This is a genomic window from Micromonospora sp. M42 (genome assembly GCF_000568915.1).
In the GTDB taxonomy this organism is placed as follows: domain Bacteria; phylum Actinomycetota; class Actinomycetes; order Mycobacteriales; family Micromonosporaceae; genus Micromonospora; species Micromonospora chalcea.
Genome location: NZ_KK037233.1, coordinates 4,756,663 through 4,812,688 on the forward strand (window position 1 = coordinate 4,756,663; position 56,026 = coordinate 4,812,688).

The 56,026-nt window shown below is 72.8% G+C and carries 55 protein-coding genes, 1 tRNA gene and 1 pseudogene (2 of these 57 running past the window's edge); 32 read left to right on the plus strand and 25 right to left on the minus strand.

What is annotated here, in order from left to right:
• On the minus strand, positions 1–22 hold the 5' portion of the coding sequence (locus MCBG_RS21895) for an RDD family protein (RefSeq protein ID WP_043327936.1). Its footprint begins 683 nt before the window's first position; the window shows 22 of its 705 coding nt (coding positions 1–22); its start codon is at positions 20–22; the stop codon falls past the left edge of the window.
• Positions 23–32: 10 nt separating this feature from the next.
• Entirely contained in the window at positions 33–1,238 is a 1,206-nt protein-coding gene (hppD, locus tag MCBG_RS21900) for a 4-hydroxyphenylpyruvate dioxygenase (RefSeq protein ID WP_043327937.1), read from the minus strand.
• 140 nt (positions 1,239–1,378) lie between these two features.
• Here hppD and MCBG_RS21905 point away from each other — a divergent pair, with 140 nt between their 5' ends.
• The 8 genes from MCBG_RS21905 to MCBG_RS21940 all read left to right on the plus strand — a co-directional run bounded on the left by MCBG_RS21905 (position 1,379) and on the right by MCBG_RS21940 (position 11,585).
• The gene (locus MCBG_RS21905; RefSeq protein ID WP_013288920.1) at positions 1,379–1,867 is read left to right on the plus strand and encodes an Lrp/AsnC family transcriptional regulator; all 489 of its coding nucleotides are present in this window, start codon (positions 1,379–1,381) and stop codon (positions 1,865–1,867) included.
• 155 nt (positions 1,868–2,022) lie between these two features.
• Entirely contained in the window at positions 2,023–3,423 is a 1,401-nt protein-coding gene (locus MCBG_RS21910) for an outer membrane protein assembly factor BamB family protein (protein ID WP_043327938.1), read from the plus strand.
• 76 nt (positions 3,424–3,499) lie between these two features.
• The gene (locus tag MCBG_RS21915; protein ID WP_030502831.1) at positions 3,500–5,167 is read left to right on the plus strand and encodes a fumarate hydratase; all 1,668 of its coding nucleotides are present in this window, start codon (positions 3,500–3,502) and stop codon (positions 5,165–5,167) included.
• A gap of 90 nt (positions 5,168–5,257) precedes the next feature.
• Positions 5,258–5,659 carry a hypothetical protein gene (locus MCBG_RS21920; RefSeq protein ID WP_198033313.1) on the plus strand — a complete coding sequence of 134 codons (402 nt, stop codon included), beginning with the start codon at positions 5,258–5,260 and terminating at the stop codon, positions 5,657–5,659.
• Positions 5,660–5,669: 10 nt separating this feature from the next.
• Positions 5,670–6,203, plus strand: a complete 534-nt coding sequence (locus MCBG_RS21925; RefSeq protein WP_043330874.1) for a hypothetical protein — start codon at positions 5,670–5,672, stop codon at positions 6,201–6,203.
• A gap of 297 nt (positions 6,204–6,500) precedes the next feature.
• Positions 6,501–9,479: an AfsR/SARP family transcriptional regulator gene (locus MCBG_RS21930; RefSeq protein WP_043327939.1), complete on the plus strand. Its 2,979-nt coding sequence runs from the start codon at positions 6,501–6,503 to the stop codon at positions 9,477–9,479.
• 44 nt (positions 9,480–9,523) lie between these two features.
• Positions 9,524–10,933: a class II fumarate hydratase gene (locus MCBG_RS21935; RefSeq protein ID WP_176722885.1), complete on the plus strand. Its 1,410-nt coding sequence runs from the start codon at positions 9,524–9,526 to the stop codon at positions 10,931–10,933.
• A 55-nt stretch (positions 10,934–10,988) separates the two neighbouring features.
• Positions 10,989–11,585, plus strand: a complete 597-nt coding sequence (locus MCBG_RS21940; RefSeq protein WP_043327941.1) for a GNAT family N-acetyltransferase — start codon at positions 10,989–10,991, stop codon at positions 11,583–11,585.
• On the opposite strand, the gene MCBG_RS21945 is transcribed toward MCBG_RS21940, so the two are convergent.
• A complete protein-coding gene (locus tag MCBG_RS21945) occupies positions 11,552–12,097 on the minus strand; it encodes a CGNR zinc finger domain-containing protein (RefSeq protein ID WP_043327942.1) in 546 nt (181 codons plus the stop codon). The two genes, MCBG_RS21940 and MCBG_RS21945, sit on opposite strands and share 34 nt — an antisense overlap.
• Positions 12,098–12,169: 72 nt before the next feature.
• Between MCBG_RS21945 and MCBG_RS21950 the strand changes: the two genes are divergently transcribed.
• The 3 genes from MCBG_RS21950 (at position 12,170) to MCBG_RS21960 (ending at position 15,598) form a co-directional block, all read left to right on the plus strand.
• Complete coding sequence (locus MCBG_RS21950) at positions 12,170–13,126, plus strand: EamA family transporter (RefSeq protein ID WP_043327943.1); 957 nt, start codon at positions 12,170–12,172, stop codon at positions 13,124–13,126.
• Positions 13,123–13,821, plus strand: a complete 699-nt coding sequence (locus tag MCBG_RS21955) for an HAD family hydrolase (protein WP_043327944.1) — start codon at positions 13,123–13,125, stop codon at positions 13,819–13,821. Before MCBG_RS21950 ends, MCBG_RS21955 begins: the two co-directional genes overlap by 4 nt.
• A gap of 88 nt (positions 13,822–13,909) precedes the next feature.
• On the plus strand, positions 13,910–15,598 hold the full coding sequence (locus MCBG_RS21960; protein ID WP_051611577.1) for a S8 family serine peptidase: 1,689 nt from the start codon (positions 13,910–13,912) through the stop codon (positions 15,596–15,598).
• Between the two features lie 68 nt (positions 15,599–15,666).
• Here the strand turns inward: MCBG_RS21960 and MCBG_RS21965 are convergent, their stop codons facing one another.
• The gene (locus tag MCBG_RS21965; RefSeq protein ID WP_043327946.1) at positions 15,667–16,836 is read right to left on the minus strand and encodes a PDDEXK family nuclease; all 1,170 of its coding nucleotides are present in this window, start codon (positions 16,834–16,836) and stop codon (positions 15,667–15,669) included.
• 214 nt (positions 16,837–17,050) lie between these two features.
• Positions 17,051–17,698: an IclR family transcriptional regulator gene (locus MCBG_RS21970; RefSeq protein ID WP_043327947.1), complete on the minus strand. Its 648-nt coding sequence runs from the start codon at positions 17,696–17,698 to the stop codon at positions 17,051–17,053.
• Positions 17,699–17,761: 63 nt separating this feature from the next.
• Between MCBG_RS21970 and cysS the strand changes: the two genes are divergently transcribed.
• The gene (gene cysS / locus MCBG_RS21975) at positions 17,762–19,177 is read left to right on the plus strand and encodes a cysteine--tRNA ligase (protein ID WP_043327948.1); all 1,416 of its coding nucleotides are present in this window, start codon (positions 17,762–17,764) and stop codon (positions 19,175–19,177) included.
• Positions 19,177–20,295, plus strand: a complete 1,119-nt coding sequence (gene rlmB, locus MCBG_RS21980; RefSeq protein ID WP_043327949.1) for a 23S rRNA (guanosine(2251)-2'-O)-methyltransferase RlmB — start codon at positions 19,177–19,179, stop codon at positions 20,293–20,295. The genes cysS and rlmB overlap by 1 nt, the downstream gene beginning before the upstream one ends.
• A gap of 58 nt (positions 20,296–20,353) precedes the next feature.
• On the opposite strand, the gene MCBG_RS21985 is transcribed toward rlmB, so the two are convergent.
• A complete protein-coding gene (locus MCBG_RS21985; RefSeq protein WP_043327950.1) occupies positions 20,354–21,445 on the minus strand; it encodes an ABC transporter ATP-binding protein in 1,092 nt (363 codons plus the stop codon).
• Positions 21,446–21,809: 364 nt separating this feature from the next.
• On the opposite strand from MCBG_RS21985, the gene MCBG_RS21990 reads away from it, so the two are divergent.
• The 6 genes from MCBG_RS21990 (at position 21,810) to MCBG_RS22015 (ending at position 25,398) form a co-directional block, all read left to right on the plus strand.
• Positions 21,810–21,886, plus strand: a tRNA-Thr gene (locus MCBG_RS21990).
• A 97-nt stretch (positions 21,887–21,983) separates the two neighbouring features.
• On the plus strand, positions 21,984–22,811 hold the full coding sequence (locus MCBG_RS31250; protein ID WP_051611341.1) for a hypothetical protein: 828 nt from the start codon (positions 21,984–21,986) through the stop codon (positions 22,809–22,811).
• Positions 22,812–23,093: 282 nt separating this feature from the next.
• Positions 23,094–23,765, plus strand: coding sequence for an HNH endonuclease family protein (locus MCBG_RS22000; RefSeq protein ID WP_043327951.1), 672 nt, complete (start codon positions 23,094–23,096; stop codon positions 23,763–23,765).
• A 115-nt stretch (positions 23,766–23,880) separates the two neighbouring features.
• Positions 23,881–24,282 (plus strand): helix-turn-helix domain-containing protein, encoded by a 402-nt coding sequence (locus MCBG_RS22005; protein ID WP_043327952.1) that lies wholly within the window; start codon positions 23,881–23,883, stop codon positions 24,280–24,282.
• Between the two features lie 35 nt (positions 24,283–24,317).
• The gene (locus MCBG_RS22010) at positions 24,318–24,737 is read left to right on the plus strand and encodes a VOC family protein (RefSeq protein WP_043327953.1); all 420 of its coding nucleotides are present in this window, start codon (positions 24,318–24,320) and stop codon (positions 24,735–24,737) included.
• Between the two features lie 49 nt (positions 24,738–24,786).
• Entirely contained in the window at positions 24,787–25,398 is a 612-nt protein-coding gene (locus MCBG_RS22015) for a histidine phosphatase family protein (RefSeq protein ID WP_043330878.1), read from the plus strand.
• 8 nt (positions 25,399–25,406) lie between these two features.
• Here MCBG_RS22015 and MCBG_RS22020 read toward each other — a convergent pair whose 3' ends face one another.
• Both MCBG_RS22020 and MCBG_RS22025 read right to left on the minus strand, forming a co-directional pair.
• Positions 25,407–26,063, minus strand: a complete 657-nt coding sequence (locus MCBG_RS22020) for a type 1 glutamine amidotransferase domain-containing protein (RefSeq protein ID WP_223201292.1) — start codon at positions 26,061–26,063, stop codon at positions 25,407–25,409.
• A gap of 80 nt (positions 26,064–26,143) precedes the next feature.
• On the minus strand, positions 26,144–26,593 hold the full coding sequence (locus tag MCBG_RS22025; RefSeq protein ID WP_140946391.1) for a protealysin inhibitor emfourin: 450 nt from the start codon (positions 26,591–26,593) through the stop codon (positions 26,144–26,146).
• Between the two features lie 171 nt (positions 26,594–26,764).
• On the opposite strand from MCBG_RS22025, the gene MCBG_RS22030 reads away from it, so the two are divergent.
• Positions 26,765–29,164 (plus strand): M4 family metallopeptidase, encoded by a 2,400-nt coding sequence (locus MCBG_RS22030; RefSeq protein WP_043327955.1) that lies wholly within the window; start codon positions 26,765–26,767, stop codon positions 29,162–29,164.
• A gap of 547 nt (positions 29,165–29,711) precedes the next feature.
• Here MCBG_RS22030 and MCBG_RS32620 read toward each other — a convergent pair.
• The gene (locus tag MCBG_RS32620) at positions 29,712–29,885 is read right to left on the minus strand and encodes a hypothetical protein (RefSeq protein ID WP_223201293.1); all 174 of its coding nucleotides are present in this window, start codon (positions 29,883–29,885) and stop codon (positions 29,712–29,714) included.
• Positions 29,886–29,926: 41 nt separating this feature from the next.
• On the opposite strand from MCBG_RS32620, the gene MCBG_RS22035 reads away from it, so the two are divergent.
• The gene (locus MCBG_RS22035; RefSeq protein ID WP_043327956.1) at positions 29,927–30,694 is read left to right on the plus strand and encodes an enoyl-CoA hydratase/isomerase family protein; all 768 of its coding nucleotides are present in this window, start codon (positions 29,927–29,929) and stop codon (positions 30,692–30,694) included.
• Positions 30,695–30,748: 54 nt separating this feature from the next.
• Here MCBG_RS22035 and MCBG_RS22040 read toward each other — a convergent pair whose 3' ends face one another.
• Positions 30,749–31,300: a peroxiredoxin-like family protein gene (locus MCBG_RS22040; protein ID WP_043327957.1), complete on the minus strand. Its 552-nt coding sequence runs from the start codon at positions 31,298–31,300 to the stop codon at positions 30,749–30,751.
• Between the two features lie 69 nt (positions 31,301–31,369).
• Between MCBG_RS22040 and MCBG_RS22045 the strand changes: the two genes are divergently transcribed.
• A complete protein-coding gene (locus tag MCBG_RS22045; protein WP_043327958.1) occupies positions 31,370–31,993 on the plus strand; it encodes a TetR/AcrR family transcriptional regulator in 624 nt (207 codons plus the stop codon).
• Between the two features lie 75 nt (positions 31,994–32,068).
• Here MCBG_RS22045 and MCBG_RS22050 read toward each other — a convergent pair whose 3' ends face one another.
• The 4 genes from MCBG_RS22050 to MCBG_RS22065 form a co-directional block, all read right to left on the minus strand.
• The gene (locus tag MCBG_RS22050) at positions 32,069–32,509 is read right to left on the minus strand and encodes an HNH endonuclease (RefSeq protein ID WP_043327959.1); all 441 of its coding nucleotides are present in this window, start codon (positions 32,507–32,509) and stop codon (positions 32,069–32,071) included.
• Between the two features lie 216 nt (positions 32,510–32,725).
• Entirely contained in the window at positions 32,726–33,862 is a 1,137-nt protein-coding gene (locus tag MCBG_RS22055; protein ID WP_043327960.1) for a hypothetical protein, read from the minus strand.
• A gap of 54 nt (positions 33,863–33,916) precedes the next feature.
• The gene (locus MCBG_RS22060; RefSeq protein ID WP_043327961.1) at positions 33,917–35,461 is read right to left on the minus strand and encodes an FAD-dependent oxidoreductase; all 1,545 of its coding nucleotides are present in this window, start codon (positions 35,459–35,461) and stop codon (positions 33,917–33,919) included.
• A 228-nt stretch (positions 35,462–35,689) separates the two neighbouring features.
• Positions 35,690–36,169, minus strand: coding sequence for an MSMEG_6728 family protein (locus MCBG_RS22065; protein WP_043327962.1), 480 nt, complete (start codon positions 36,167–36,169; stop codon positions 35,690–35,692).
• Positions 36,170–36,256: 87 nt separating this feature from the next.
• Between MCBG_RS22065 and MCBG_RS22070 the strand changes: the two genes are divergently transcribed.
• On the plus strand, positions 36,257–38,041 hold the full coding sequence (locus MCBG_RS22070) for a potassium channel family protein (RefSeq protein ID WP_369799321.1): 1,785 nt from the start codon (positions 36,257–36,259) through the stop codon (positions 38,039–38,041).
• A 9-nt stretch (positions 38,042–38,050) separates the two neighbouring features.
• Here the strand turns inward: MCBG_RS22070 and MCBG_RS22075 are convergent.
• Positions 38,051–39,291 (minus strand): annotated as a pseudogene (locus MCBG_RS22075) (APC family permease).
• 47 nt (positions 39,292–39,338) lie between these two features.
• Positions 39,339–40,112 (minus strand): phosphatase PAP2 family protein, encoded by a 774-nt coding sequence (locus MCBG_RS22080; RefSeq protein WP_043327964.1) that lies wholly within the window; start codon positions 40,110–40,112, stop codon positions 39,339–39,341.
• Between the two features lie 111 nt (positions 40,113–40,223).
• Here MCBG_RS22080 and MCBG_RS22085 point away from each other — a divergent pair, with 111 nt between their 5' ends.
• Positions 40,224–41,432: a DUF4032 domain-containing protein gene (locus MCBG_RS22085; RefSeq protein WP_030502801.1), complete on the plus strand. Its 1,209-nt coding sequence runs from the start codon at positions 40,224–40,226 to the stop codon at positions 41,430–41,432.
• 12 nt (positions 41,433–41,444) lie between these two features.
• On the opposite strand, the gene nagA is transcribed toward MCBG_RS22085, so the two are convergent.
• The 3 genes from nagA to MCBG_RS22100 all read right to left on the minus strand — a co-directional run bounded on the left by nagA (position 41,445) and on the right by MCBG_RS22100 (position 44,492).
• A complete protein-coding gene (gene nagA, locus MCBG_RS22090; protein ID WP_043327965.1) occupies positions 41,445–42,554 on the minus strand; it encodes an N-acetylglucosamine-6-phosphate deacetylase in 1,110 nt (369 codons plus the stop codon).
• The gene (locus tag MCBG_RS22095; RefSeq protein WP_043327966.1) at positions 42,551–43,483 is read right to left on the minus strand and encodes an ROK family protein; all 933 of its coding nucleotides are present in this window, start codon (positions 43,481–43,483) and stop codon (positions 42,551–42,553) included. The genes nagA and MCBG_RS22095 overlap by 4 nt, the downstream gene beginning before the upstream one ends.
• 79 nt (positions 43,484–43,562) lie before the next feature.
• Entirely contained in the window at positions 43,563–44,492 is a 930-nt protein-coding gene (locus MCBG_RS22100; RefSeq protein ID WP_043327967.1) for an SIS domain-containing protein, read from the minus strand.
• Between the two features lie 199 nt (positions 44,493–44,691).
• Between MCBG_RS22100 and MCBG_RS22105 the strand changes: the two genes are divergently transcribed.
• From MCBG_RS22105 to MCBG_RS22120, 4 genes are all read left to right on the plus strand, one after another.
• A complete protein-coding gene (locus MCBG_RS22105) occupies positions 44,692–45,477 on the plus strand; it encodes a DeoR/GlpR family DNA-binding transcription regulator (RefSeq protein WP_043327968.1) in 786 nt (261 codons plus the stop codon).
• Between the two features lie 163 nt (positions 45,478–45,640).
• Positions 45,641–46,639 (plus strand): ATP-binding cassette domain-containing protein, encoded by a 999-nt coding sequence (locus MCBG_RS22110; protein WP_043327969.1) that lies wholly within the window; start codon positions 45,641–45,643, stop codon positions 46,637–46,639.
• Positions 46,636–47,649 (plus strand): ABC transporter permease subunit, encoded by a 1,014-nt coding sequence (locus MCBG_RS22115; protein ID WP_043327970.1) that lies wholly within the window; start codon positions 46,636–46,638, stop codon positions 47,647–47,649. The genes MCBG_RS22110 and MCBG_RS22115 overlap by 4 nt, the downstream gene beginning before the upstream one ends.
• A gap of 136 nt (positions 47,650–47,785) precedes the next feature.
• The gene (locus tag MCBG_RS22120; RefSeq protein ID WP_043327971.1) at positions 47,786–48,250 is read left to right on the plus strand and encodes a DUF3263 domain-containing protein; all 465 of its coding nucleotides are present in this window, start codon (positions 47,786–47,788) and stop codon (positions 48,248–48,250) included.
• 6 nt (positions 48,251–48,256) lie between these two features.
• Here the strand turns inward: MCBG_RS22120 and MCBG_RS22125 are convergent, their stop codons facing one another.
• Positions 48,257–48,469 (minus strand): hypothetical protein, encoded by a 213-nt coding sequence (locus MCBG_RS22125; RefSeq protein ID WP_013288875.1) that lies wholly within the window; start codon positions 48,467–48,469, stop codon positions 48,257–48,259.
• Between the two features lie 151 nt (positions 48,470–48,620).
• On the opposite strand from MCBG_RS22125, the gene MCBG_RS22130 reads away from it, so the two are divergent.
• The 4 genes from MCBG_RS22130 to MCBG_RS22145 all read left to right on the plus strand — a co-directional run bounded on the left by MCBG_RS22130 (position 48,621) and on the right by MCBG_RS22145 (position 51,669).
• On the plus strand, positions 48,621–49,523 hold the full coding sequence (locus tag MCBG_RS22130) for a hypothetical protein (RefSeq protein ID WP_043327972.1): 903 nt from the start codon (positions 48,621–48,623) through the stop codon (positions 49,521–49,523).
• Between the two features lie 149 nt (positions 49,524–49,672).
• Positions 49,673–50,182 (plus strand): GNAT family N-acetyltransferase, encoded by a 510-nt coding sequence (locus tag MCBG_RS22135; protein ID WP_043327973.1) that lies wholly within the window; start codon positions 49,673–49,675, stop codon positions 50,180–50,182.
• Between the two features lie 126 nt (positions 50,183–50,308).
• Positions 50,309–50,716, plus strand: a complete 408-nt coding sequence (locus MCBG_RS22140) for a hypothetical protein (RefSeq protein WP_043327974.1) — start codon at positions 50,309–50,311, stop codon at positions 50,714–50,716.
• Positions 50,717–50,718: 2 nt separating this feature from the next.
• Positions 50,719–51,669: an SRPBCC family protein gene (locus MCBG_RS22145; RefSeq protein ID WP_084789592.1), complete on the plus strand. Its 951-nt coding sequence runs from the start codon at positions 50,719–50,721 to the stop codon at positions 51,667–51,669.
• A gap of 4 nt (positions 51,670–51,673) precedes the next feature.
• On the opposite strand, the gene MCBG_RS22150 is transcribed toward MCBG_RS22145, so the two are convergent.
• The 5 genes in view from MCBG_RS22150 to MCBG_RS35285 are tightly spaced (at most 47 nt apart) and all read right to left on the minus strand, a layout consistent with a single transcriptional unit that may run on beyond the window.
• On the minus strand, positions 51,674–53,911 hold the full coding sequence (locus MCBG_RS22150) for an AAA family ATPase (protein WP_043327975.1): 2,238 nt from the start codon (positions 53,909–53,911) through the stop codon (positions 51,674–51,676).
• 37 nt (positions 53,912–53,948) lie between these two features.
• Entirely contained in the window at positions 53,949–54,440 is a 492-nt protein-coding gene (locus MCBG_RS22155; RefSeq protein WP_043330885.1) for a hypothetical protein, read from the minus strand.
• A 47-nt stretch (positions 54,441–54,487) separates the two neighbouring features.
• Positions 54,488–55,282 carry a GTP-binding protein gene (locus MCBG_RS22160; protein ID WP_176722823.1) on the minus strand — a complete coding sequence of 265 codons (795 nt, stop codon included), beginning with the start codon at positions 55,280–55,282 and terminating at the stop codon, positions 54,488–54,490.
• A complete protein-coding gene (locus tag MCBG_RS22165; RefSeq protein ID WP_043327976.1) occupies positions 55,260–55,709 on the minus strand; it encodes a DUF742 domain-containing protein in 450 nt (149 codons plus the stop codon). Before MCBG_RS22165 ends, MCBG_RS22160 begins: the two co-directional genes overlap by 23 nt.
• A protein-coding gene (locus MCBG_RS35285) for a roadblock/LC7 domain-containing protein (RefSeq protein WP_043327977.1) crosses the window boundary here: on the minus strand, positions 55,706–56,026 show its 3' portion. Its footprint extends 144 nt past the window's final position; 321 of the gene's 465 nt are visible here — the last part of the coding sequence; its start codon lies off the right edge, out of view — the gene reads right to left on this strand; the stop codon is at positions 55,706–55,708. Before MCBG_RS35285 ends, MCBG_RS22165 begins: the two co-directional genes overlap by 4 nt.

Below are 56,026 nucleotides of genomic sequence, written 5' to 3' on the forward strand. Positions count from 1 at the left end.
GGTTCGGGGGAGGCTGGGTCACGCCGACAGTGTTACAGGTTGCCGCGCTTCTCCTGCTCCCGCTCGATCGCCTCGAACAGGGCCTTGAAGTTGCCCTTGCCGAAGCCGAGGGAGCCGTGCCGCTCGATCAGCTCGAAGAAGACGGTGGGACGGTCCTGCACCGGCTTGGTGAAGATCTGGAGCAGGTAGCCGTCCTCGTCCCGGTCGACCAGGATCTTGCGGGACTGCAGCTCCTCGATCGGCACCCGGACGTTGCCGATGCGGGCGCGCAGCTCCGGGTCCTCGTAGTACGAGTCCGGGGTGTCCAGGAACTCGACGCCCGCCGCGCGCATGGCGTCCACGCTGGCCAGGATGTCGTTGGTGGCCACCGCGATGTGCTGGGCGCCGGGGCCCTGGTAGAACTCCAGGTACTCGTCGATCTGCGACTTCTTTCGGGCCACGGCCGGCTCGTTGAGCGGGAACTTCACCTTGCGGGTGCCGTTGGCGACGACCTTGCTCATCAGCGCCGAGTAGTCGGTGGCGATGTCGTCGCCGATGAACTCGGCCATGTTCGAGAAGCCCATGACGCGCTTGTAGAACTCGACCCACTCGTCCATCCGGCCCAGCTCCACGTTGCCGACCACGTGGTCGACGGCCTGGAAGAACCGCTTCGGCTGGAGGCCGGCGTCGATCATCGGCTGCCGGTCCACGATCGGGCCGCGGGCCACGAAGCCGGGCAGGAACGGGCCGGTGTAACGGGACCTGTCGATCAGGCTGTGCCGGGTGTCGCCGTACGCGGCGATGGACGCCATCCGCACGGTGCCGTGCTCGTCGCTGACGTCGTGCGGCTCGACCAGGCCGGTGGCGCCCTGCGCGACGGCGTGCGCGTACGCGGCGTCCACGTCCGGCACCTCCAGCGCGATGTCGGAGACGCCGTCGCTGTGCTTCGCCACGTGCTCGGCGCCGTCGGCGTCCGGGCGGACCGCGCCGGTCAGCACGAAGCGGGCCGAACCGCTGGTCAGGACGTACTGCGCGTGGTCGCGGTAGCCCTGCTCCGGCCCCCGGTACGCCACGCAGGTCATGCCGAACGCGGTCGAGTAGTAGTGCGCGGCCTGCTTGGCGTTGCCGACCAGGAAGTGGACGTGGTCCATGCCCTTGACCGGGAACGGGTCGCGGCTGATGTCGTGGTCGACGGCGCCGACGAGAGCGTCGACGTCGACCTCCTCGGTCGACTGGGGTCGGTCGATCGCCTGGGTCATGGTGGCCTCCCTCGCGTACCGGCCGGCCTCGTGGGCCGCCGTGGATGTGCTCTTCCGGGGAGGATCTACGGCGCACGGTGAGTTGGGCAACAGTTGGCGTTATTCCTGGTCAGGTTGTGCATTCGGTACCGTCGGACACCATGAACACTGGTCAGGATGTACAGCTGGACGAGCTGGACGCGCGCTTGATCGAACTGCTGGCGGAGGAACCGCGGATCGGGGTGCTGGAGTGCTCCCGGCGGCTCGGCGTGGCCCGCGGCACGGTCCAGGCCCGGCTGGACAAGCTGGTCGGCCGCGGCGTGGTGACCGGGTTCGGGCCGGACATCACGCCCGCCGCGATCGGCTTCGGGGTGACCAGCTTCGTCACGCTGGAGATCAGCCAGCGGCACGGCCACGACCAGGTCACCGCGCACCTGGCCGCCATCCCCGAGGTGCTGGAGGCGCACACCATCACCGGCTCCAGCGACCTGCTCTGCCGCATCGTCGCCCGGTCGAACACCGACCTCCAGCGGGTCATCGACCAGATCGTCGCCTCCGAGGGCATCCGGCGCGCGTCCACCATCATCGCGCTGGCCGAGCAGATCCCGTACCGCACGCTGCCGCTGGTCCGCTCCGCCGCCCGGGGGTAAGGAAGGGCCCCCTGTTAACGCCTGCGGAGGTGGAAGGGCCCCTTATTAACACCTGCCCGGGCAAGAAGCGCTGCGACACGCCCCGCGCGCGACCCGGGGGACCGGTGATCGTCGCTACCGTGTGCGGTGTGAAGGGCCTAGGGGTACGCGGCTGGTTGCTGCTCGGGCTCGTCACCGTGGTCGTACTCGCCGCGACAGGCGTCTGGAACCCGTTCCCGGCGCTGTGGGACTGGGTCGACCGCAGCAAGCCGATCTCCGAGCCGGACGTGGTCTGGCAGCAGCGCGTCGGCGGCACCCCGCGCAGCGTCACCATCGCCGGCGACACGGTGATCGTGGAGCAGCGCACCCGCGTCGAGGCGCGCAGCCTCGCCGACGGCCGCCAGCTCTGGGAGCGCAAGGCCGACTGGTCGGCGGTCGCGGGCGGCGACCGGGACCCGGTCGTCGCCGTGGGCAAGCTGCTGGACAAGGGGTACGAGGTGCTCGACCCGGTCAGCGGCGTGACCCGGCGTCGCGACGATCGGGCGATCGCCGTCTGGACGTACCGGAACCTGCTGCTGGACGCCTACTGCGTGCGGGCCACGGACTGCACGTTGCGGGCCTGGGAGCCGCGCGGCACCGCTCCGCTGTGGAGCGCGTTCCTGCCCGGCGTGCACAGCGGCGTGCTCGCCGACAACCCGGAGCTGCTCGGTACGCGGCGGCTGGGCGCCACCCGGATCGACGGCGGGGTGGCCGGGCCGGAGGCGGTACCGCCGCTGCTCGGCTTCCCGGTCGACGGCCGGGTGCACGTGGTGGACACCGCGACCGGCCGGGTGCTGCAGAACGTCGAGCCGGGCCGGGAGGAGCGGCTGGCGGTGGTCGGCGGCCGGCTGCTCCGGATCGCGGCCACCTCCCGCGACGGGAGCTGCTACTACACCGTCACGGCAGTCGACCCGGCGACGGGTCAGCAGGTGTGGCGGCGGACCGGGATCAACCTGCGTACGGCCGACTACGCCGGCTGCGTACAGCGGGAGGACCCGCAGGGCGCGCGCAACGTCCTGATCGGTGTCGCCCCGGACGGGCGCGAGGCGGTGCTCGACGGGTACGACGGCCGCCTGCTCCAGGTGGGCGCGGACGGTGAGAAGCTGCTCGCCGTGGACGACCGCTACGCCGTGGTGCGCAGCGCCGACAAGGAGTCGCTGCTGGGGCGGGAGCTGTCGGCGGACCGGACCCGGTGGACCCGGCCGGCGGGCGGTAAGAGCGGCGCCGCGCTCACCCCGTACGCGGCGCTGATCAGCGAGGAGAAGCCGTCTCGGCTGATCGCGGTCGAACCGCGCGAGGGCCGCGTCCTGGTCGAGCTGCGGACCGCGGCGAACGCGCTGGCGGTCGGCCCCAACGGCATGATCATCGGTGAGGGCCGGGAGATCGGGTACGTCCGCTGGGGCGCCGGCACGACCGGCGCGCCCGGGCCGGGGCAGGGCGACGCGCCGGTGGCGCCGAACCCCGGGGGCAGCTGGCAGCCGCCCGGCGACCAGGGCAGTTGCGGCCCGAAGCGGGAACTCTGCGTCGACGGCAAGTGACAGCGGGTGAGAGGTCGGGTCACGACCCCACCTGCGGGTGTCACCGATCGACGGCTCTGCCCTAGGCTTTTCGGTCATGAGCAGTGCCGCCGCCTTCTCGTACGCACCCCTGCTGCCGACCGGCCCCGACCTGACGGAATACCGCCTGGTCACCGATGAGGGCGTGGACGTCGTCAACGGCCCGGGTGGCCGCCGGTTCCTGACCGTCGATCCGGGCGCGCTCACCGCGCTGACGGCCGAGGCGATGCACGACATCGCCCACTTCCTGCGCCCGGCCCACCTGGCCCAGCTCCGCTCGATCATCGACGACCCGGCGGCCTCGCCGAACGACCGGTTCGTCGCGCTCGACCTGCTGCGCAACGCCAACATCGCGGCCGGCGGTGTGCTGCCGATGTGTCAGGACACCGGCACCGCGATCGTGATGGGCAAGCGCGGGCGGCACGTGCTCACCGACGGCACCGACGCGGAGGCGATCTCGCGCGGCGTCTACCAGGCGTACACCCGGCTGAACCTGCGCTACTCGCAGCTCGCCCCGCTGACCATGTGGGACGAGCGGAACACCGGCAGCAACCTGCCCGCCCAGGTGGAGCTGTACGCCGAGGACCCGGACGGCCACGCCGACGCGTACAAGTTCCTCTTCATGGCCAAGGGCGGCGGCTCGGCCAACAAGTCCTACCTCTACCAGGAGACCAAGGCCCTGCTGAACCCGACGCGGATGATGCAGTTCCTGGAGGAGAAGCTCCGGCTCATCGGCACCGCGGCCTGCCCGCCGTACCACCTGGCCATCGTCATCGGCGGCACCTCGGCCGAGTACGCGCTGAAGACCGCCAAGTACGCCTCCGCGAAGTACCTCGACGCGCTGCCTACCGAGGGCTCGATGAGCGCGCACGGCTTCCGCGACCTGGAGCTGGAGGCCGAGGTGCTGGAGCTGACCCGCAACTTCGGCATCGGCGCGCAGTTCGGTGGCCGCTACTTCTGCCACGACGTACGGGTGGTCCGGCTGCCCCGGCACGGCGCCTCCTGCCCGGTGGCGATCGCGGTGTCCTGCTCCGCGGACCGGCAGGCGGTGGCGAAGATCACCCCGTCCGGCGTCTGGCTGGAGCGCCTGGAGACCGACCCGGCGCGCTACCTGCCCGACGTGACCGACGAGACGCTGGAGACCGAGGAGGTCGTCCGCGTCGACCTGAACCGGCCGATGGACGAGATCCGGGCCGAGCTGTCGAAGTACCCGGTGAAGACCCGGCTGTCGCTCACCGGGCCGCTGGTCGTCGCGCGGGACATCGCACACGCGAAGATCGCCGAGCGGCTGGACGCGGGCGAGCCGATGCCGCAGTACCTGCGCGACCACGCGGTCTACTACGCCGGCCCGGCGAAGACCCCCGAGGGCTACGCCTCCGGCTCGTTCGGTCCCACCACGGCCGGCCGGATGGACGCGTACGTGGAGAAGTTCCAGGCGGCCGGCGGCTCGATGGTGATGCTCGCCAAGGGCAACCGGTCCGCCCAGGTCACCCGCTCCTGCCAGGCCCACGGCGGGTTCTACCTCGGCTCGATCGGTGGCCCGGCCGCCCGCCTCGCCCAGGACTGCATCAAGCACGTCGAGGTGCTCGAATACGCCGAGCTGGGCATGGAGGCGGTCTGGAAGATCGAGGTGGAGGACTTCCCCGCCTTCATCGTCGTCGACGACAAGGGCAACGACTTCTTCGCCGAGGTCACCAAGCCGGTGCTCACCGTCGGCCGCCGTTAAGAAAACTGAGTTCCTCAGAAACTCCTGGGAAATTTGTGTTTGTGGAGTCTCCTCGTCCTGTAGGCTTTCCTCAGACGACGAGGGGACACCATGCCATCCATCGAAATAGACGAGGACACCGACTCCTATCTCGCCTTCGCTGCCGGTATTGCCGGTCTGACGAAGGGGCAGGTTGTCGCGCGCCTGGTCAACGAAGTACGGGCACGGGCGGAAAGCCGACCGGAGGCGCCGGACCCGAGTGGTGAACCGTCGACCGTCAGGATTTACGCCGACTACGCGGGGCACCGCACCCACGCCTCGTTCGTGCCCGGGCCGGGGCGCATCGAGATCACTTCCGGGCCCCTCGCCGGGAAGGTCTACAAGACCCCGAGTCAAGCGGCCCGAGAGATCGTCAAGCACTACAACCCGGACGTGAGCCCGCACCGCAACGGCTGGAGCTTCTTCCTCATCTCCGGAACGGCCGCCCCGCTGCAGACGCTGCGGCACCGCTGAGGTGGGCGGCGTGGGACCACACATATTCGTGGACGAGACCAAGGAGCACGGCCTGATCCTCGCGGCGGCCATCGTCGACGTGCCCCGGCTGGCCGCCGCCCGTCAGGCCGTCGCCGCTCTTACGCTGCGCGGGCAACGCAGCATCCACTTCTGCAAGGAACGCAACGATCGGAGACGGGAGATCCTCGGGACCTTCCGCCGACTCGGCGCGGCGGTGGTGCTCTACGACGCCACGGCGCATCGAGACCAACGGGCCGCGCGGGAGGCGTGCCTCCGAGCGCTGGTCCTGGACGCGGTCAAGCTCGATGCCGAGCGGCTGGTCCTGGAACTCGACGATTCCCGGCACGTCGCCGACACGCGCACCCTCAACCACGAGATGCGGCTGGCCGGTGCGACCGGACGCCTCCGGTACGACCACATGCGGGCGCACGAGGAGCGCCTGCTCTCGCTTCCGGACGCGGTTGCCTGGTCCTGGGCGAGAGGTGGCGAGTGGAAGGCCGCGGTGCTGCCGATGGTGGAGGAGATCCGGTCGGTCGCGCACTGAATGCGCGAGACCCGGCTCACCCACCGTCCGGAAGGCTGCCGGGTCCACTTTCAGGAGCTACTGCTCCTGACAACAGCCATACTACCTGCTTCGTACGGCCCTGATCCATCTTCCGACATCGGTGCGCCTGCCCGGTCGGACCACCGGACAGGCGCACCGCCCCCGTCGGATGCCGTCATCGGCAACCCGCACCGAGTCTGTGCGCCGCCGCTATCGGATCGCTATCGCCTCGGCGCGGCGCTCGGTGACCGCCGGGCTACGCTGCTGCAGGGTTGATACGGCGGTCGGGGGAGCGCGGTGCGGTTCGGAATCTTGGGGCCCCTGCGGGTCGGCGGCGGTGAAGCCACCGTCACCGCGGGTCGAGATCGAATCGTCCTCGCCATGTTTCTGCTGCGTCCGGGCCTGGTGGTGCCGACCGAGGACCTGATCGACGCCGTGTGGGAGGACCGTCCCCCGGCGACCGCGCGGACCCAGCTCCAGATCTGCGTGTCTCGACTGCGGCAGCGGTTCGCGGCGCTCGGCCTGCCCACCGTGACCATCGTCACCGACCCGGCCGGATACGGCATCCGGATCGAGCCGGGCGACCTCGACGCAGAGGTGTTCGCCAACGGTGTGGAGGCGGCCCGCCGGAACGCCGAAGCGGGCCGGCTGATCGAGGCGCGTCAGAACTACCGGGACGCGCTGGCGTTGTGGCGTGGGCCGGTGCTGGCCGGCATCCCCGCCCGTAGCGTGCGGCGGCGGGCGCAGGCGCTCGACGAACAGCGGCTCGCCGCGCTGGAGGACTGCGTCGACATCGAGTTGCGGCTGCGCCGGGCGCCCGAGCTGGTCGACGAGCTCACCGAGGCGGTCGAGCGCGAGCCGCTGCGGGAACGGTTGCGGGGGCAGTTGATGCTGGCCCTGTCGGCGGTCGGCCGCCACGCGGACGCGCTGGCTGTCTACCGGGAAGGGCGGCGGATCTACGCCGAGGAGCTGGGCATCGAGCCGGGTGCCGCGTTGCAGGAGCTGCACCAGCGGATACTCGCCGGCGACCTGGCGCTGAGCGGCCCGGAGAGCCGGGTTGCCGCGCCGGTGCGGGCGCTGCCGCGCGCGATCAGCGACTTCACCGGGCGGCAGCAGACAGTGGCCCGGCTGGTGCGGGAGGTCGAGGAGGGTAGCCGGGTCCAGCTCGTCGACGGCATGGCGGGCAGCGGCAAGACCACGCTGGCCGTGCAGGTGGCGACCGCTGTGGCCGGCCGGTTCCCCGACGCGCAGCTCTTCATCGACCTGCACGGGCACAGCGACCGCAGCCCGCTCAGTACGACAGTGGCCGCCGCCACCCTGCTCCGGCAGCTCGGCGTGCCGGCTGAACGGGTGCCGGCCGACCCGACGGACCGGCTGGCGATGTGGCGTTCCGAGCTGGCCGGGCGTCGGGCCGTGGTGGTGCTCGACAACGCGGCCGACGCCGGCCAGGTCGCACCGCTGCTGCCCAACGGTCCGGACTGCCTGATACTGATCACCAGCCGTCGTCGCCTGATCGGCCTGGACTCGGGCCGCCCGTCCTCGCTGCCGGTACTCGACGCCGACGAGGCGGTCGAGCTGCTGGCCCGCGTGGCCGGCGCGGAGAGGGTGGCCGCCGAGCCCGAGGCGGCGATGGAGGTGGCCCGCCGCTGCGGACACCTTCCGCTGGCCCTGCGGCTGGCCGGGGCCCGGCTCGCGCACCGGCCGCGGTGGCGGGTGGCCGACCTGGCGGAGCGGCTGGCCGGCGCGTCCGACCCGCTGGCCGAGCTGGTCGCGGGAGAGCGGTCGGTGGCCGGCGCCTTCGCGTTGTCGTACGAGCAGGTGTCGCCGCTCGCGCAGCGGGTCTTCCGCCTGCTGGGCCTGCACCCGGGTCAGTGTGTCGACAACCGGGTGCCGGCCGCGCTCGCCGACCTGCTGCTGCCGCAGGCGCAGGACGCGCTCGACGAACTTGTCGACGCGCACCTCGTCGAGGAGGTGGAACCGGGCCGCTACCAGCTGCACGACCTGATCCGCGAGTACGCGCGCACGCTCGGCGCCGGACGCGAGACCGCCGACGAGCGGCGGGCGGCGGTGGGCCGTCTCATCGACTTCCATCTTCAGGTCACCGCGTCCATCGGGCGGTCGCTGGAGACGGGCGCCGAGCCGTCCCTGTTCGACCTGCCGGAGCCGGCGCGGCCCGACCTGGTGGCAGCCACTGTCGGCCTCGGCCGAGCATGGTTGGAGGAGAACCGCTCGACCCTGACGGCGCTCGTCCGGCTGGCGGAGAACGAGGGTTTTCTCCGGCAGAGCTGGCAGTTCGCCCGGGTCGCCTGGGTCAGCAACTTCTACGGCGGTCGCCTGGACGACCTGATCGAGACGCATCAGATCGGTCTGCGGGCCGCCGAGCGCCTGGGCGACGAGGAGGCCGTTGCGACGATGCTCAACTATCTCGCCTCGGCGGACTACCGCCGGGCGCGGTTCGCCGAGGCCATCCGGCGGCTGGAGGCGGTGGTCGGTATCTACCGCAGGCTCGACCGGCCGGGCGAGCTGCGCAAGGTGCTGGGCAACCTCGGCACCGCGTACGCGGTCGACGGGCAGCACCAGCGGGGTATCGAACTCCTGACCGAGTCCGCGGCGATCGCCCGCCGGTCGGGCGAGTCGTCGTGGTTGTCCAACCTGCTGAACAACCTCTCGTTCACCCTGATCTCGCACGGCCGGTACGACGAGGCTGTGCGGATGTGCCGCAACCAGATGGCTGTCGCACGGCAGGCCGGCGACCTGCGGCAGCTCGGCAACTCGATCGGGCACCTCAGCATGGCGCGGCACCGGCGCGGCGAGCACGGGCCCGCGCGCCGGCTCCTGCGCGTCGGCCTGAGGCTCAAGCGCCGGGTGGGCAACCGGTACGGCGAGGGCGAGCTGCTCAACGAGCTGGGCATGATGGAGCGCGAGGAGGGCCGGCCGGAGCTGGCCGCCTCGCTGCACCGGGACGCCCTCGTGGCCATGATCGACGCCGGGGATCTGGTCGGGCAGTGCGCCTCCCGGAACCTGCTGGCCCGGGCGATCTTCGACCAGGGTGACGTGGCCAGCGCGCTGGACCTGCACCGCCGGGTGCTAGCCGACGCCGAGCGGCTGGGCCTGCGCTACGAGCAGGCCCGCGCCCTGGACGGCCTCGCGCGATGCCTGCGCCACGACGACCCCGACCAGGCCCGCCGGTACGCCGGGCGTGCGCTGGCGCTGTTCCGTCAGGTCGAGACGCCGGACCAGCGGGACACCGAGAAGCTGCTGGTCGAGCTTGGCTGAGGGGGCCGCCACTTTCCCTGCACTCCGACCGGCGGCGCGGCAGGATGGTAGGCGTGACGACTCCAGAGGCGACCGGCTACCGGATCGAACGCGACTCGATGGGCGAGGTGGAGGTGCCCGCCGAGGCACTGTGGCGGGCGCAGACCCAGCGCGCGGTGCAGAACTTCCCGATCTCGGGGCGCGGGCTGGAACCGGCCCAGATCAAGGCCCTGGCGCAGATCAAGGGGGCGGCGGCACTGGTGAACGGTGAGCTGGGGGTGATCGACGCGGACGTGGCGCAGGCGATCGCCACCGCCGCCGCGCACGTCGCCGAGGGCGGCTACGACGACCAGTTCCCGGTGGACGTGTTCCAGACCGGCTCCGGTACGTCGTCCAACATGAACACCAACGAGGTCATCGCCACCCTCGCGAGCCGCGAGCTGGGCCGCGACGTGCACCCGAACGACCACGTCAACGCGTCGCAGTCCAGCAACGACGTGTTCCCCACCTCGATCCACCTGGCCGCCACGCAGTTCGTGGTGGAGGACCTGATCCCGTCGTTGAAGCAGCTCGCGGGCGCGCTGGAGGAGAAGGCGGCCGAGTTCGAGACGGTGGTCAAGGCCGGGCGTACCCACCTCATGGACGCCACGCCGGTCACGCTCGGGCAGGAGTTCGGCGGCTACGCGGCGCAGGTCCGCTACGGCGTCGAGCGGCTGGAGTCGGCGTTGCCCCGGCTGGCCGAGCTGCCGCTGGGCGGCACCGCCGTGGGCACCGGCATCAACACGCCGCTGGGGTTCGCCGAGCGGGTGATCGGCAAGCTGCGGGAGTCGACCGGGCTGCCGTTGACCGAGGCGCGCAACCACTTCGAGGCGCAGGGCGCCCGGGACGCGCTGGTGGAGACCTCGGGCCAGCTCCGTACCGTCGCGGTCGGTCTCTACAAGATCGCCAACGACGTGCGCTGGATGGGTTCCGGCCCGCGCGCCGGCCTGCGTGAGCTGCGCATCCCCGACCTCCAGCCCGGCTCGTCGATCATGCCCGGCAAGGTGAACCCGGTGGTGGCCGAGGCGATGCGGCAGGTCTGCGCCCAGGTGGTCGGCAACGACGCGGCGGTGGCGTTCGCCGGGTCGCAGGGCGACTTCGAGCTGAACGTGATGCTCCCGGTGATGGGCCGCAACCTGCTGGAGTCGATCAAGCTGATCGCCGCGTCCAGCCGGCTGTTCGCCGAGCGGCTGGTGGCCGGCCTGGTCGCGGACGCCGAGGTCTGCCTGGCGTACGCGGAGGGCTCGCCGTCGATCGTCACCCCGCTCAACCGCCACCTCGGGTACGACGAGGCCGCCTCGATCGCGAAGGAGGCGCTGGCCAAGCAGGTGTCCATCCGCGAGGTGGTGATCTCCCGGGGTCACGTCGACTCGGGCAAGCTCACCGAGACCCAGCTGGACGAGGCGCTGGATCTGCTCCGGATGACCCACCCCTGAGGCCGGCGCCGGTAATTGCCTCGACCCGTCACCGTGGGCGCGGCATGATCCGACGGTGCGTGACGACGGCGGGGTGCTGCTGGAGACCGCGCGGCTGACGCTGCGCCGGTTCACGATGGACGACGTGGACCGGTTGGTGGCGCTGGACGCCGACCCGGAGGTCATGCGCTTCCTGACCGGCGGCGTGCCGACTCCGGCCACGACATTCCGGGACGACGTGCTGCCCCGGGTGCTCGCGCAGTACACCCGGCACCCCGGGCTCGGCCGCTGGGCGACGCTCGACCGGTTCACCGGCGAGTTCCTCGGCTGGCACTCGCTCGACCCGTCCGACGACGGCGCCGAGGCGGAGCTGGGCTACCGGCTGCGCCGCGCGGCGTGGGGGCACGGGCTGGCCACCGAGGGCGCGCGGGCGCTGGTGCGGCACGCGTTCGACACGGTCGGCGTCCGCCGCGTGTGGGCGCAGACGATGGCGGTGAACGACCGCTCCCGGGCGGTCATGGCCCGCGCCGGGTTGCGCTACGTCCGCACGTTCCACCTCGCGTTCGACGACCCGATCCCGGGTACGGAGCACGGCGAGGTGGAGTACGAGCTGTCCCGGGAGGACTGGCCCGCGACCCGTCAGGACTGGGACGCCGCCCTGCGGGCCCGGTAGGCGCTCACCGCGGCCCGGTTGCCGCAGCCGGCGTCGCAGAACCGGCGGGAGCGGTTCCGGGACAGGTCGACAAGCACGTTGTCGCAGTCGGGGTGGTCGCAGTGCCGCAGCCGGCTCAGCTCGCCCATGCGTACCAGGTCGGCCATCGCCATCGCGGCCTCGACCGCCATCCGGGTCGCCAGCGGCGCGTCCCGCGGCACGGCGTGCAGGTGGTACGGCTCGTCGTCGTGCCGGACGAGTTGCGGCAGCGCGTGCGACTCGCGCAGCAGCTGGTTGACGATCGCCACCACCTCGTCGGTGTCGGCGTACCAGATGCGGCGCAGCCGGGGCCGCAGCGCGCGGACCTGGCGCAGTTCGGTTTCGGTGTGCTCGTGCCGGCCGCTCCACCCGTGGGTGGTGAAGAAGGCGTCCAGGGCGGCCACGTCGGGCAGCCCTTCCCGGTCGCCGTCGGCGGTGTTCACCAGTGCGGCGGCACCGACCAGCGCGCATTCGGTGTCATGAGCGAAAAGCAACTTGACTCCTGTCAGGGGCTCCGCCTAGCGTCATCAGCATAACCGTCCTTCACTCATGACCTGGAGCTGTCGATGCGTGAACGATCCGGCGTCGGGCTCGGTCTGGCACTGCTCTCCGCGATCACGTTCGCGACCTCGGGCACGTTCGCCCGCCCGCTGATCACCGGCGAGTGGTCGGCGGTCGCGGTGGTGATCGCCCGGGTCGGCATCGCCGCGCTGGTGCTCGCCGTGCCCGCCCTGCTGGCCCTGCGCGGCAAGTGGTCGGTGCTGCGGCGCAACGGCGTCACGGTGCTGCTGTTCGGGCTGCTCGGCGTCGCCACCGCGCAGGCGTGCTTCTTCAACGCGGTCCGCTACCTCCCGGTCGGTGTGGCGCTGCTGCTGGAATACCTCGGCATCGTGCTGGTGGTCGGATGGATGTGGCTGGTCCACGGGCAGCGCCCGCGAGCGCTGACGGTGGCCGGCTCGGTTACCGCCCTGTGCGGGCTGGCGCTCGTCCTCGACCTCACCGGAGCCGGCCGCCTGGAACCGGTGGGCGTGCTGTGGGGTCTCGGCGCGGGCGTCGGGCTGGCCGGATACTTCGTCATCGCCGGCCGGATCGACGCCGAACTGCCGTCGGTGGTGATGGCCAGCGGCGGCATGGCTGTCGGCGCGGTGGCGCTGCTCCTGCTCGGCGGCATCGGCGCGCTGCCGCTCGCCGCCGGCACCGCCGACGTCACCTTCGCCGGGCACCAGGTGAGCTGGCTGGTGCCGATCGCCGGGCTGTCGCTGATCGCCGCCGTGGTCGCGTACCTGGCCGGGGTCGCCGGCACCCGGCTGCTCGGGGCCCGGCTGTCCTCCTTCGTGGGGCTGACCGAGGTGATGTTCGCGGTGCTGATCGCGTGGCTGGTGCTCGACGAACTGCCCAGCCTGATCCAGCTGGCCGGCGGGGTGCTCATCCTCGGCGGCGTCGCCCTGGTCCGGGCGGACGAACTGCGCGGCACACCTTCGGCGTCCACGTCCGCCGAGCCGGTGCTGGCAGGCGACCGGTGAGCGGGCCGCGCAGCGCTGTCGTCTTCGACGCCGACGAGACACTCGTCGACCTGCGTCCGGCGGTCACCGGCGCGCTCGTCGCCGTACTGGAGGAGATGCGGCGGCGGACCCCGGCGGCGGCCGCGGTGTCGCTCGCGGACCTGGAGGAGGACTGGGGTGCGGTCTTCGGCGCGCTCAGCGCCGCCCCGGTGCAGGAGATCCGGCGGGCCGCGCTGGCCCGCTCGCTGGCCCGGGCCGGGCTGGAGACGGAGCTGGACGAGTTGGCGGAGTTGTTCTTCGCCCGCCGGTACGCGCTGAGCCGGCCCTTCCCCGACGCGCTGCCCGCGTTGGCGGCACTGCGCCCGCACCACGTGCTGGGCTTCGCCACGAACGGCAACAGCCGCGCCGAACGCTGCGGCCTCGCCGGGCAGTTCGCCTTCGAGTTGTACGCCCACGAGGGCGGCCTGCCGAAGAAGCCGGCCGGGGAGTTCTTCGCGGCCGTGGTGGCGGCCTGCGGGCTGCCCGCCGCGCGGATCGTGCACGTGGGCGACTCGCCGGAGCACGACGTGGTCGCCGCCCAGCGGGCCGGACTGCGTGCCGTCTGGCTCAACCGGGGCGGGCTGCCCCGGCCTCGGGGCCTCGAACCGGACGCCGAAGTGTCTACGCTCGCCGGACTGTCCACGGTGCTCAACACCTTGACAAGCGCGAATGCCTAGTTGCGGCCGATAACGGACGTCGATCTGGCGGAACCCGCTCCCGTGATGTGGGATGACACCACGTCCCTCAACGAGAGGATCTGATGTGGTGAGCAAGCGCTTCACCGTCGGCGCGGTCGCGGCTGCGGCCTCGCTGGCACTCACGGTGACCGGCCTGGGGATCCCGGCGAACGCCGCGCCGTCGGACACCCGGACCTTCACCGTGCTGGCCGAGAGCGGTGTGTCCACCGACGCCGCGATCGCCGCGATCACCGCCGCCGGCGGCACTGTCGTCGCCCGTACCGACGATGTCGGCCTCTTCCAGGTCACGAGCGACCGGGCGGACTTCGCCAGCCGGGCCACCGCCGCCGGCGCCCTGGTCGGCGCGGCCGAGGAGAAGGCGATCGGCCGCAAGCCGAAGCTGGACCGGGTCGAGCAGGAGCACCTGCTGGCCGCCGCGGCGACCAAGGGCAAGGCCGCCAAGAACAACGGCAAGAAGATGGACCCGCTCGACGACAAGCTCTGGGGTCTGGACATGATCCGGGCCGACAAGGCCCGCAAGATCGAGCCGGGTGACCGCCGGGTGACCGTCGGCATCCTGGACACCGGCGTCGACGCCAGCCAGCCCGACCTGGCACCGAACTTCAACTGGGCACTGTCGCGCAACTTCGCCCCGGACATCCCCGAGGTCGACGGCCCGTGCGAGGTGGCCAGCTGCCTCGACCCGGTCGGCACCGACGACGGCGGGCACGGCACCCACGTGGCCGGCACCATCGGCGCCGCCGCCAACGGCTTCGGCCTGTCCGGCGTGGCCCCGAACGTCTCCCTGGTCGAGCTGAAGGGTGGCCAGGACAGCGGCTACTTCTTCCTCAACCCGGTGGTCAACGCCCTGGTGCACGCGGGCCGCTCCGGCCTGGACGTGGTCAACATGTCCTTCTACGTCGACCCGTGGCTCTACAACTGCACCGCCAACCCGGCCGACTCGCCGGAGGCGCAGGCCGAGCAGCGCACCGTCATCGAGGCCATGAAGCGGGCGCTCAACTTCGCGCACCGCAAGGGCGTCACGCTCGTCGGCTCGCTCGGCAACAACCACGAGGACCTGGGCGCGCCGCGCACCGACGTGAGCAGCCCGGACTACGGCGCCGACCCGTACCCGCGCCCGATCGACAACGCGACCTGCTGGGACCTGCCGGTCGAGGGCCCGCACGTGATCGGCGTGTCGGCGGTCGGGCCGTCCGGCAAGAAGTCCGACTACTCGAACTACGGCACCGAGCAGATCTCGGTGGCGGCGCCGGGTGGCTGGTTCCGGGACGGCTTCGGCACCGACACGTACCGCACCGACGCCAACATGATCCTCTCCACGTACCCGAAGAAGGTGCTCCAGGAGGAGGGGTCGGTCGACGAGAACGGCAACGTCGTCGCCGGCTTCGAGAACTCGGTGTTCAAGCAGTGCACCGCGAAGGGTGAGTGTGGCTACTACACCTACCTCCAGGGCACCTCGATGGCGTCCCCGCACGTCTCGGGCGTGGCGGCGCTGATCGTCAGCAAGCACGGCAAGAAGGAGGGCCGCAACGGCTACGGCATGGCGCCGAACCTGGTCGAGCAGCACCTCTACCGGACGGCGGCCGAGCACGCCTGCCCGGAGCCGCGGCTGCAGAGCTACACCAACGAGGGCCGGAGCGCCGAGTTCGACGCGTACTGCGCGGGCTCGCTGAACTTCAACGGCTTCTACGGCTACGGCATCGTCGACGCCTACGCCGCGGTGAAGACCCCGGTCAAGCCGAACGTACGACCGTAACGACCGTTTCCCCGAGGTGGCGGTGTCCGGATCACCCGGACGCCGCCACCTCGGCGTTCCGGCGGGTGTCACGGGCGCCACCCCCGGGCCACCAGTGCGGCGCGGATCTCCCGCACCAGGTCGGGGAACTCCTTGCGCAGGCGGCGGCCGGTCACGTGCAGCACCAGCCAGCCGGCCGCGACGAGCTGGTTGAGCCGCCGCCGGTCGAGGTGCATCCGGTCCGCGTCGGAGTGCCACTGACCGTCGTACTCGACCGCGACCCGGAACTCCGGCCAGGCCAGGTCGGGGTGCAGGATCAGGCCGGTCGACACCCGCACCGGATACTGGGCCACCGCGCGGGGCAGGCCGGCGAGGGCGAGACGGACCCGCAGGTGGGACTCGGGCGGGGACTGGGCCAGCCCGTCGGTCAGGCCGAACACCCACGCCGCCCGCCGCCCACCGGGGCGGCAGGCGTTCCGGGCCGCCTCGCTCGCCAGCGCCGACCGGTTCACCGAACCGGTACGCAGCAGCCCGTCGATGATGCCGACCGCCTTCACCGGATCGGCCCAGACCGCTGTCTCCCAGGCACAGGCGGCCGGCTCGGTGCGTGGCGGCGGCCCGGCCAGGGTCAACGCCGCGCCGGGGGACGACTCTGTGAACGGGCTCGATGCGGCTGAGTTCTGCGGGTCGGCCGGGCCGGGCGGTCCGGGGTGGTTGTGGGGGTGGGCCGGATCCGGCGATCTGGTCCGGCCCGGTGTGCCCGGGAGGCGGTCCGCCGCAGGCGGTGCTGCTACGAGCGACCTGGTGCCGGTGGCAGGGCGTGTGCCTGCGGATGGGCTCGTGCCGTCGGGTGGGCTCGTGCGCGCGGGTGTGGCGGCGCCGACGGGGACCAGGAGGCCGCTGCGGGTGCTCGACATCGGGGCGTGGTGCACCCGGACACCCGGCTGGGAGTCGGCCCGGACCGTGGCCGGCAGCAGGACGTGCACGTCGTCGGTGAAGCCCGCGGCGTGCTCGACCCCGTGCAGGTAGGCCGCCGAAGGGCCGGCGATCGCCGCGCCGGGTGGCAGGCGCAGCAGTGCCGCGCGGCAGGCCAGCGCGTGGTCGCGGTCGAGCCGCGCGTCGGCGTAGACGTCCTGCCGGAGCCGGACCCAGGACGCGCCGCGCAGATGGTGCCGGGACAGCAGCCCGTGCCGGATCGCTTCCGAGCCCCGGAAGACCTGCCAGGCCAGCTCCGGTGGGCGATGAGGATGAGGTGGCATGTGACGAGCGTGGCGGCGCACGGGTCGAGATCGGTACCCCTGTGGACAGCCGCAACCGTGCCGCCCTCCGCGCCCTGTGGACAACCCCCGCGCGGCCTGTCCGCGTGCTATGGCCTTCGACCTGCTCATGATCCACTCCACCTCGGGGAGGTGGTGGTGTCCGGGCCGCTTGATGCAGCCACCTCGCCGAGCTGGCGTAAAGGGCGCGCGCGGGTCAGGAGAGCGCGGTGGCGACCGCCTCGGCGGCGGCCGTCACCTGGGCGCCGATGTCCGCCACGTCGAGCGGGGTCAGCGACACCACCCCGACGCTGCCCTCCAGGCCGGGCACACCCAGCACCGGCGCCGCCACCCCGTACGCGCCTGATTGAAGCTCGCCGCTGGTGCTCACCGGCCCCGGATCGCCGGCCCGCCCGGCCAGCACGGCCCGGCCGGCGGCGCCCCGCTCCAGGGGGTGCCGGGTGCCGGTCCGGTACGCCACGTGGAAGGACGTCCAGCTCGGCTCGACCACCGCGAGCGCCACCCCCTCGCCGCCCTCGACCACGGTCAGGTGGGCCGTCGCCCCGGTGCCCTCGGCGAGGCGGCGCAACGCCGGTAGCGCGCCCTCGGCGAGCAGCGGCTGGGCGCGGCGGGCCAGGTGCAGCACGCCCACGCCGATGCGCAGCCGGCCCTCGCCGTCGCGCCGGAGCATGCCGTGGCCGGTCAGCGCGCCGACCAGCCGGTAGACAGCGGCGCGGCCGATGCCCAGCCGGTGCGCCGCCTCGGTGACGGTGAGCCCGCCCGGCGCGTCCGCGACGAGGTGCAGCAGGCGCAGACCCCGGTCCAGGGTCTGTGCGGTCTCTCCCGTGCGCGCCGCCGTGTCCACAGCACGCAGCGTACGACCCGGCTCCGGCCAACCTCGAAATGTGCGGACGGCTACCCTTGTGAGGTGACGCTACGCCTGTATGACACCGCCACCCGATCGGTGCGGGACTTCGTCCCGCGGGAAGCCGGCAAGGTGGGGGTCTACCTGTGTGGTCTCACGCTCCAGGCCCCGCCACACATCGGCCACCTTCGCTCCGGCGTCAACTACGACGTGCTGCGCCGCTGGCTGCTCGACAAGGGCTTCGAGGTCACGTTCATCCGCAACCTGACCGACATCGACGACAAGGTCCTGGCCAAGGCGATGGAGCAGGACCGGCCGTTCTGGTCGATCGCGTACACCAACGAGCAGATCCTCGCCGCCTCCTACCGGGCGCTCAACGTGCTCCCGCCGACGTACGAGCCGCGGGCCACCGGGCACGTCCCGGAGATGCACGAGCTGATCGCCCGGTTGATCGAGACCGGTCACGCCTACCCGGCCACCGACGGCTCCGGCGACGTCTACTTCGATGTGGCCTCCTGGCCGGCGTACGGCTCGCTGTCCGGCCAGTCCCCGGCGGACATGCAGCCGGCCGGTGACGCCCCCGACCGGGGCAAGCGGGACCCGCGAGACTTCGCGCTTTGGAAGGGCGTCAAGCCGGACGAGCCGGCCGACGCCTCGTGGCCGTCGCCGTGGGGTCGTGGCCGGCCCGGCTGGCACATCGAGTGCTCGGCCATGTGCTGGCGTTACCTGGGCCCCGAGTTCGACATCCACGGCGGCGGGCTCGACCTGACGTTCCCGCACCACGAGAACGAGATCGCCCAGTCGCAGGCGGCCGACCTGCCGTTCGCGCGCTACTGGGTGCACCACGGCCTGCTCGGCATCGGTGGCACCAAGATGGGCAAGTCGCTGGGCAACACGCTCGACCTCGACTACGTGGCCTCGCTCGGGGTGCGCCCGGTGGAGCTGCGCTACTACTACGTCGCCGCGCACTACCGGTCCCGCATCGACTACTCCGAGGACGCGCTGCGCGAGGCCGCCGTGGCGTACCGGCGGGTCGAGGGCTTCGTGCAGCGGGCGGCCGAGCGGGTCGGCGGCGGCCGGCCCGGCGACCTGCCGGCCGCTTTCGTCGCCGCGATGGACGACGACCTCAACACCTCGGCGGCGCTCGCGGCGCTGCACGAGGTGGTCCGCGACGGCAACACCGCGTTGACCGCCGGTGACGATGTGACCGTCCGCACGACGCTCGCCTCCACCCGGGCGATGCTGGATATCCTCGGCGTCGACCCCCTGGACCCGGCCTGGACCGGCGGCGGCCGCACGGACGACCTGCGCGGCGTGGTGGACTCCCTGATCGCGCTGGCCCTGGAGCAGCGCGCGCAGGCCCGCGGCCGCAAGGACTGGGCCGCCGCCGACGCCGTACGCGACCAGCTCAAGCAGGCCGGCGTGGTCGTCGAGGACACCCCCCAGGGCCCGCGTTGGACTATTGGAGAGCAGGACTGATGGCCGGCAACTCACAGCGCCGAGGCCGGCGACTGGCACCGAAGGCGGGCGCCCCCAAGGGCACCGGCGGCAAGAACAAGGACTCCCTCGCCGGGCGTGGGCGCACGCTGCCCGCCGACGAGCGGCCGTGGCACAAGGCGTACTCGGGCACCGAGAAGCTGCCCCAGCGCACCGCCTGGAAGCAGGAGAAGGAGCGCCGCGCCGCCGCCGAGGAGGGCCGCGCCCCCAAGATCGGCCAGCCCGGCACCAAGGACACCACCTGGGGCAAGGGCGGTGGCCGGGGCACGCCCACGACGAAGGGGCGGGGCGGAAAGCCGGCCGGCCGGGGCGGCCCCCGGGTCGCGCCGGGCCGCAAGGCCAACCCGGCGAAGGACAGCCCCGAGCTGCTGGTCGGGCGCAACCCGGTGCTGGAGTCGCTGCGCACCCAGGTGCCGGCGACCGCCCTCTACACCGCGCAGGGCATCGACGTCGACGACCGGGTCAAGGAGATCGTCCGTACCGCCGCCGACCGGGGCATCGCGATCCTGGAGGTCAGCCGCGCCGAGCTGGACCGGATGACCGGCGGGGTGCTGCACCAGGGCGTCGGCCTCCAGGTGCCGCCGTTCGCCTACGAGCCGTTCGACGACCTGGTGGCCGCCGCGCTGGAACAGGCCGCCCCGCTGCTCGTCGCGCTGGACGGCGTCACCGACCCGCGCAACCTCGGCGCGGTCATCCGGTCGGCCGCCGCGTTCGGCGCGCAGGGTGTGTTCGTACCCGAAAGGCGTGCCGCCGGGATCACCGCGACCGCCTGGCGGACCAGCGCCGGCGCGGCCGCGCGCGTGCCCGTCGCCCAGGTCACCAACCTGACCCGGTCGCTCAAGGCGTGCAAGGACGCCGGCTTCGTCGTGGTCGGCCTGGACGCCGACGGGCAGACCGACCTGTACGACCTGGAGGCCGCCGTCGGCCCGCTCGTCGTGGTGGTCGGCTCGGAGGGGCGCGGCCTGTCCCGCCTGGTCGGCGAGACCTGCGACCTGACCGTCAGCATCCCGATGGTCTCCGACGTGGAGTCGCTCAACGCGAGCGTCGCCGCCGCCGTCACGCTGGCCGAGGTCGCGCGCCGCCGGTCCGTCGAGGTTTGATCGAGAGTACGAAAAAGGGGCGGTCCGCCGTGGCGGGCCGCCCCTTTTCTCGGGTACGTCAGATCCGCTGGCCGGTGGCGGAGTGGAAGACGTGGCTGCGGCCGGTACGCGGCTTGACGAACACGGTGTCACCCATGTTCGGCATGCTGCGCCGGTCGGTACGGACCACGAACCGCTCGTTGTGGCCCTCCAGCGCGGCGTGGCCGTAGACGTTGGCGTCGGAGCCCAGGTCCTCGACCAGCTCGACCACCACCGGCATGCCGCCCTCGGACGGGCTGACCAGGTCGCAGTCCTCCGGCCGGAAGCCGACGGTGACCTTGCCGTCGCCGCCCTCGGCGCTGGCCGCCTGGACCTGCTCGCGGGTCAGCGGCACGATCATCTCGGCGAACGCGCCGCCCTGCTCGGTCAGCTTCACCGTCTTGATGTTCATGGCCGGGGAGCCCATGAAGCCGGCGACGAAGACGTTGGCCGGGGTGTCGTAGAGCGCCCGCGGGGTGTCCACCTGCTGGAGCACGCCGTCCAGCATGACCGCCACCCGGTGACCCATGGTCATGGCCTCGACCTGGTCGTGGGTGACGTACACGGTGGTGACGCCCAGCTTCGCCTGCAGCGAGGCGATCTGGGTACGGGTCTGGACACGCAGCTTGGCGTCGAGGTTCGACAGCGGCTCGTCCATGAGGAAGACCTGCGGCTCGCGGACGATCGCGCGGCCCATGGCGACACGCTGGCGCTGACCGCCGGAGAGCGCCTTCGGCTTGCGGCTGAGGAACTCCTCCAGCTGGAGCAGCCCGGCCGCCTCCTTGACCCGCCGGTCGATCTCCGACTTCGAGGTCTTGCGCAGCTTGAGCGCGAACGCCATGTTCTCGTACACCGTCATGTGCGGGTAGAGGGCGTAGTTCTGGAAGACCATCGCGATGTCGCGGGCCTTCGGGGGGAGGTGCGTGACGTCGCGGTCGTCGATGTAGATCGCGCCGTCGTCGACGTCCTCCAGGCCGGCGAGCATCCGGAGGCTGGTGGACTTGCCGCAGCCGGACGGACCGACCAGGACGAGGAACTCCCCGTCACCGATCTGGAGGTCGAGCTGGTTGACGGCGGGGCGCTCGGTGCCCGGGTAGATCCGGGACGCCTTCGCGTAGGTGACCGTAGCCATGATGGAGCGCTTCCTTTCACCGGCAGGAACGTGCCGGACGATCCGAGTGAAGGAGCGACCGGCGCCCAAGGCACCGGCCAACGGGGTCGTCGCTCAGGCAGCCGAAGCCCGCCGGAGTGTCGTCCGTGTCACTGCACGGTAAACGGCTTTCGCGATCGTGCCAAGACGTGTCGCTCCGGGTGGGATGGACGGCATACGCATAACGGTCAGTCGGGCACTGCGAGGCATCAATCTCCCCGCTGGGAGCGCGCCCGGGCGATGATCCATCGGCCGCACCGGTCGGGATGCCGACGTTTTCCGTGCTCGGGAGCCCTGCGAGGCGGGTTTTCCGGGGCTCAGTCGCTATGCTGAGCCCGACGCACGCGCCCCTGTAGCTCAGCTGGCCAGAGCACTCGCCTTGTAAGCGAGATGTCGCCGGTTCGATCCCGGCCGGGGGCTCCAATTCCATCAGGCGTTTCGCGGCGGCAGCCGCTGCGATCCGGCCGGATGACAGCAACGAGGGTCACGACCGCCCGTCACAGGCCCTAGCCTGACGGCCATGACTCTTGATCTCATCCTGCTACCCGAGCCCGTCGGACAGCCCTCGCTGAAGGCGTCGGACGGCGAACGGAAGGGTGCGGGTGAGCCGTCCGACTCGCAGGCATGGGACGCCATCGTTTCCGGCGTACGGGACGTCGTCGGCGAGGTGGTTCTGGGCGAGGACGGCCCGAGCCGCACGCTGACGCACCAGCCCAGCGGCATTACGGTGCGCTACCGGTCCGGTGAGACGGCCATCAATCTGCCGTTCTGGCCCAGTGGCAGTGACGTGGATGCTGAAGGGCTCGTCCGGACCATGTACCGGATCGGGCACGTGGTAGCGGACGCGACGGGCCTGGTCGCCCATGTTTCGCAACTGGGTGTGCCGCTGACCGAAGCTGAGTCCAGGATCGACGCCGCGGTCGATCTGCTGTTGGACGATCCCGTTTCGTCTCACCTCTGGCCGCGCGATGGGTTCCGGGTCTACTTCACCGGGTCCGTCACCCTTGCCGACGCCGTGCAGCGCCTGAAGTCGATGGTGGTGGCCGAGGAGAGCGACCGTTTCACCGTCCAATGGTCCGATGGTCCCCAGCTGGAGGTGACCTTCGACGCGGGGCCACGGATTGTCGCTGAGGCCGCTGAGGTCGCCGAGGACTATGGCATCCCCGAGATGGCCGCCTACGACCGCCGGTTCCAGGTCACGTTCGACGATCTCGACGAGGTGCTCCAGGAAGTCAACACCCTGATCGAGGTCAACCTACAGCTCCAAGATCTCACCGGCGGTTACGTGAAACGTTCCTGGAACGACGAGGTGTCGCCGCCGTACGACGACCCGGTGGACGGCAGCTAACGGACCTGTACCTCGCACTCCGGACAAGATGCCGACAACACCGCAGGTCAGCTGACCTGCCCTGGTCCGTGAGGAACATGCCGGTCACGCCCACCACGGTCAGGGCCACGGCGACCGTCACGCCGCCGCTGCCCTGAGTGACGCCGGCGGAGTCGGCGCGTCGGCGGTGCGGGGCGGCTCGATGCTCGACAACCGGACAGCTGTACTTTACAGGGACGATGATCGATGGACATGATCGTCAGGGAAGGTTGCTGTCACTTTCCTCGACGAAGGGTCGCCGTCATGCCGATCACGCCCGTCACCCTCACCCCGCGTGCCTGGCGCCGTGCCGCCACGATCACCGCCGCCGCCCTCGCAGCCGCCGTTCTCGCAGTCGTGAACGGACAGCCGGCCTCGGCCACCCCTCCCGGCATCCCCTCCCGGGCAACGGCGCAGTCGCAGCTCAACGCCCTGACAGTGGCAGCACAGGGCTCGATGGCCGGCTACTCGCGGGACCTGTTTCCCCACTGGATCACCATCACCGGCGCCTGCAACACCCGCGAGCAGGTCCTCAAGCGTGACGGCACGTCCGTCGTGGTCGACAGCTCCTGTGCCGCTACGTCCGGCCGCTGGTACAGCCCCTACGACGGTGCGACCTGGTACGCCGCCTCCGACGTCGACATCGACCACGTCGTGCCCCTGGCGGAGGCGTGGCGGTCAGGAGCCAACTCCTGGACGACGAGCCGCCGGCAGAGCTTCGCCAACGATCTGACCCGCCCGCAACTGATCGCGGTCACCGACAACGTCAACCAGGCCAAGGGCGATCAGGACCCCTCGACGTGGCAGCCGCCGCTGACGTCGTACCGCTGCACCTACAGCAAGATGTGGATCACCGTGAAGTACAACTGGGGCCTGACGCTCCAATCATCCGAGAAGTCCGCCTTGCAGAGCATGCTCAACACCTGCGCCTCGTGATCGCAGGAGCCGTCGCTCGGGCCGGATGACAGCGGCGTACACAGTTCTCCGACCGGAGTGTCGGCGGGCGCGCCGCCGATCGACGTCTCGGTACGCTGGCCAGCGGGGGGACGGCGTGAGCAGAGCGGTCGAGGAGTCCAATCGGGCGATGCTGCGGGCCCGCGACGCGATGGACCGGGCGTACGCGCAGCCGCTGGACATCGCCGCGCTGGCCCGGATCGCCCACGTGTCCGAGGCGCACTTCATCCGTACCTTCCGGGCCACCTTCGGCGAGACCCCGCACCGCTACCTGCAACGCCGCCGGGTCGAGCGGGCCATGGCCCTGCTGCTGGAGACCGACCGCGACGTCACCGACATCTGCCTCGCCGTCGGCTTCAACAGCCTCGGCACGTTCAGCCGGACGTTCCACGGCATCGTCGGTGCGTCGCCCTCGGCCTTCCGGCGCCGCCGGGCCGCGCCGCCGGACGTGCCGAGCTGCTTCGCCAAGTCCTGGAGCAGACCGAGCAGTTTTGGATAAGCAGCAGGTCAGGCCGCTGCTCTAGCGTCGTCGGCATGACGATGACTTCGACTTCCCGCTCGCAGATCTACGTGCTCGACCAGGACGAGGCGCTCGACTTCTACGTCGGGAAGCTGGGCCTGGAGGTCAGCACCGACCAGGACCTCGGCTTCATGCGCTGGCTCACCGTGAACGTGCCGGGGGACCCGGGCCGGGAGATCCTGCTGGAGAAGCCGGGCCCGCCGGCCCTGGACCCGAAGACCGCCGAGCAGGTCCGGGAGCTGCTGACCAAGGGCGCCGCGGGCGGTTTCCTGTTCTTCACCACCGACGACGCGCACAAGACGTACGCGGATCTGGTCGCGAAGGGTGTGGAGGTGACCGACGAGCCGACCGACCGGCCGTACGGGATCGACTTCGGCATCCGCGACCCGTTCGGCAACCGGATCCGGATCGGTCAGATGCGCCAGGGGCAGTGAACGGCGCGGCGGCGGGCTAGTCTCGCGGTCCCCGACCGTGGAGGCGCCGATGCCCAGCCGCCTGCTCTACCTGGTCCGCCACGGCGAGCAGGACCGCCCGGACCAGGAGGCCGACACCGGCCTGTCCGAGCGCGGCCGGCGGCAGGCGACGCTGCTGGGGGAGCGGCTGCGCGGCACGCGCTTCGCCGCCGTACACCATGGGCCGGCCCGCCGGGCCGCGGAGACCGCCGCGCTGGTCGCGGCGTCGCTGCCGGGTGTTCCGGTACGCGAGGACGACCGCGCCGGCGACCACGTGCCGCACGACACCGACCCGGCCGGCCTGCCCGAGCGGTACGCGGAGTTCCTGGCCGGGTTCACCGAGCGGGAGCGGCGCGACGGGCCGCGTGTGACCGCGGAGGCGGTGGCGCGGTTCGCCGCCGCCCCCGCGGAGGGTGACGTACGCGAGTTGGTCGTCACCCACAACTTCCTGGTCGCCTGGCTGGTGCTGCACGCGCTGGAGGCGCCGCCGCACCGCTGGATCGGGCTCAACCACCAGAACTGCGGGCTCACGGTGATCCGGTACAGCTCGGGTGGCCCGCCGACGCTCGTCGCGCTGAACGACGTCGCCCACCTGCCACCCGAGCTGCGCGCCACCGGTCTGCCCGACGACTACCGGTTCTGATCCGGCGCTCAGGCGATCAGCTTCACCACTGCGTCGGCGACGGCGCGGGCGGACTGCGGGTTCTGGCCGGTCACCAGGCGCTCGTCGACCACCACGTGCTCGGTGAAGTCAGGCGCCGGCACGTGCTGCGCGCCCGCCTCGGTGAGCTTGTCGGCGAGCAGGAACGGCACCTCGTCGGTGAGGCCGACGGCTGCCTCCTCGCTGTTGGTGAAGCCGGCGACCCGCTTGCCGGCGACGAGCCGGGAGCCGTCGGTGAGCGTGAGGTTCACCAGCGCCGACGGGCCGTGGCAGACGGCGGCCACCACACCGCCGCGCTCGTAGACCGAGCGGGCGATCCGGGCCAGGTCGGGGTCGTCGGGGAAGTCCCACATGGTGCCGTGACCGCCGGCGAAGAGGATCACGTCGTACCCGGCCGGGTCGACGTCGGCGGCCTTCGGGGTGTCGGTGACGCCGGCGGTGGCGAGGAAGTCGTTCTGGGTGGTGTCGTTCTCGTCCCGCCCGTCGACGGGCGGCTCCCCGCCGGCCACGGAGACCAGGTCGACGTCGTACCCGGCGGCCCGGAACACCTCCCACGGCTCGGCGGCCTCGCCGACGTAGTAGCCGGTCGAGCGGCCGGTGCGGCCCAGCTCGGAGTGACTGGTCAGGGCGATGAGTGCGCGAGTCATGCCTTCCATGCTGGCCCCGCCGCCGGCCGGCCGGCCATAGGCCGATGTCACAGCCGGAACGGGTTTGAAGTCGGCGCCGGTCAGCCGGTGGCGCCGTTGAGCAGGTCCACCACCTGCGCGGTGACGGCGGGCGGCGTGGCCTGCGGCGGGCAGTCCACGTAGCTGACCTGGTTGGGCCCGACGGTGAGCCGGTAGCTGAACGCGTCGGCGCACATGGTCGCCGGCGCGGTGACGGCGGCTTCGGCGGCCAGCCGGGGGTCGGCCGCGAGTTGCCGCAGCCGGGTGAGCTTCTCCGCGGCGAGCTGCCCCTCTCGGGAGGCGCCGGCGCGGTCGGTGCGGGTCCAGTGGCCGTCCGGCCCGACCCGGACGGTGTCGGTCAGCCCGGCGATGCCGCCCGACTTCACGAGCACGACCTCGGTGGCCAGCGGCGAGGGCCCGTCCGTGACGACGGGTGGCGCGTCGGTGCGGGCGCAGCCGGCGAGCGGGACGAGAAGGGCGGCGACGGCCGCCACGGCGGGGGCAGCTCTCATACCGGTTCGGACGCGCGACGGGACCACCCGGTTCCGGTCCACCGGTCCTCCTCATCCGTTCGGTCAGTGTCTCCGGCGGGTTCCCGCCAGCCTCTTTCACGTTCGTCGATGTATCGCTATATCTACATCAGTGACTACCCCCGTCACAACATTCGCCTTCCAGGAGGGCCCGTGAAAAGATCCGTCGCCGCCGTCAGCGCAGCGCTGCTCACCAGCAGCGTGCTGGCCTGCGTCACCACCTCGGCGCAAGCGGCAGCGCCAACCGCCCCCAGCCCCGAGACCTCGGCCGCGGCCAAGGCCGCGAGCCTGCTGCGCGCCAACCCCGGCGTCGTCAAGGGCGCCGGCGGTGAGGCCTATCAGGCCGTCCGCACCAAGGTCGACCCCTCCGGGGCGGCGCACACCCGGTACAGCCGGACCTATCAGGGTCTCCGGGTGTACGGCGGTGACTTCGTCATCCACACCGCCCCCAACGGCACCATGACCAGCGCGTCGGTCAGCCTCGACGCCCCGCTGACCCTGAGCACCACCGCGAAGGTCGGCGCGGACGCGGCCAAGGCCAGCGCCCGCAAGACGTTCTCCGGCTCGCTCACCTCGGTCGGCACGCCGGAGTTGTTCGTCGACGCCAGCAGCGGCAAGGGCCGCCTCGCCTGGGAGACCGTCGCGACGGGCTGGAAGGCGGACAAGCAGACCCCGTCGAAGCTGCACGTCGTCACCGACGCCACCACCGGCAAGGTGATCGGCTCGTACGACGAGATCGAGACGGTGGCCGGCACCGGCCAGGGCATCTACACCGGCTCGGTCACCATCGACACCACGCTCTCCGGCAGCACGTACCAGATGATCGACCCGGTACGCGGCAACGGCCGCACCTGCGACATGAACAACGGGACCTCCACCTGCACCACGTTCACCGACGCGGACAACGCGTGGGGCAACGGCGCCACCTCGAACCGGCAGTCGGCCGCCGTGGACGCCCACTTCGGCGCCGCCAAGACGTTCGACTACTTCAAGAACGTGCACGGCCGCAACGGCATCTTCGGCAACGGCCAGGGCGTGCCGAGCCGGGTGCACTACGGCAACAACTACGTCAACGCCTTCTGGGACGGGGCCCAGATGACCTACGGCGACGGCTCGGGCAACTCCCGCCCGCTGGTCTCGCTGGACGTCGCCGGCCACGAGATGAGCCACGGCGTCACCGAGGCGCTGGCCGGGCTGGTCTACTCCGGTGAGTCCGGTGGCCTGAACGAGTCCACCAGCGACATCTTCGGCAACATGGTGGAGTTCTACGCCGCCGCGCCGAGCGACCCGGGCGACTACCAGGTCGGCGAGAAGATCAACATCAACGGCAACGGTACGCCGCTGCGCTACATGTACAACCCGTCGCTGGACGGCTCGTCCGACTCCTGCTGGTCCACCAGCACGAAGAACAAGGACGTGCACTACTCCTCCGGCGTCGGCAACCACTTCTTCTTCAACCTCGCCGAGGGCACCGGCGCCACCGCGTACGGCACCTCGCCGGTCTGCGGCTCGGCCCCGGCGGTCACCGGCATCGGCCGCACCAAGGCGGAGAAGATCTGGTACCGGGCGCTCGACGTGTACTTCACCTCGAACACCTCGTACGTCAACACCAGCAACCCGGCCAACACCGCCCGCGCGTACACCCTGCGGGCCGCCACCGACCTGTACGGCAACTGCTCCACCGAGTACAAGACCGTCCAGGCCGCCTGGACCGCGGTGAACGTCGCCGGTAACGACGCGCCGTGCAGCTCCACCGGCAACGACTTCTCCGTCTCGCTCTCGCCGACCGCCGGGTCGGTCACCGCGGGCGGTTCGGTCACCGCCACCGTCGCCACGGCCACCACCAACGGCAGCGCGCAGACCGTGACGTTCTCCGCGTCCGGCCTGCCGACCGGCGCCACCGCGTCGTTCAGCCCCTCCTCGGTGACCTCGGGCGGCTCGTCCACGCTCACCATCTCCACCAGCTCCAGCACGCCGACCGGCACCTACTCGGTGACCGTCACCGGCAGCGCGGCGTCCGGCACGAAGACCGCCACGTTCTCGCTGACGGTGAACGGCACCGGCGGCGGCTGCACCGGCGCGGGCCAGAAGCTCGGCAACCCGGGCTTCGAGTCCGGCAACACGGTCTGGACCTCCACCTCCGGCGTGATCGGCCAGTACGGCTCGCAGGGCCAGCCGACCCGCACCGGTACGTGGAACGCCTGGCTCAACGGCTACGGCACCACCCGCACCGACTCGCTGTCGCAGTCGGTGAGCCTGCCGAGCGGCTGCTCCACGTACACCTTCTCGTTCTGGCTGCACATCGACTCGGCCGAGACCACCAGCAGCGTCCAGTACGACAAGCTGAACGTGCAGGTGCTCAACTCCTCCGGTTCGGTGCTGGCCACGCTGGCGACCTACTCGAACCTGAACAAGGCCAGCGGCTACAGCCAGAAGTCGTTCTCCCTGGCGTCGTACGCCGGGCAGACCGTCACGCTGAAGTTCACCGGCACCGAGGACGTCTCCCTGCAGACGTCGTTCGTGCTCGACGACACCGCTGTCAACGTCTCCTGACCTGACCTGACCTGACCTGACCGCCCGACCCCGGGGCCCGGCGGCCACCCCACGCGGGTGGCCGCCGATTATCGGCTGGCTCGCCGGAGGCCCGTTCGTACATTGCACATGTAAAGGGGCCAGGGCCTTCTCCTATAAAATGTAGTGAGACTATCTATGAAGCCCCACCAGCGCCACTATTGGACTTGGCGGTTTAATGCTAGCCTCGGGCGATGCTCTCGCAGATGATAGGAAAGACAGTGATCGCATAGGGGAGCGTATCTTCTCCAGAAAATCTAGGCAATGACTTAAGCTCTGTAGCAGCCGGAGAGTATGGTAGGAGAGCGCTCCCGGATTGCTAGCAGAGCAGTGTCTCGCGCGTGACGTAAATCGCCCCTGCGCAGACGTGCAGAGTACGAGGTTGGTGCCCTTGACGAAGCTCAGCTCGATGCCAGCGGACACGCAGCTGTAGAGCATCTCCAACCCGGAACGGTGCCCTCGCGCAGCTCCCGGCGCGTCCAGTTCGGCCAGCTCGACCCGGCCCGGGCCGCCGACCACCCCCACCCGGTCACGCATCGACGCCCACCCCCGCGTCCACGACCGGCGCGGTCAGCCGCGACGCCGGGCCGGTGGGCAGCGCCACCGGCCGGCCGGTACGCGCCGACTCGGCCACCGCGAGCGCCAGCCGGTGGGTGCGCAGCGCCTCGGCGTACGGCACCCGGAACGTCGTCGCCGAGACCACGAACGGCGTCGACGAAGGGCCCCGCCCGTTACGGTCGCACCATGTCCGACGCGGAACTCACGGTCAGGGTGGACGGCCCGGTGGCAACCGTGGTCATCCACAACCCGGCCCGGCGCAACGCCATGACCCCGGCCATGTGGCGGCAGCTCCCGGTGCTGCTCGACGGCCTGGAGGCCGACCCGGCGGTACGGGTGCTGGTGCTCACCGGCGCGGCCGGCACGTTCTGCGCCGGGGCCGACCTCGGCGACCTGGACGAGCTGCTGGCCGCCGGAGACGGCAGCATCGCGGTGGCCGCCGAGGAACGGCTCACCGCGTTCGGCCGTCCCACTGTGGCCGCGATCGAGGGCGCCTGCGTGGGCGGCGGCTGCCAGCTCGCCGTCGCCTGCGATCTGCGGCTGGCCTCGGCGGAGGCCCGGTTCGGCGTACCCCCGGCCCGGCTCGGCCTGGTCTACCCGGCGCCGACCACCCGCCGGCTGGCCGCGCTCGTCGGTCCGTCCGCCGCCAAGCACCTGCTGTTCAGCAGCGAGCTGGTCGACGCCGAGCGGGCGCTGCGGATCGGCCTGGTGGACGAGGTGCTGCCGGCCGGGGAGCTGGCCGGGCGGGTGACAACGCTGACCGCCACCATCGCCGAGCGTTCCCGGCTCACGGTGGCCGCCGCGAAGGAGATCGTCGACGGACGCGCCGACGCCGACCGGCTGGCCTGGTGGCACGGCCAGGTGCGGGACAGCGGCGAGGCCCGCGAGGGGGTGGCGGCCATGAACGAGCGCCGCCCGCCGCGCTTCGGCTGGACCCCGCCGACCGCCCACTGACCGCCGTTTGCCCGGCACCCCTCGGCGGGTACGTCCCGACCGGCGATCCAGCGGTCACCGCGCCGACCGGCTCCGGCTGACCTGGGCCAGCAGTTCGTCCACCGACCACTGGTCGGAGGCGTGTTCGCCGTACTTCTCGGCGAGCACCCGCCCGTCCGGCGCGATCAGGAAGTCGGCCGGCAGCCCGAACCGGCCGCCGTGCGGCGTAAGGGACGGCGACCGCTCCCGTCCGCGCAGGATGTGCCAGGTGCTGATCGCCACGCCGCGCAGGATCGGCAGCCAGGCGCGCGGGTCGAGCAGCGACCGCCGCGCCGACTCCACCCCGAACTCCCGGTAGAGCCGCCGGTCCGGATCGGCCACCACGGCGAACGGCAGGTCGGCGACGTGCTCGCGCAACTCGTCAGCGGGGGAGTGGAAGAGCACCACCTCGCGTACGCCCGCCGCCTCGATCTCGGCGTGCCGGCGGACGATCGAGCGCAGGTGGAGGTTGCAGACCGGGCAGCCGGCGAAGCGACGGAACTGGAGGTGGATGAGGCGGTCCGGGTCCGGCAGGGCGACCTGGGCACCGGTCACGCTGGTGAGATGGCGAGGGGTGACGACGTCCATGCGCGCTCCCGTTGTAGGCGTACGACGTACTCCTACAACCGTAGGCGTATCTTGTACGCTGTCAAGGCCATGCCTCGTCCCCGTTCCCTGACCCCGGCCCAGCTCGCCGACGCGGCGCTCGCGGTGCTCGACCGGGACGGCCTCGCCAGCCTCACCATGCGCGCGGTCGGCGCGCAGCTCGGCACCAGCACGATGGGCCTCTACCGCTACGTCGCCGACCGCGACGAGTTGGAAGCGCTCGTCGTCGAGCGGGTCCTCGAACCGGTCGACACCCGCCCGCCGCCCGACGTCCCGTGGGCGGACGGCATCCGGGACCTGGCCGAGCGGGTACGCCGCGCGGTCGGTCTCCACCCGGCAGTGGTGCCGTTGCTCCCCGCGTACCGGCACCGCTCGCCGACGATCCTGCGCTGGGGCGAGGCGGTGCTCGCGGTGCTGACCGGGGCCGGCTTCACCGGCACCGGACGGGTGATCGCGTTCCGCGCCCTGCTCGGCTACGTGGTCGGCGCGATCCAGATGGAACACCTCGGCGCGCTGGCCGGGCCCGGCACGGCTGTCATCGCGGCGCTGCCCCGCGACGAGTTCCCCCTGCTCGCCGCGACCGCGCGCGACGCCGGCGTGGTCGTACCGGAGGACGAGTTCGGCGGCGGGCTGGACCTCCTGCTCGACGGGCTGGCCCGGCGTCTCGACAGGTAGGCGCACTGGTGGGACCGGCGGGCGCGGCGCCGGGGCGTACCCCCGACACCGCCCCCTGTGCCCGCCGGCCGTCCGTCACCGCGCCAGCGCGGCCCAGCTCGGCGTCACCGGAGCCCGCCGCAGCGGCATGCCCGCCTCGGCCGGGGTCCGGTCACCCTTGCGCTGGTTGCACGCGTAGCAGGCGGCGGTGGTGTTCCCCCAGGTGTTCCGGCCACCGCGCGAGCGGGGCAGGACGTGGTCGATCGTGCTGGCCGCGCCGTCGCAGTAGGCGCACCGCCGCCGGTCGCGCGCCAGCACCCCGGCCCGAGACCAGGCCGGGCCGGCGCTGAACCGCCAGCGGGTCACCACGTACCGGACGAGGCGGACCACCCGCGGCAGCGGGAAGACGCCGATCACCCGGTCCGGCTCGGCCTCGTGGATCTCGGCGACCCGGCGGCAGAGCATCCGGATCGCGTGCTTGACGGTGACCCGGTGCAGCGGGCCGAGGTCGGCGTTTATGACGAGGACGGCGTCCACCGGGCTCTCCCTTCACGATCGGCGGTACGGCGACGAAAAAACCGCCCGGTCCACGGGACCGGGCGGCGACGACGGGGACGCGCGACGCGCGTCAGTCGTGCCCTCCGGGCCAGGGACCGTGTTCCCGGCAGCCGTCGCCGAGCAGCCACGACGTCATCGTGGTGGCGTATCGCAGCGACATCGACGGCTCCTGGAACGGTGGTTGACCTTGCTCGCTCACGGTAGATCGATTCGGGAATCGTGGCCAACGTATTTCGATCCGTCCTCGGTGGGTCGCCGCTGCCGTCCGGCCCGGCCGGCGCTTCGCGCGGCGGCGAGCGGCCGGTCGATCCGGGCGGTCATCTGCACCACCAGCTCGCTGTCCAGCAGCGGACGGTTCACCTCGGCGGCCACCGACAGCGTCGGCGTGGAGATCGACCGCCAGATCGCGGTGAGCCCGGCGCCGAGGCCGACGAGCGCCACCGCCGCCCGGGTGGTGGGGGAGCCGGCCGCCGCGGCGGCGCTGACACCCACCACCGCCAGCAGCACCACAAGCAGTGGTGCCAGCACCGGCCAGAAGATGCCCCGGGCCGCCTGCGCCACCAGCTTCCGGTCCCGGATGACGACGTTGCGGGCGATCACCGCCCAGTTCTCCTCGTCCAGCAGGTCGCGCGGATGCAGCCCACCGGTGAGCACGTCCTGCCACAGGTCGCCCTGGTTGCGCAGCTCCCGGGCCAGGTCGGCGAGTCCGGCCTCGCCCGGGTCGCCGACGGTGGCCCGGCCGACAGCCGTGGCCCAGGCGGCGAGCGAGCGGCGCACCACGGCGGCCGAGTACGGCGGCAGCACGCTCGCCAGCTCGTCCAGCCACCTGCCGATCTGGAGGTGCCGGCCACCGAACCGGCCCGGGAGCCGGTCGGCGTCGCCGCGCCGTACGGTGTCGGCGAGCGAGCGCCCGAGCCGGTACGCCACACCCACCCGGTGGTTCGTCGCCATCGTCCAGCGCAGCACGTCGATGTTGAGGTCGTCGAGCGCCCGCAGCAACGGGTCCCGGTCGGCGCCGGTGGCGCGGCGGGCGGCGGCGGTGGACGGCACGGTACGGCCCGCCGGGGTCAGCGGCGCGATCTGCGCCAGCGCCACGTCCACGCCGTCCAGGTACATGCCGAGCCGGTGCCACCCGGCCAGCTCGGTCAGGTTCGACAGCTTCGGCGGCGCGACCGTCGGCCGGTTCCCGCCGTCGGTCAGGTCGGCGGTCTGCGCGTGGTGGTAGGCGTCCGCCATCGACCAGCCGAGTCGCAGCGCGGTGACCACCGCGGTCCGTTCGTCCCGTGGTGTCCCGTGCTCCTCGTCGCGCCGCTCCCGCGTCGCGGTGCTCACCGCCCGACCTCCCGTGTCATCGGATCAGTCGAGCGTAGAGGCGTTTTCGTCCGCCTATGACCGTTTCGGGCCCACCCTGCCGGCCAGCAGGCCGCGCGGACGGATCGAGCGGACCGCCTCGGCCGACGCCCCCTCGGCACGCAGGATGTGGTTCGCCGCGATGATCCCGGTGGCCGCCGACCGTTCCATCAGCGCGCTCGGGAACTCCGTGCGGATGCCGTCCCCGGCCAGGTAGAGGCCCGCCGCGTCGGTCTCCACCCCCGGCCGCCCGGCGTGGCTACCCGGCGTGAACGCCGGTGCCTGCGCCTCGACCCGGGCGCGCAACTCGCGTACCCGCAGATCGGCCACCTCCGGCCAGAGCGCGGTCAGCTCCCGCAGCATCCGGGCGGCCAGCTCGTCGGCCGGCACGTCCGGCTCGCAGGCGTACGCGTGCAACTCCACCACCGAGCCGCCGGTCCGCTCCGCCCAGCGGCGGGGCTCGTCCTCCAGCCGGTGGTAGAGCGTCACCGAGTCCAGCGTGGGCTGCCGGGACACGCCACTGAACACCGCCCGGTCCGGGCGGACGTCCCCGTCCATCCAGTACCGCGCCACCGCGTACGGCGGTCCGGGTGTGCCGAACGCGGGCATCCGCGCCACCAGCTCGGGCGCCGCCGCGACCAGGCCGGGCGAGGCGGCGACCAGCGCGGCGAGCGCCGGCGGGTCCACCGCGAGCACCACGTGCGGCGCCTCCCAGACGTCGCCGTCCGCGCCGGTGACGCGCCAGCCCTCGGGGGTACGGTCCAGCCGGGCCGCCGGAGCGCCGGTCAGCACCCGGCCGCCGTGCTTCTCCACGTGCCGGGTCAGCGGCTCCCAGATCGCCGTCGCGTAGTCCCGGTCCGGGCAGTCGAACGCCAGCCCCTCCGGGTTGCCGAGCAGGTAGAAGTGGAACTGCGCGATCATCTCGGCGGCCGACATCTCGGCCTCGTGGTTGAAGAACGAGTGGGAGAAGACCTCGAAGAGCATGGCCCGCGCCCGGTCCGGCAGCCGCAGCGAGGTGAGCAACTCGTCGGCAGTGCGCTCGTCGAACTCCTCGTAGGTGCGCACCGGGTCGTAGGTGAGCAGCGGCAGCGCGGCGTCCCGATCCATCGTGCGCAGGTCCGCCAGGCGCAGGCTCGGGCTGCGCAGCAGCAGTGCCAGCAGGTTCGCCGGCGGCGCGGGCGGCAGCTTGCCGAACTCCTCCGTGGGCCACTGCTCGGACAGGATCGGGTAACCCGGGATCGGCTTGAGGAAGCCCAGCGCCGGGTCGACGCGGCGCAGGATCGACCGCCAGTTCCAGTACTGCCGGAAGAACGCGTGGAAGCCGTGCTCGTTGCGCTGGACGCCGTCGGGCAGCTCCTCCGGCCAGGCGCCGAGCCGGCCGCCGAGGTGCGGCGCGGCCTCCAGCACGGTCACCGCAACCCCGCGCTCGGCCAGCACCACCGCCGCCGACATGCCGGCGATGCCGCCGCCGACCACCAGCGCCGCGACCGGTCGCGGCACGCGGGGAGCGCCACCGCCGCCCGGGTCCACCACGTGCTCGCGTACGCCGATCAGGCGACCTACCACTTGCGACAGACTCACGGGGGCATCCTTCAGTCGGTGGTCCCCCCAGTCTGCCCGAGGTGAAAGGAAGGGGCCCTTTTTAACGCATACGGATGTGCGGGGGCCCTTCTTAACGCCGGGGCGGCCCGGTTACGTCCGCGCCGCGCGCCGGCCGCCCGCGCGCCGAGTGCGCCGCGCGGCGGCGTGGGGGAGGTGTTAACAAGGGGCCCTTCCTCTACCGGAGGCGTTAAAAAGGGGCCCTTCCTTTCACTCCAGGCAGTGGCGGGGGCGGTCGGAGGGGGGCCAGACGTACTCCAGGTCGGGGGAGACGTCGGTGAACAGCCGCGCATAGTGGACCGGGTCCTTGCGTAGCAGCGACGACCGGTGGCTGCGGTGCAGGTCGTCGCGGCCCAGCCAGGGCGGCAGCTCACCGGCGGCGGCCAGCTCGTCCTGGGTGCGGATCACCGCGATGCCGCAGGCGGTGGCGAGGTCGGTGGCGAGCGTGCCGGCGCAGGTGTCGGCCCGGCCCGGCTCGCACCACACCGCGCACATGTCCAGCCCGTACCGGGTCAGCGCCTCCTCGTACCCGGCCCACATCTTCACGGCGGGATGGTTGCGCCAGCCGTAGTCCGGCCGGGTCAGGCCGCGCAGCACCTGGATCGTCTCCACGCGCTGCTTGCCCAGCCGCTTCTGGTCCAGCGTCCGGGCGCTGGCCAGGAAGTCCGGATACGGCAGGAACGTCTGCATGCCGGTGCTCTACCCGTACCCGGCCACGCCATGCGTTCATGATCGAGGGGGCTGCGCGTACCGCGAGCGGCTGACTACCATCCGGACATGGCCGAGCCCCTGCGTGACCGCGCACGCCGCGCGACCGGCTGGCGGCTCCGGATGAACGGGGACGAACGCCCCCACTTCGTGGTGTGCGGCTCCGATCCGCTCGCCTACTGGGTGGTCCGGTCGCTGCTCGCCACCGACAGTGCCGACGGGCGGGTGCGGGTCACGCTCGTGGTGCCGGCCCGCCGCCGGTCCGAGGGCCCGGACGGGCGGGACGTGCCGGGGGTACGGGTCGTCACCGCCGAACGCCTCGATGAGGCGGCGTTCCGCCGGGCCGGACTGGCCGGCGCGGCCGGGCTGGCGCTGCTGAACCAGGACGACGTGGGCAACATGCACGCCGCGCTCTGCGCCCAGGAGGTCGAGTCCCGGCTGCGCCTGGTGGTGCGCATGTTCAACACCAACCTGGCGGACGGGCTGCGCCAGCTCTTCCCCGACTCGGCGGTGCTCTCCGACGCCTCGATGGCCGCGCCCGCCTTCGTCGCCGCAGCGCTGGGCGAGGTGGCGCCGACCCACTTCCGGCACGCCGGGCGCACGCTGTACGTGGCGCGGCGCGACGACGTACGCCCGCAGGACGTGGTCTGCGGCCTGGCCGTCACCACGGACCCGGACCTGGTCCGGGTGCTGCCCGCCGACGAGGCCGCGGCCGACGTGGTGCTGGCCGAGGCGACCGGCCGGCCGGCGGGCACGGAGGTGGCCGCGCGGCGGCTGGTGCGGGCGCGGCGGCGACGGCAGCCGGCGGCGGTGCTGCTGCGCGCGGTCCGCCACTTCGCCACCCGCAAGATCGGCATCGCGGTGCTGGTGCTGCTCGGGGTGATCGCGGTGCTGGGCTGGCTCAACGCGCGGGCCGCCGACGTCAGCTGGAGCGAGGCGGTCTACCTGACGCTGGTCACCACGCTCACCGGCCAGGACCCGGACGTCAACAAGCCGGTCGCCGCCCAGGTCATGCAGGTGGTGCTCAACCTGGCCGGGCTGGCGCTGATCCCGCTGATCACCGCAGCGGTGGTCGACGGCGTCGTAAACGCCCGGCTGGCCCTGCACGCCGGCCGGGTCCAGCCGGACCGCTCCGGGCACGTGGTGCTGGTCGGGCTGGGCAACATCGGCACCCGGGTGATGGCCCAGCTGCACGACTTCGGCGTCGAGGTGGTGGCGATCGACAAGAACGCGGACGCGCGGGGCGCCGCGCTGGCGCACCGGCTGGGGGTGCCGCTGATCGTCGGCGACGCGGGCCGGGAGGAGACGCTGCGGTCCGCGTCCGTCGACACCTGCCAGGCGCTGGTGGTGGTCTCCACCGACGACGGGACGAACCTGCGTGCCGCGCTGATCGCCCGGTCGCTCGACCCGGACCTGCGGGTGGTGCTGCGGCTGTTCGACGGCGACTTCGCCGAGCGGATCCAGCAGGCGTTCGGCATCGGCATCTCGCGCAGTGTGTCCTATCTGGCCGCGCCGTCGTTCGCGGCGGCGCTGCTGGACCGCGCGGTCGTCGCCACCATCCCGGTCGACCGGCACGCGCTGCTGGTCACCGAGGTGCCGGTGGTGGCGGGCTCACCGCTGGACGGGCGTCCGCTGAGCGCGGTGGCCCGGCCCGGCGAGGTACGCCTGCTCGCGTACACCCGGCCGAACCAGAAAGCCGACTGGACGGCCGATCCGCGGATGGTGATCCAGGCCGGTGACCGGTTGACTGTGGTGGCCCGGCGGGCCGGGCTGACCGCGCTGCTGCGGGAGACCACGCCCGCGCCGCCGCCGGCGCCCGCCGGTCCACCCGCCGCGCGCCGCCCGGAGGAGTGACCGGCCGCGTCAGGCAGGTCGACGACGGCGGCGGACCGTGTACCCGAGCGCGCCGAGCGCGAGCACGCCGAACCCGGCGAGCACGCTCGGCAGCGGCAGGTTGACCGCCAGCACCAGGCAGCCGACCAGCCCCAGCGCGGCGAGCAGCCGGGCCGGGACACGCCGGGCCGGGTCCGGGCCGAGCGTCAGCGCCGCCGCGTTGGTGATCGCGTAGTAGACCAGCACGGTGCAGCTGGAGAAGCCGATCGCGCCCCGGACGTCGCCGACCGCGACGACGGCGATCACCACGGCGGCCACGGCCAGCTCGGCGCGGTGCGGCACCCGGTGGCGCGGGTGCACCGCCGCCAGCGCGCGCGGCAGGTCCCGGCGGCGGGCCATCGCCAGCGAGGTGCGGCCGACGCCCGCGAGCAGCGACAGCAGCACCCCGGTCACCGCTACCGCCGCGCCGGCCCGGACCAGCCAGGCCAGTCCCCGGGTGCCGGCGGCGGTCACCACCTCGACCAGTGGCGCGTCGGTGGACGCCAGCGGTCGGCGCCCAGCACGCCGAGCGCGACCACCGCCAGCGTCAGGTAGATCGCCAGCACCGCGCCGAGCGCCAGCGGCACCGCGCGCGGGATGGTGCGCTCCGGGTCGCGTACCTCCTCGCCCAGCGTGGCGATCCGCGCGTACCCGGCGAACGCGAAGAACAGCAGCCCGGCGGCGGTGAGCACACCGCGTACCCCGAGGTCGGCGGGGGCGGTGAGCCGGTCGGCCGCCACCTGCGGGGCGCCGGTCACCGCCACCACGGCGAGCACTGTGAGCACCAGCGCGACCAGCACCCGGGTGGCGGCGGCGGTCTTGCCGATGCCGCGCAGGTTCACCACCGTCACCGCCACCACCGCGAGGACGGCGACGAGCCGCGCCCGCCCCGGCCACAGGTACGCCCCGACGGTCAGCGCCATGGCCGCGCAGCTCGCGGTCTTGCCGACCACGAAGCCCCAGCCGGCCAGGAAACCGGCGAACGGGTGCAGCCGTTCCCGGCCGTAGACGTAGGTGCCGCCGGACTCGGGGTAGCGGGCGGCGAGCCGGGCCGAGCTGGTGGCGTTGCAGTAGGCGATGAAGCCGGCGACCGCCAGCGCGACCAGCAGACCGACGCCGCCGGCTGCCGCCGCGGCGGGGGCGAAGACCACGAAGACGCCCGCGCCGAGCATCGAGCCGAGACCGATGACGACCGCGTCGGGTACGCCGAGTCGCCGCGCCAGTTGTTCCACACCGGCAGCCTAGGAGCGTGCGGTGAACAGCGGGTGCGGTCGCCCGGTCAGCCCGGCGCGGACCAGTCGACCGGCCGCCGCCAGTCGCCGAGCCGGCGCGGCAGCGGCAGGTCGTCCCAGGGCACCCGGCGCAGCAGTCGGTCCAGCAGCAGGCCGAGCAGCAGACCGGCGATCGAGTCGGTGAGCCAGTGCCAGCCCAGGTAGACGGTGGTGCAGAAGACCACCGCCGGGGGCACCACCCGGACCACGGTGACCAGCCGGGGCGGCACGGTCCGGCCGACCGTGCGCACGAGCGGGGCCAGTAGCAGGGCCAGCACGCCGTACCAGACGATCGCGTTGGCGACGTGCCCGGACGGGTACGACTGGGCGAAGCGGACCGGCAGGTCGTGCTGGAACAGCGGCAGCGTCTGCTCGGGCGACAGGAACGGCTCCTTGACCGAGGCGCTCGGCGCCGGCCGGGCCGTCCACACCTTCAGCGGCCCGATCGTGAAGAACGTCAGCACGAACGCGACCACCGGCGGCAGGATCGGCCGCACCGAGCGCAGCCGCAGCGCCAGCAGCACGCCCAGCCCGGCCGCGAGCAGCGTCAGCGGGGTGCCCTGGCCGAGCAGGTTGAGCGTCATCGCCACCCAGCGGGCGGCGGTCGGGCGGTGCTCGTCGGACCAGTCGGCGACCGCCCGGTCGAGCCCGAACAGGTGCCCGGAGGCGAGCGCCACGGTGAGCGCCACCACTGACGCGAGCAGCAGCCCGTCGAACCACCACCCGGCCGGCCGGACCGGCCGCAGCCGCAGGTGACCGCGTACCCCTGAGGTCTGACGCACGCGACCACGCTACCGGCCGCCGACGGCGCCGGGGCGGCGCGGGCATCGGCGGCTGTGTGCCGAGCCACGAAGGGAAGCGCGGTCCGGGGGTGAGCGGTCACACTGGTTGCCGTGCGGATCACCTCGGCTCTCGTCGACCCGGCGCTGCTCGACCTCCCTTGGTCGACCCCGCTGGAGCAGTGGCCTGCCGAGCACCTGGTGGCGCTGCCGCAGGGCATCTCCCGGCACATCGTGCGGTTCGTCCGGCTCGGCGGGTACGTCTACGCGGTGAAGGAGACCGGCGAGCGGGTCGCCGAGCGCGAGTACGACCTGCTGCGGGCGCTGGAGCGAATCGACTTCCCGTCGGTGGAGGCCGTCGCCATCGTGGCCGACCGGCAGAGCGACGACGGCGAGCCGCTGGACCCGGTGCTGATCACCCGCCACCTCCAGTTCTCCCTGCCCTACCGGGCGCTGTTCTCCCGCACGCTGCGGCCGGAGACCATGAACCGTCTGCTCGACGCGCTCGCGGTGCTGCTGGTCCGGATGCACCTGACCGGTTTCTTCTGGGGCGACTGCTCGCTGTCCAACACGCTGTTCCGGCGGGACGCGGGCGCGTTCGCCGCCTACCTGGTGGACGCGGAGACCGGCGCGCTGCACCCGTCGCTGTCCAACGGGCAGCGCGGCGAGGACCTGGAGATCGCCCGGGTCAACATCTTCGGCGAGGCGCTCGACCTGCAGGCCGCCGGCCTGCTGCACGAGTCGATCGACCCGGAGGTGGTCTGCGAGGAGGTCGTACGGCGCTACGAGCAGCTCTGGCACGAGATCACCTACGAGCAGCAGGTCGAGCGCGCTGCCCGGCACGACATCGAGCGCCGCATCCGCCGCCTCAACGAGCTGGGCTTCGACGTGGCCGAGGTGGCGATGTCCACTGTCGACAACGGGCGTTACCTGGTGCGGCCGAAGGTGGTCGACGTCGGCTACCACACCCGGCGGCTGCTGCGCCTCACCGGCCTGGACGCGGAGGAGAACCAGGCCCGCCGGCTCCTCAACGACCTGGACGCCTACCGGGTGGAGAGCGACCTGACCGACGAGCAGCAGGCGGCGCACCGCTGGCTGACCGAGGTCTTCGAGCCGGTGGTCCGGGCGGTGCCCGCGCACCTGCGCCGCAAGCTGGAGCCGCAGGAGCTGTTCGCCCAGATCATCGAGCACAAGTGGCTGCTGTCCGAGCAGGCCGGGCGGGACGTGGGGATGCGCCGGGCGGTGCAGTCGTACCTGGCGGACGTGCTGGTGCACCGGCCGGACGAGCAGGCGGTACTCGGCGTCGAGGTGCCCACCGCCTGACCGCCGGGCGGGTCACTCCACCCAGTTACCGCCGCGCATCACCCGCACCACGTTCAGGTCGTCGTCAAGCACCACCAGGTCGGCGCGCAGCCCGGCGACCAGCGCGCCGACCCGGTCGCCCAGGCCGATCGCGCGGGCCGGGGTGGTGGCGACCATGCGGCAGGCGTCCGGCAGGGCCACGCCCGCGCCGACCGCGTGCCGCAGCGCGGCGTCCATGGTGAGCGTGCTGCCGGCGATCGCGCCGTTGTGGGCGAGCCGGGCCTCCCCGCCGGCCACGGTGACCGCCTGGCCGCCCAGCTCGTACTCGCCGTCGGGCATGCCGGCGGCGGCCATCGCGTCGGTGATCAGCGCGGCCCGCTCCGGGCCGGCCACCGAGGTGGCGAAACCGAGCATCCCGTCGTGCAGGTGCACCCCGTCGGCGACCAGCTCGCACACCACGTTCGGGGCCTCCAGCAGCGCCACCACCGGGCCGGGCTCACGGTGGTGCACCGGGCGCATCCCGTTGAACAGGTGGGTGCCGACCGTCGCGCCCGCGGCCACCGCCGCGCGGGTCTGCTCCCAGGTCGCGTCGGTGTGCCCGACCGCCGCCACCACGCCCTGCGACACCAGCAGCTCGATCGCCTTGGTGGCGCCGTCGCGTTCCGGCGCGAGCGTGACCATGCGTACCGCGCCGCCGCCCAGCTCGATCAGCTCGGTCAGCTCGGCCGTGGACGGGTCCCGCAGGAACTCCGGGTTCTGCGCGCCGCAGCGGTCGGCAGACAGGTACGGGCCCTCGAAGTGGACGCCGGCGAGCACGCCGGACTCGACCAGCGGGCGGTAGGCGGCGGTGGCGTCGCGCATCAGCTCGAACGGGGAACTGACCAGGCTGGCCAGCAGCGTGGTGGTGCCGTGCCCGAGATGGAACGCGGCGGCCTGCCGCGCCGCCTCCGGGTCGCCGGTGGTGAACGTGTGCCCGCCGCCGCCGTGGGTGTGCATGTCCACGAAGCCCGGCACGATCCAGTGCCCGTCGCGCACCGACGGATACTCGGCGACGGCGGTGATCCGCCCGTCCGCGATCTCCACGCAGCCCTGCCGGATGACGCCGGTCGGGGTCACCACCTTGCCGGTCACGCGCCGGGTCATCGACTCTCCTTCACCAGGGTGTCCAGGGCCAGCAGGGCGGCGCCGAGGCAGCCGGCCTCGTCGCCGAGGTCGGCCGCGACCAGGCGCGGTTCGCGATGGAACGTCAGCCGCTCGCGCAGCGCCGCCCGCAGCGGGTCGAACAGCCGGGCACCGGCCTGGGCCAGCCCGCCGCCGAGCACCACTGTCGACACATCGTAGAGCGCCTGCCCGGTGGCCAGTCCGTCGGCGAGCGCCTCGACCGCGTCCTGCCACACCTCCACGGCGAGCGGTTCACCGGCCGCCGCGCGCTCGGCAACCTGGGCGGCGGTGGTGGGCGCGCCGGACAGCTCCGCGTACCGGCGTCCGATCGCCGAGGCCGACGACACCGCCTCCAGGCAGCCGGTCCGCCCGCAGCCGCAGCGCGGTCCGCCGGGCCGTACCAGGATGTGGCCGATCTCCCCGGCGGCGCCGTGCGCGCCGGTGGCGGCCGACCCGTCGACCACGTGGGCGGCGGCGATGCCGGTGCCGATGGCGACGAACAGGACGTGGCCGGCGTCCCGCCCGGCCCCGAGGCGCGCCTCGGCCAGGCCGCCGGCACGCACGTCGTGGCCGAGCGCCGCGGGCAGTCCCAGCCGCGTGCCCGCCAGCTCCCGCAGGGGTACGTCCCGGAAGCCTACGTTCGCCGACCAGACCGCCACGCCGCGCGCCTCGTCGATCACTCCGGGTACGGCGATGCCGCAGGCCACCGGCGTATGGCCGTCGGCGCGGGCCTTGCCGGCCAGCCCTTCGGCCACGTCGAGGATCGTGCCGACCACCGCCTCCGGGCCGCGCTGCGCGCCGGTGTCGTGCCGTTCGGTGTGCACTGTCGTGCCGTCCGGCCGGACCAGGGCGCACTTCATCCCGGTGCCGCCCACGTCCAGCGCGACGACGACCTCGTCGCCTCCACTCACGCCGTGGGCTCGCTTCGCTCGCTCACGCCGTGCTGACTGGGCATGCGCTCACGGCCCTCGCTGCGCTCGGTGCGTTCGCTCATGCCAGGACCACGGACCGGGTCAGGTGGCGCGGCGCGTCCGGGTCGAGGCCACGGGTGGTCGCGAGCGCGACCGCGAAACGCTGGGCCAGGATCAGGTCGGCCATCGGGTCGACCGGGTTGCGCCCGGCCGCCCAGCTCGTCAGCACCGTGCGCCAGCCGTGAGTGCGGCTGTGCACGAACGCGGCGCCGGTGGCGGCCACGTCCTCCGGCAGGCCGTCCGGGATCTCGCCGAGCGCCCACACCAGCCGGCCGGGGGCGGCGACCGAGATCGGGCCGTGCCGGTAGTCCATCGCCGGGTACGCCTCGGCCCAGAACGTGGCCGCCTCGCGGCACTTCAGCGCGGCCTCCTGGGCCAGCCCGACGGTCCAGCCGCGGCCGAGGAAGGTGACCTGCTCGATGCCGGCCGGGTCGATCGGCAGCGGGGCCCGGACGGCCACCTCCGCGTCGGCGGCGAGCCGGCTGAGGTCCTCGCCGAGGTGGGCGCGCAGCAGCGCGAGCGCGGTGGTGGCGAAGCGGGTCTGCACCACCGACCGCTCGTCGGCGAAGGGGAGCGCGACAGTGGCGTCCGCGGACGCGACGGCGGCCGAGTCCGGGTCGCCGACGAGGACCGTGGTGGGGATCCGCCCGCGCAGCGCGGCGAGCAGGTCGAGCACCTCGGTGGTGGTGCCGGAGCGGGTGATCGCGATGAGCCGGTCGTAGTGGCGGCCGGTGGGGAACTCGCTGGCCTGGAAGGCGTCGGTCTCGCCGTGGCCGGCGGCCTCGCGCAGCCCGGCGTACGCCATGGCCATGAACCACGACGTGCCGCAACCGACCACCGCGACCCGCTCGCCGGGGCGCGGCAGGCGCTCGGCGACGGTCGGAGCGAGTCGCGCCGCCTCCCGCCAGCAGTCGGGCTGGCTCGCGATCTCCGCGTGCACGTACGCCATGACAACTCCTCGCCGGGAAAAACCCTTGCGCAATACGGCGCGATACTGCCGTCTTTCGCGCGTCATTCTGCGCGAAGCGGCGTGGTTGTGGCAACTGTCTCCAAGTTCGCGCAGCGAAGGCTTTTGCGCGGACTGAGTTTCGCGCACTAGTGTGCACGCAACCGATCACCGTTCACGCATAGTCAGGGAGGCCCCAGCGGTGGACCGCTACGCGCGCTGGAACGCGCTGCTGGAGATGCTGACCGACAGCGGCCGGGTCACCGTCGAGGAGGCGGCCGACCGGCTGGACGTCTCCCAGGCCACCATCCGGCGTGACTTCGACCAGCTCGCCCAGCAGCAGATGATCACCCGTACCCGGGGTGGCGCGGTCGCCAACGGCGTCTCCTACGACCTGCCGCTGCGCTACAAGACCGCGAAGCACTCGGCCGAGAAGCAGCGGATCGGCACGGCCGCCGCCGCCCTCGTCTCCCCGGGAACGGTGGTCGGCCTCAACGGCGGCACCACGAGCACCGAGGTCGCGCGGGCTCTGGCCGTACGCCCCGACCTCAACACCAGCGCGGAGGGCGCCCAGCTCACCGTGGTCACCAACGCGCTGAACATCGCCAACGAGCTGCTGGTGCGCTCGCGGATGAAGGTGGTGGTGGCCGGCGGCGTGGTCCGGCCCAAGTCGTTCGAGCTGGTCGGCCCGCTGGGCGGGGCGCTGCTGCGTGAGGTCACGCTCGACGTCGCGCTGCTCGGCGTGGACGCGATCGACCCGCAGCTCGGCGCCGCCGCGCACCACGAGGGGGAGGCGGCCATGAACAGTCTCATGGTCGCCCGCGCCAAGCGGGTCGTCGTGATAGCCGATTCCTCGAAGCTCGGTGGGCACGCGTTCGCCCGGATCTGCCCGGTGGACCGGGTCGAGACGCTGGTGACCGACTCCGGCGCGTCCCCGGACGTCGTGGCGGCGTTCCGCGAGGCCGGCGTCCACGTCGTCTGCGCCTGACGGCGCAAGGAAGGGACCCTTCTTAACGCCTGCGGTAGAGGAGGGGCCCCTTTTTAACGCGCCTCGACGCGCCTCGACGCGCCGACACTGCATACCGGGTATTGCCATCCGGTGCATACCGCGTATGGTGTCGCTGACGCCTACTTATCGGGGGAGGTCAGCTGTGTCGGCTGTCCTGGAGATCGAAGGTCTCCGCAAGACGTACCGGAGCCGGAAGCGCGGGGTCCGCCACGCGCTCGACGGCTTCGACATGCGAGTGGAAGCCGGCCAGGTGCACGGCTTCCTCGGCCCGAACGGTTCGGGCAAGACCACCACGCTGCGTACGCTGCTCGGCCTGATCAAGCCGAACGGCGGCCGGATGGCGATCCTCGGTCAGGAGCTGCCGCACGCGCTGCCGGCCGTCGCCGGGCAGGTCGGCGCCATCGTGGAGAGTCCGCAGTTCTTCCCGCACTTCAGCGCGCGGGACACGCTGGGCCTGCTCGCCCAGGCGGGTGAGCTGCCCAAGCAGCGCGTGGACGAGGTGCTGGAGCTGGTCGGGCTGCGCGACCGGGCGGGTGAGCGGGTCAAGACCTACTCGCTCGGCATGAAGCAGCGCCTCGCGGTCGCGTCCGCGCTGCTCAAGAACCCCAAGCTGCTGATCCTCGACGAGCCGGCGAACGGCCTCGACCCGGGCGGCATCCGGGAGATGCGCGGGCTGATGCGGGAGCTGTCCGAGGCCGGGATGACTGTGGTGCTCTCGAGCCACATCCTGGGCGAGATCCAACTCATCTGCGACTCGGTCACCATCATCTCGCTCGGCCGCCGGGTCGCGTTCGGACCGGTCGACCAGGTGCTCGCGGCCCACTCCCAGGGCGCCGTGCGGGTACGCCTGGAGGCGGTCGACGACCTGCCCCAGGCCGCCGACGCGCTCAGCCGTGCCGGGGTCGGCGTGACCGCCGAGCCGGACCACCTGATGCTGTCCGGTGTGGACAAGCCGGCCACCGTCAGCCGCCTACTCGCCGAGCAGGGCCTGTACGTCAGCGAGCTCACCCCGGTCGCCGTCGACCTGGAGAGCGTCTTCCTCGAACTGACCGCCACCGCGCCGGTCCCCGGCCAGCACCGTCAGGTCGATCAGTCCGCCAAGGTCGACCAGACCGGCACCGCAGGAGGTTGGGGCGCATGAGCCTGTTCGTCACCGAGCTGCGCCGGCTCGGCAAGCGCCGGGTGACCCGGCTGATGCTCGTGCTCCTGGTGCTCGGCCTGGCCACCGTCGCGACCGCGTTCAGTTTCTCCAGCGAGAAGCTCTCGCCCGTGGTGGTGGCCGAGGCCGAGGCCAAGGCGAACAACGACTACCAGTCCGCGATGACGGACTGGAAGCGTAACGTCGCGGAGTGCGAGGCGGCCCAGGCGCGCGGCGAGAAGACCGAGGAGCGGTACGGCCCGAACTGCGGCAAGGACTACCAGCCGCAGCCCGACATGTTCGAGGCGAAGTGGTACCTGCCGTACCAGTTCGACTTCCGGGCCGAGTTCCCCATGTTCATCGCCGTGTTCGCCGCCTCCGTGGCGCTGTTCGGCTTCATCGTCGGCGCCTCCTTCGTGGGCGCCGAGTGGAACACCGGCGGGATGATGAACCTGCTGTTGTGGCGACCGAAGCGGCTGACCGTGCTGGGCACGAAGCTGGCCGCCCTGCTGACCACGGTGTTCGGCCTGACCGTGGTGCTCGGCGCGCTCTGGACGGCGGCGTTCTGGCTGATCGCCGGCCAGCGGGGCAGTACCGCGAAGATGACCGCCGGGGTGTGGCAGTCGATCGGGCTGGACGGGCTGCGCGCGCTGGGCATGACGCTCCTCGTGGCGGCGGTCGGGTTCGCGCTGGCCTCGCTGGGCCGGCACACGGCGATGGCGCTCGGCGCGGCGGTGGGCATCTTCGCGGTGAGTGAGATCGGCATCCGGATCGCGGTCGCCGTGCTCGGGGTGCAGTTCGGCGACCGGTACGTGCTCTCCACGTACGCCCAGTCGTGGTTCCTGAAGCAGGCGGAACTGTTCGACTACGACACCTGTCAGTTCTCCCAGGGCGCCTGCGAGCCGGCCACGTACGTGGTCACCTGGCAGCAGTCGGCTGTGGTGTTCGGCGTGGCCCTGGTGGGCGCGGTCGTGGCCGCGTTCTGGACGATGCGGCGGCGGGACATCGCCTGACCTGGTCCGCGCCGCCGGCTCCCCCCGGCGGCGCGGACCCCGCGTCCGATGCGGCCGGGGGCGGCCCTGGTTACGCTGGGGCTCCCCCGGCCGGCGCGCTCCGCGTGCCGGTCACCCGCCGTCGGAGAGGAGCGCCATGTCCGCCGACGCCTCGCAGCGGGCCGCCGTCGACCCGTCCGGCCCGGCAGCGGGTACGCGCCACGCGGGCGGGACGGTTCCGCCACCGCGCACCGCTCCGCCCGTCGAGTCCACCGCACCGTCGGAGCCGTCGGAGTCCGTCCGGCCCGGGTCGCCGCCCGTCGAGTCCACCGCGCCGGTCGAGCAGCCCGGTCCGGAAGCGGCGGATACGGGCGCCGCGGGCACGACGCCGGCCGGCCTCACCGAGCGGGAGCAGCGGATCCTCGCCTTCGAGGCGCAGTGGTGGAAGCACGCCGGAGCCAAGGAACAGGCCATCCGGGACACGTTCGGGCTCTCCGCGACCCGCTACTACCAGCTGCTCAACGCGCTGCTCGACCACCCGGCCGCGCTCGCCGCCGATCCGGTGCTGATCGGCCGGCTGCGCCGGCTGCGCTCGTCGCGGGCCCGCAACCGGCGGCGCTGACCCGCCTCACTTCTCGTACGTGCGCAGCCCGTTGCCGATGGCGAAGAACGTCGGCGCCCACTCGCCGATGAAGATGCCCCAGCGGTCCGCCCGCGCCACTCCGGCGCGCTCCATGTGCTTGGAGAGGAACCAGCTGGTGACCGAGAGGCCGATGCTGACGAACCCGGCGAGGTATGCGTGCTCCGCCCGGATGCCGCCCTCGTGCAACCGCTCCAACATCTCGAATCCCCCTGTCACCGGGACCGACCCGGTCGCGTTCGACGCTACCGAAAGTGCGGGAGTAATGACGCAGGGTTACCGCGATCGGGCCGGTGGCGGATGACCTGGCGCGGGCCGGGTAGGCGGCCGGCGACGACGAACGGAGGCGACGATGGGAGCACCGGACCGCCGGTACGCGATCGGCAGCGGGCCGGCCCGCCCGGCCGGGGAGGCGCCGGTGATGCGGGTGCGTTCCGCCTCCGACCCGGCGCCGGGCCGCCCGGAGAACGAGGACGTGGTCTTCCGGATCGGCCCGCTCGTCGGCGTCCTCGACGGGGCCACCGTGCCGGAGGGCTTCGACACCGGATGCGTGCACGGTCCCGCCTGGTACGTCCGGCACCTGGCCGCCCGGATCGGCCTGGCGATCGCGGCGCGGCCCGCCGCCACGCTGATGAGCAGCCTCGCGGCGGCGATCCTCGCGGTCCGGGCCGACCACGGCGGGACGTGCGACCTGGACCATCCCGGCACCCCCTCGTCCACCGTCTGCCTGCTGCGGGAAAGCGGCGACCGGGTCGACTACCTGGTGCTCTGCGACAGCCCGCTGGTGCTCGACACCGACCGCGGGATCGAGGTGGTCACCGACGACCGGCTCGCGGACGCGGTGGCCGACCTGCGGCGCAACGCCGCCGCGCTGCCCGACGGCGAGACCGACCCGGCGACCCGGTTCCGGCGGGCGACGACGGTGCAGCGGACCCGGATGAACCGCACCCACGGCTACTGGGCGGCGGCGAGCGACCCGGACGCGGCGTACCACGCGCTGACCGGCACGCTTCCGCTGCGCGGTCCGGGTGCGCTGCGCCGGGCCGCGCTGCTCAGCGACGGCGCCTCCTGCGCGGTCGACCAGTTCGGCCTGTTCGACTGGGCCGGGCTGCTGGAGGTGCTGACCGTGGCGGGCCCGGAAGGGCTGATCGACCGGGTCCGCGCGGCCGAGCGGGACCACCCGGAGCGGCTGCGGCGGCGCAAGCGCACCGACGACGCCTCGGTGGTGCTGTGCGAGTTCGCTCCTCCGGCGTGAGCACGCTCACGCCGGAACACCCGGTCGGATGACAACGCAGCGTGAGGCGGAACACCCCGGGGGTACGACCGGCCGAGGCGGTCGGCCATAGCGGCAATCCGGGCCCAAAGGGGTGGACGGCCCGGACAGGTAGCGGCAGACTGCGCCTCGTGACGGGTGCGGTACGGCTGGAGCCGGTGGACGAGCGGAACCTGGAACCGTTGCTCTCCGTAGCGGCGGCGGAGGCGGAACCGGAGGACGTGATGCCTCCGGTGCAGGCGCCCGCGGGCTGGTCGCTCGCCCGCCGGGACGCGTTCCGGGAGTTCCACCGGGCGAACCTCGGCGGACTCGACGGCCCGACCCGCACCGCCATGTACGCGATCGTCTCCGGCGGCGAGGTCGTCGGCATGATCCGGATGACCCGCCGGGACGAGCCCGGCACTGTGGAGACGGGCATGTGGCTGGGCCGCTCCGCCCGGGGCCGGGGTCTCGGCGCCGCCGCGCTGCGGCAGCTGCTGCACACCGCCGCGGCGGCCGGGATGCACACAGTGGTCGCGGACACCACGCCGGACAACGCGGGCGCTCTCTCCGTTCTTCGTAAATGCGGTGCGGAATTGCGCGAGGAGGGCGGAGAAGTGCACGCCCGAATGTGCCTCGACTCGGCGCTGCCGATCCGCTGAAACCCGTTCTTGCAGCTCCCTGACGCTTGACGTGAAGTTTCGGCCGCCTTTTCCGTTCCCCTGAGGAAATGTTTTCCCAACGGGGTGACGGGTAGTTCGCGCCCCGGGGAGTGCGGAGGAGAGCGGATGAAAAGCGGAGCACGGGTGGCGCTGGCGGTGGGCTTCGGCTACCTGCTGGGTCGCCGGAGGAAGATGCGTACCGCGTTGACGCTCGCCGCGGCGGTCGCCGCCGGGCGGGCCAGCCAGCGTCCCGGCGGCATCAAGCGGCTCGGCGCGGATCTGATGGGCGCCAGTCCGCAGCTGCGCAACCTCGGCGGGCTGGCGCCGCCGCTGGTGGCGGCCGGGCGGGCCGCGGCGACCGCCGCCGCCGGCAGCGGCATCGACGCGATCGGCGGCCGGCTGCGCGACGGGGCCGACGCGCTGCGCCGCCGGAGCGGCCCGGGCCGGCCGGACGCCGAGCGTTCCGCGCCGGACGAGGAACCGGAGCTGGACGAGCAGCCCGAGGCGCCGGACCGACAGCAGCGGGGGCGGTGACGATGGCGACGACCGATCTGACCGGCCGGGTACGCGACGAGATCGGCGGCGAGCTGCGCAACCTCGCCGCGGCTCTCGGTGAACGGGCCGTCCAGGCGATCAGCGACCGGGTCACCGCCGCGACCGGACGACTCAGCGAGTACGCGCAGCAGGGCGGCGACCCCGGCCTGGTCGCCGCCGCCACCGGCGCGCGGAAGCTCGCCGAGGGCAGCTCCCCGGTGAAGGCCATGTTCCATGCCGGCGTGGCCGGCGGTAGGGAGAAGCTGATGGCGGCGTTCGGCCGCAAGGGCGGCGGCGACGGCGGCCGGAAGCTCAAGGTCACCAACATCGTCGAGACCATCGAGGTCGGCGTACCGGTCCGGGTCGCCTACAACCAGTGGACGACGTTCGGCGACTTCCCGAGCTTCATGAAGAAGGTCGAACAGGCCGACTGCGACGACGAGAAGATGACCTGGAAGGCGCAGGTGCTCTGGTCGCACCGGACCTGGGAGTCGACGATCGTGCGGCAGATCCCGGACCGGCTCATCCACTGGCGGTCCACCGGCGAGAAGGGCTCGGTCGACGGCAGCGTCAGCTTCCACGAGGTCGCCCCGGAGCTGACCCGGATCCTGGTCGTGCTGCAGTACCACCCGCGGGGCTTCTTCGAGCACACCGGCAACCTGTGGCGGGCCCAGGGCCGCCGGGTCCGGCTGGAGCTGAAGCACTTCGTCCGGCACGTGATGACCCGGACCGTGCTCGACCCGGACGCGGTCGAGGGCTGGCGCGGCGAGATCGAGGACTCCCAGGTCGTCAAGGACCACGAGACCGCGCTCCGGGAGGAGCGGGGAGAGACCGGGCCGGCCGACGACGAGTACGCCGCCTACGACGAGGGCAACGACTTCGCCGACGACGAGTACGCCGACGAGCCGGTCCTCACGGCACCGGAGCGTGCCCGCCGCCGCGACGAGCGCTGACCGGTCAGGACCGGCCGGCGGCGTACGACTCCAGGTGCGCGAGCTGCACCGGGTCCAGCGACGGCCGGACACGGTCCCGGGCCGCCCCGACGTGCGCGGCAGTCACGGTGCTCGCGTTGAGCGACTCCCGCATGGCGGCGAGCGCCGCCTCCCGTACCAGCGCGGCGCAGTCGGCGGCGGAGAAGCCGTCCAGCTCGGCGCCGAGCGCGTCGAGGTCGACGTCCGGCGCGAGCGGTACGCCCCGGGCGGCGGCGCGGAGGATCTCCGCGCGGGCCGGCCCGTCCGGCGGCGGCACGTAGACCAGACGTTCCAGCCGGCCGGGACGCAGCAGCGCCGGGTCGACCAGCTCCGGCCGGTTCGTCGCGCCGACCACCACCACGTTGCGCAGCGCCTCCACCCCGTCCAGCTCGGTGAGCAGCGCCGCCACCACCCGGTCGGTGGTGCCGCCGTCGCTGGCCTGCCCGCGTACCGGGGCCAGCGCGTCCACCTCGTCCAGGAACACCAGCGTGGGCGCGGCCTGGCGGGCCCGGCGGAACAGCTCCCGCACCGCCCGCTCGCTCTCACCCACCCACTTGGAGAGCAGCTCGGCGCCCTTCACCGACAACACGTTCGCCCGCCCGGACCCGGCCAGCGCGGTGACCAGGTAGGTCTTGCCGCAGCCGGGCGGCCCGTAGAGCAGCACCCCGCGCGGCGGCGTCACGCCCAGCCGGGCGAACGTGTCCGGGTAGGTGAGCGGCCAGAGCACCGACTCGGTGAGCGTCTGCTTGACGTCGTGCAGTCCGCCCACGTCGTCGAGCGTCACCGACGCCAGCTCCAGCGTGGACGCGGACATCGTCGTCGGCCGGACCACCTCCAGCGCCTCGGTGAAGTCCGTCATCGCCACCGTCGGCGTCTCCGCCGTCTTCTGCCGCAGCGCCGCGCGTACCCCGGCCTCGCGGACGAGCGCCGCCAGGTCCGCCGCGACGAACCCGGGGGTACGGCCGGCCACCTCGTCCAGCCGTACGTCGCCGGCCAGCGGCACCTGCCGGGTGAGCACTGTCAGCTGTTCCCGGCGCAGCGCCGCGTCGGGCAGCGGCACGGTGATCCGCAGCGCCAGCAGGTCCGGGCCGCGCAGTCCCGGGTCCACCGCCTCCGGTCGCCCGCTGGTGCAGACCACCGCCACGCCGGCCCGCAGCGCCTCGGCGACCACCTGGCGGAACACGGTGGCCAGCGGACCCGGCTCGTCGGCCGGGGCGATCGCCTCCACGTCGGTGACCAGCAGCACGGCCGGTCCGCCGGCGCGTACCGCCGACGCCGCCTCGCGGAGCCTGCGGGCCGCCGCGTCGTTCGTGAGCGCGGCCAGCTCCGGCGCCCAGAGCGGGCGCAGACCCGCGCCGACCCGGGCCGCGACGGCGCGCACGAGCGCTGACTTGCCCGAGCCCGCCGGTCCCTCCACCAGCACGCCGAGCGAGACGGTGGTGCCGAGCCGGCCCAGCACCTCACGGTGGTGGAAGCCCAGGTCCAGCAGCTCGGTCAGCTCCTCGGCCTGGGCGCGCAGGCCGGGCAGCTCGTCGACGTCCGGGGCGTCCTCCGGGCCGAGCAGGCCCTCGGCCCGTTCCGTCCCGGCCGGCGCGGCCGAGGGCGCGGAGACGGGCGCGCCCGGGGACACCGGGCCGGAGCCCCGGGTGGCCGGACCGTGCTCCCAGCCCACCACCGTGTCCATGGTGACGAGCGCGCCGGCCGCCGGCTCGACGGACACGACGTTGAGCAGCGTGCTGGTCCAGGCGTACCCGACGGAGCTGGCGAGACTGCGCCGCGCGGCCTCGATCAGGCCGCGCACGGCGGCGTCCGGGAGCACGTCCTGCGGCAGCAGCGAGACGTCGTCGCCGGGCGTGACGACCTTGCCGAGCAGCGCGAGTCGCAGCATCTCCGGCGGGACCGCGGCGACCACGGCGGCCGGGCCGGCCAGCGTGAGCCGGCGCGCCGGGGTGGCCGGCAGCGGGCTCACCGTCACCTGGCCGCCGGCCCGCAGCCCCAGGTTGCCGAGCAGCAGGTCGTCGGCGTGCAGCAGGACGCCGCTGGTGCCCGGGTCGGCGGCGGCCGCGATGCCGGCGGTCGTCCGGCGGCCGGTCAGCCGCACCGGATCGCCGGGGCGCAGCGCCAGCGCGGTGAGCACCTCGGGGTGCAGGCGTACCACGCCGCGGCGGGCGTCGAGCGCGGCCGGCCGCAGCGTCGCGGTCAGGGTCAGATCGGGTTCCGCCACCCGCCGACAGTAGCCGCCGTGACCACGAGGTGCCGCCTCAGCGCGGGTCCGGGCCGTCCAGCAGCGAGGGATCCCGCCGGATCATCTCCGCCAGCCGGGCCGCCGGGTCCGACTCGACCGAGTCCTGCCCGGGGGCGGGCACCGTCTTCACCGACATGGGCCACGCCGGCGGGGGCGTCGGCGCCGAGGCCGGGCCCACCGTGACCGCGGGGCCCGACCAGGAGACCCGCAGCGGGTACGCCTGGTCGCCCACTTCCACCCGCAGCGTGACGGCGACCCCGGGGTGGTCGGCCACGACCCGCCGGACCGCGTCGGCGACCTCCTCGACCGGGTCACGCCGCGCCGGCGCCGCGCCGCCCCGCAGCCGGTACGCGCCGTGGCCCGCCCGCCCGTTGCCCGGCTCGGCCGGCAGTTCCTCCGGGACCACGTCCTGGTCGGTCCCGCCGGCCGGTTCGCCGGGCGCCCGGCGGCGCATCGCCTCCTCGCGCCGCGCCATCCGGGCCAGTGTCTCGTCCAGATCACCTCTCATGGCGTCCACCCCTTCGCCAGACAACGGATCGAAACGACTGTCGGTGTTCAGCCCGCCCGTGGCTGCGGGGCGGGCCCGTCGCCGCGCCGCCCCGAACGGGTCGCCCGGTCCAGCGCCCGGTCCAGGACGACCAGCAGGGCGTCCCGGACGGAGAGCCGGTCCCGGGCGTCGAACTGCACGAGCGGCACGTGCTCCGCGATCGCCAGCGCCCAGCGGATCGACGGCAGGTCGAGGGCCAGCCGCCCGTCGAAGGCGTTGACGCCGACGGCGAACGGCAGCCCGGAACGTTCGAAGAAGTCGATGGCCGGATAGCAGTCGTCGAGGCGGGCGCTGTCCACCACCACGAGCGCGCCGAGCGCCCCCCGGGCCAGGTCGTCCCACATGAAACCGAACCGCGCCTGACCGGGCGTACCGAAGAGGTAGAGCTTGAGGCTGCGGTCGATGGTGACGCAGCCGAAGTCCATGGCGACGGTCGTGGTGGTCTTCCCGGCGACGCCGCCCGGGTCGTCGATGCCGATCCCGACGGTGGTCATCTCGGCCTCGGTGGTCAGCGGCGCGATCTCCGAGATCGCCCCCACCGTGGTGGTCTTGCCGACCCCGAACCCGCCGGCGATCAGGATCTTGACCGGGATCGGCGGGCGGGGCGCCGGGACCCGGCTCACGATCGGGGCCGGTTCCTGGGGCGGCACCCCGGGCGGCAGGTACGGCAGCGGCGGGGTGGGCGGTGGCGGTGTGGCGCGGCCGATCAGCGGGGCCGGTCCGCCGTAGCGGCTCGGGGCGCTGTTCGCGGACGGCCCGCCCAGGGCCGCCGCCGGCCATTCAGGAGATCGCACGAAGTCCATCAATCACTCGCAGGATGATGTCGGGATCGAGGGCGTCGTCGCCGTCCGCGACGTGCACGTCGAGATGGCCGGCGGCGCGGAGGTCGCCGACGAGTACCCGGGTCACACCGAAGTGCATCCGGGTCCGGGCGGAGATCTCCGCCACCGAGACGGGCTCGGCGCAGATCGCGACGATCGCCGCCAGTTCCGGGGACAGCCGGGCCGTCACCGCCCACGAGGTGCTGCCCGGACGAGCGGTGACCTGGGTCTCCAGACCGATCGCCGGGTCGCCGTCCACTCGTCCGGCGGTCAGCACGAACGGGCGCGGGCCGGTCGGCTCCCCGTCGCCCGCGTCCGGCTCCGGAACCGGAACGGACGCGTGCAGGAAGGGGCGGACCCGGATGCCGGGTTCCGGCTCCGGGTCCGCGCCGGCGGCCCCCGGGATCATTGCTGAACGGCGTTCTTCAGCTCGGCGATCAGGCGGGGACTCAGGGCGCCGCCGGCCCGGCCGGCGAAGAGCGTCATCTCGTACGCCACGGTGCCCAGGTTGGCCGTCCGGTCGGCGACGACGCCGAGGACCGAACCACTGCTGATCGCGCTGATCAGCAGGTAACCCTCGGCCATGTCGACGATCACCCGGTTGAGCGCGCCCAGCGCGTACCAGCTCGCGGCGCCTCCGGCGAGGCTGGTCATGCCGGAGACCACGGCGGCGAGCCGTTCCGCGTTGGACCGGTCCTTGATGGCGGACATGGCCATCAGCAGCCC

What these genes read in the sequence shown, in the direction of transcription:
- hppD (WP_043327937.1), bottom strand. Translation starts at nt 1,238, where the DNA reads ATGACCCAGGCGATCGACCGACCCCAGTCGACCGAGGAGGTCGACGTC.
- MCBG_RS21905 (WP_013288920.1), top strand. Translation starts at nt 1,379, where the DNA reads ATGAACACTGGTCAGGATGTACAGCTGGACGAGCTGGACGCGCGCTTG.
- MCBG_RS21915 (WP_030502831.1), top strand. Translation starts at nt 3,500, where the DNA reads ATGAGCAGTGCCGCCGCCTTCTCGTACGCACCCCTGCTGCCGACCGGC.
- MCBG_RS21920 (WP_198033313.1), top strand. Translation starts at nt 5,258, where the DNA reads ATGCCATCCATCGAAATAGACGAGGACACCGACTCCTATCTCGCCTTC.
- MCBG_RS21935 (WP_176722885.1), top strand. Translation starts at nt 9,524, where the DNA reads ATGGTAGGCGTGACGACTCCAGAGGCGACCGGCTACCGGATCGAACGC.
- MCBG_RS21950 (WP_043327943.1), top strand. Translation starts at nt 12,170, where the DNA reads ATGCGTGAACGATCCGGCGTCGGGCTCGGTCTGGCACTGCTCTCCGCG.
- MCBG_RS21965 (WP_043327946.1), bottom strand. Translation starts at nt 16,836, where the DNA reads ATGCCACCTCATCCTCATCGCCCACCGGAGCTGGCCTGGCAGGTCTTC.
- rlmB (WP_043327949.1), top strand. Translation starts at nt 19,177, where the DNA reads ATGGCCGGCAACTCACAGCGCCGAGGCCGGCGACTGGCACCGAAGGCG.
- MCBG_RS21985 (WP_043327950.1), bottom strand. Translation starts at nt 21,445, where the DNA reads ATGGCTACGGTCACCTACGCGAAGGCGTCCCGGATCTACCCGGGCACC.
- MCBG_RS31250 (WP_051611341.1), top strand. Translation starts at nt 21,984, where the DNA reads ATGACTCTTGATCTCATCCTGCTACCCGAGCCCGTCGGACAGCCCTCG.
- MCBG_RS22000 (WP_043327951.1), top strand. Translation starts at nt 23,094, where the DNA reads ATGCCGATCACGCCCGTCACCCTCACCCCGCGTGCCTGGCGCCGTGCC.
- MCBG_RS22010 (WP_043327953.1), top strand. Translation starts at nt 24,318, where the DNA reads ATGACGATGACTTCGACTTCCCGCTCGCAGATCTACGTGCTCGACCAG.
- MCBG_RS22015 (WP_043330878.1), top strand. Translation starts at nt 24,787, where the DNA reads ATGCCCAGCCGCCTGCTCTACCTGGTCCGCCACGGCGAGCAGGACCGC.
- MCBG_RS22020 (WP_223201292.1), bottom strand. Translation starts at nt 26,063, where the DNA reads ATGACTCGCGCACTCATCGCCCTGACCAGTCACTCCGAGCTGGGCCGC.
- MCBG_RS22025 (WP_140946391.1), bottom strand. Translation starts at nt 26,593, where the DNA reads ATGAGAGCTGCCCCCGCCGTGGCGGCCGTCGCCGCCCTTCTCGTCCCG.
- MCBG_RS22035 (WP_043327956.1), top strand. Translation starts at nt 29,927, where the DNA reads ATGTCCGACGCGGAACTCACGGTCAGGGTGGACGGCCCGGTGGCAACC.
- MCBG_RS22040 (WP_043327957.1), bottom strand. Translation starts at nt 31,300, where the DNA reads ATGGACGTCGTCACCCCTCGCCATCTCACCAGCGTGACCGGTGCCCAG.
- MCBG_RS22045 (WP_043327958.1), top strand. Translation starts at nt 31,370, where the DNA reads ATGCCTCGTCCCCGTTCCCTGACCCCGGCCCAGCTCGCCGACGCGGCG.
- MCBG_RS22065 (WP_043327962.1), bottom strand. Translation starts at nt 36,169, where the DNA reads ATGCAGACGTTCCTGCCGTATCCGGACTTCCTGGCCAGCGCCCGGACG.
- MCBG_RS22070 (WP_369799321.1), top strand. Translation starts at nt 36,257, where the DNA reads ATGGCCGAGCCCCTGCGTGACCGCGCACGCCGCGCGACCGGCTGGCGG.
- nagA (WP_043327965.1), bottom strand. Translation starts at nt 42,554, where the DNA reads ATGACCCGGCGCGTGACCGGCAAGGTGGTGACCCCGACCGGCGTCATC.
- MCBG_RS22100 (WP_043327967.1), bottom strand. Translation starts at nt 44,492, where the DNA reads ATGGCGTACGTGCACGCGGAGATCGCGAGCCAGCCCGACTGCTGGCGG.
- MCBG_RS22115 (WP_043327970.1), top strand. Translation starts at nt 46,636, where the DNA reads ATGAGCCTGTTCGTCACCGAGCTGCGCCGGCTCGGCAAGCGCCGGGTG.
- MCBG_RS22120 (WP_043327971.1), top strand. Translation starts at nt 47,786, where the DNA reads ATGTCCGCCGACGCCTCGCAGCGGGCCGCCGTCGACCCGTCCGGCCCG.
- MCBG_RS22125 (WP_013288875.1), bottom strand. Translation starts at nt 48,469, where the DNA reads ATGTTGGAGCGGTTGCACGAGGGCGGCATCCGGGCGGAGCACGCATAC.
- MCBG_RS22130 (WP_043327972.1), top strand. Translation starts at nt 48,621, where the DNA reads ATGGGAGCACCGGACCGCCGGTACGCGATCGGCAGCGGGCCGGCCCGC.
- MCBG_RS22140 (WP_043327974.1), top strand. Translation starts at nt 50,309, where the DNA reads ATGAAAAGCGGAGCACGGGTGGCGCTGGCGGTGGGCTTCGGCTACCTG.
- MCBG_RS22145 (WP_084789592.1), top strand. Translation starts at nt 50,719, where the DNA reads ATGGCGACGACCGATCTGACCGGCCGGGTACGCGACGAGATCGGCGGC.
- MCBG_RS22155 (WP_043330885.1), bottom strand. Translation starts at nt 54,440, where the DNA reads ATGAGAGGTGATCTGGACGAGACACTGGCCCGGATGGCGCGGCGCGAG.
- MCBG_RS22160 (WP_176722823.1), bottom strand. Translation starts at nt 55,282, where the DNA reads ATGGACTTCGTGCGATCTCCTGAATGGCCGGCGGCGGCCCTGGGCGGG.
- MCBG_RS22165 (WP_043327976.1), bottom strand. Translation starts at nt 55,709, where the DNA reads ATGATCCCGGGGGCCGCCGGCGCGGACCCGGAGCCGGAACCCGGCATC.